At 74.6% G+C, this 51,569-nt stretch carries 43 protein-coding genes (1 of these 43 only partly in view); 27 read left to right on the forward strand and 16 right to left on the reverse strand.

The annotated features are described in order from the left end of the window. The 3 genes in view from ACH4SE_RS06175 to hutI are tightly spaced (at most 51 nt apart) and all read left to right on the forward strand, a layout consistent with a single transcriptional unit that may run on beyond the window. Positions 1-513, forward strand: the 3' portion of a protein-coding gene (locus ACH4SE_RS06175; RefSeq protein ID WP_398542091.1) for an allantoate amidohydrolase. 732 nt of this gene lie to the left of the window's left edge; the window shows 513 of its 1,245 coding nt (coding positions 733-1,245); its start codon lies beyond the left edge, outside the window; its stop codon occupies positions 511-513. Next, entirely contained in the window at positions 489-1,895 is a 1,407-nt protein-coding gene (locus tag ACH4SE_RS06180; protein ID WP_398542092.1) for a formimidoylglutamate deiminase, read from the forward strand. Before ACH4SE_RS06175 ends, ACH4SE_RS06180 begins: the two co-directional genes overlap by 25 nt. A 51-nt stretch (positions 1,896-1,946) precedes the next feature. Further along, on the forward strand, positions 1,947-3,296 hold the full coding sequence (gene hutI, locus ACH4SE_RS06185; RefSeq protein ID WP_398542093.1) for an imidazolonepropionase: 1,350 nt from the start codon (positions 1,947-1,949) through the stop codon (positions 3,294-3,296). A 37-nt stretch (positions 3,297-3,333) separates the two neighbouring features. On the opposite strand, the gene ACH4SE_RS06190 is transcribed toward hutI, so the two are convergent. Next, positions 3,334-4,194, reverse strand: coding sequence for an RNA polymerase sigma factor SigF (locus tag ACH4SE_RS06190; RefSeq protein WP_398542156.1), 861 nt, complete (start codon positions 4,192-4,194; stop codon positions 3,334-3,336). A 269-nt stretch (positions 4,195-4,463) separates the two neighbouring features. Between ACH4SE_RS06190 and ACH4SE_RS06195 the strand changes: the two genes are divergently transcribed. Both ACH4SE_RS06195 and ACH4SE_RS06200 read left to right on the forward strand, forming a co-directional pair. Continuing rightward, on the forward strand, positions 4,464-4,832 hold the full coding sequence (locus tag ACH4SE_RS06195; protein ID WP_398542094.1) for an STAS domain-containing protein: 369 nt from the start codon (positions 4,464-4,466) through the stop codon (positions 4,830-4,832). A gap of 135 nt (positions 4,833-4,967) precedes the next feature. Continuing rightward, complete coding sequence (locus tag ACH4SE_RS06200; RefSeq protein WP_398542095.1) at positions 4,968-5,468, forward strand: ATP-binding protein; 501 nt, start codon at positions 4,968-4,970, stop codon at positions 5,466-5,468. 100 nt (positions 5,469-5,568) lie between these two features. On the opposite strand, the gene ACH4SE_RS06205 is transcribed toward ACH4SE_RS06200, so the two are convergent. Then, the gene (locus ACH4SE_RS06205) at positions 5,569-7,071 is read right to left on the reverse strand and encodes a PLP-dependent aminotransferase family protein (protein ID WP_398542096.1); all 1,503 of its coding nucleotides are present in this window, start codon (positions 7,069-7,071) and stop codon (positions 5,569-5,571) included. A gap of 47 nt (positions 7,072-7,118) precedes the next feature. Between ACH4SE_RS06205 and ACH4SE_RS06210 the strand changes: the two genes are divergently transcribed. The 3 genes from ACH4SE_RS06210 to ACH4SE_RS06220 all read left to right on the forward strand — a co-directional run bounded on the left by ACH4SE_RS06210 (position 7,119) and on the right by ACH4SE_RS06220 (position 9,690). Next, positions 7,119-7,634 (forward strand): carboxymuconolactone decarboxylase family protein, encoded by a 516-nt coding sequence (locus ACH4SE_RS06210; RefSeq protein ID WP_398542097.1) that lies wholly within the window; start codon positions 7,119-7,121, stop codon positions 7,632-7,634. A gap of 103 nt (positions 7,635-7,737) precedes the next feature. Further along, positions 7,738-8,412: a response regulator transcription factor gene (locus ACH4SE_RS06215; RefSeq protein ID WP_031519470.1), complete on the forward strand. Its 675-nt coding sequence runs from the start codon at positions 7,738-7,740 to the stop codon at positions 8,410-8,412. A gap of 12 nt (positions 8,413-8,424) precedes the next feature. Further along, positions 8,425-9,690 (forward strand): ATP-binding protein, encoded by a 1,266-nt coding sequence (locus ACH4SE_RS06220; RefSeq protein ID WP_398542098.1) that lies wholly within the window; start codon positions 8,425-8,427, stop codon positions 9,688-9,690. A gap of 24 nt (positions 9,691-9,714) precedes the next feature. Here ACH4SE_RS06220 and ACH4SE_RS06225 read toward each other — a convergent pair whose 3' ends face one another. Continuing rightward, positions 9,715-10,233, reverse strand: coding sequence for a GtrA family protein (locus ACH4SE_RS06225; protein ID WP_398542099.1), 519 nt, complete (start codon positions 10,231-10,233; stop codon positions 9,715-9,717). 197 nt (positions 10,234-10,430) lie between these two features. Between ACH4SE_RS06225 and ACH4SE_RS06230 the strand changes: the two genes are divergently transcribed. The 3 genes from ACH4SE_RS06230 to ACH4SE_RS06240 are packed head-to-tail and all read left to right on the forward strand — an operon-like array spanning position 10,431 to position 13,330. Next, positions 10,431-11,561, forward strand: a complete 1,131-nt coding sequence (locus ACH4SE_RS06230) for a 5-(carboxyamino)imidazole ribonucleotide synthase (RefSeq protein ID WP_398542157.1) — start codon at positions 10,431-10,433, stop codon at positions 11,559-11,561. Beyond that, the gene (gene purE / locus ACH4SE_RS06235) at positions 11,554-12,111 is read left to right on the forward strand and encodes a 5-(carboxyamino)imidazole ribonucleotide mutase (protein WP_398542100.1); all 558 of its coding nucleotides are present in this window, start codon (positions 11,554-11,556) and stop codon (positions 12,109-12,111) included. The genes ACH4SE_RS06230 and purE overlap by 8 nt, the downstream gene beginning before the upstream one ends. Positions 12,112-12,145: 34 nt before the next feature. After that, on the forward strand, positions 12,146-13,330 hold the full coding sequence (locus ACH4SE_RS06240) for a dipeptidase (protein WP_398542101.1): 1,185 nt from the start codon (positions 12,146-12,148) through the stop codon (positions 13,328-13,330). Between the two features lie 54 nt (positions 13,331-13,384). Here ACH4SE_RS06240 and ACH4SE_RS06245 read toward each other — a convergent pair whose 3' ends face one another. After that, positions 13,385-13,756 (reverse strand): VOC family protein, encoded by a 372-nt coding sequence (locus tag ACH4SE_RS06245; protein WP_398542102.1) that lies wholly within the window; start codon positions 13,754-13,756, stop codon positions 13,385-13,387. Positions 13,757-13,855: 99 nt separating this feature from the next. Continuing rightward, positions 13,856-15,196: a UDP-glucose dehydrogenase family protein gene (locus tag ACH4SE_RS06250; RefSeq protein ID WP_398542103.1), complete on the reverse strand. Its 1,341-nt coding sequence runs from the start codon at positions 15,194-15,196 to the stop codon at positions 13,856-13,858. A 230-nt stretch (positions 15,197-15,426) separates the two neighbouring features. On the opposite strand from ACH4SE_RS06250, the gene ACH4SE_RS06255 reads away from it, so the two are divergent. Both ACH4SE_RS06255 and ACH4SE_RS06260 read left to right on the forward strand, forming a co-directional pair. After that, on the forward strand, positions 15,427-16,602 hold the full coding sequence (locus tag ACH4SE_RS06255) for an acyl-CoA dehydrogenase family protein (RefSeq protein WP_398542104.1): 1,176 nt from the start codon (positions 15,427-15,429) through the stop codon (positions 16,600-16,602). A gap of 214 nt (positions 16,603-16,816) precedes the next feature. Continuing rightward, positions 16,817-17,506 carry an LAETG motif-containing sortase-dependent surface protein gene (locus ACH4SE_RS06260; protein ID WP_398542105.1) on the forward strand — a complete coding sequence of 230 codons (690 nt, stop codon included), beginning with the start codon at positions 16,817-16,819 and terminating at the stop codon, positions 17,504-17,506. A 136-nt stretch (positions 17,507-17,642) separates the two neighbouring features. Here the strand turns inward: ACH4SE_RS06260 and ACH4SE_RS06265 are convergent, their stop codons facing one another. Then, a complete protein-coding gene (locus ACH4SE_RS06265; protein ID WP_398542106.1) occupies positions 17,643-18,890 on the reverse strand; it encodes an LCP family protein in 1,248 nt (415 codons plus the stop codon). A gap of 267 nt (positions 18,891-19,157) precedes the next feature. On the opposite strand from ACH4SE_RS06265, the gene ACH4SE_RS06270 reads away from it, so the two are divergent. Further along, positions 19,158-19,631, forward strand: coding sequence for an acyl-CoA thioesterase (locus ACH4SE_RS06270; protein WP_398542158.1), 474 nt, complete (start codon positions 19,158-19,160; stop codon positions 19,629-19,631). A 29-nt stretch (positions 19,632-19,660) separates the two neighbouring features. Here ACH4SE_RS06270 and ACH4SE_RS06275 read toward each other — a convergent pair whose 3' ends face one another. Beyond that, positions 19,661-21,094 (reverse strand): LCP family protein, encoded by a 1,434-nt coding sequence (locus ACH4SE_RS06275; RefSeq protein WP_398542107.1) that lies wholly within the window; start codon positions 21,092-21,094, stop codon positions 19,661-19,663. Positions 21,095-21,379: 285 nt separating this feature from the next. Here ACH4SE_RS06275 and ACH4SE_RS06280 point away from each other — a divergent pair, with 285 nt between their 5' ends. Further along, positions 21,380-22,441 carry a glycosyltransferase family 2 protein gene (locus tag ACH4SE_RS06280; RefSeq protein ID WP_398542108.1) on the forward strand — a complete coding sequence of 354 codons (1,062 nt, stop codon included), beginning with the start codon at positions 21,380-21,382 and terminating at the stop codon, positions 22,439-22,441. Between the two features lie 73 nt (positions 22,442-22,514). Here the strand turns inward: ACH4SE_RS06280 and ACH4SE_RS06285 are convergent, their stop codons facing one another. From ACH4SE_RS06285 to ACH4SE_RS06305, 5 genes are all read right to left on the reverse strand, one after another. Beyond that, positions 22,515-24,479, reverse strand: a complete 1,965-nt coding sequence (locus tag ACH4SE_RS06285) for an LCP family protein (RefSeq protein ID WP_398542109.1) — start codon at positions 24,477-24,479, stop codon at positions 22,515-22,517. Between the two features lie 189 nt (positions 24,480-24,668). Further along, positions 24,669-26,411 (reverse strand): LCP family protein, encoded by a 1,743-nt coding sequence (locus ACH4SE_RS06290; protein WP_398542110.1) that lies wholly within the window; start codon positions 26,409-26,411, stop codon positions 24,669-24,671. A 221-nt stretch (positions 26,412-26,632) separates the two neighbouring features. Beyond that, positions 26,633-28,366, reverse strand: coding sequence for an LCP family protein (locus ACH4SE_RS06295; RefSeq protein ID WP_398542111.1), 1,734 nt, complete (start codon positions 28,364-28,366; stop codon positions 26,633-26,635). Positions 28,367-28,420: 54 nt separating this feature from the next. Beyond that, positions 28,421-30,028 carry an LCP family protein gene (locus ACH4SE_RS06300; protein WP_398542112.1) on the reverse strand — a complete coding sequence of 536 codons (1,608 nt, stop codon included), beginning with the start codon at positions 30,026-30,028 and terminating at the stop codon, positions 28,421-28,423. Between the two features lie 851 nt (positions 30,029-30,879). Continuing rightward, positions 30,880-31,623, reverse strand: coding sequence for a TIGR03089 family protein (locus ACH4SE_RS06305; protein WP_398542113.1), 744 nt, complete (start codon positions 31,621-31,623; stop codon positions 30,880-30,882). Positions 31,624-31,675: 52 nt separating this feature from the next. Here ACH4SE_RS06305 and ACH4SE_RS06310 point away from each other — a divergent pair, with 52 nt between their 5' ends. After that, the gene (locus tag ACH4SE_RS06310; protein WP_398542114.1) at positions 31,676-32,647 is read left to right on the forward strand and encodes a DNA-3-methyladenine glycosylase family protein; all 972 of its coding nucleotides are present in this window, start codon (positions 31,676-31,678) and stop codon (positions 32,645-32,647) included. Between the two features lie 49 nt (positions 32,648-32,696). Here ACH4SE_RS06310 and ACH4SE_RS06315 read toward each other — a convergent pair whose 3' ends face one another. The 3 genes from ACH4SE_RS06315 to ACH4SE_RS06325 form a co-directional block, all read right to left on the reverse strand. Next, on the reverse strand, positions 32,697-34,022 hold the full coding sequence (locus ACH4SE_RS06315; RefSeq protein WP_398542115.1) for a coenzyme F420-0:L-glutamate ligase: 1,326 nt from the start codon (positions 34,020-34,022) through the stop codon (positions 32,697-32,699). Beyond that, positions 34,019-34,975 carry a 2-phospho-L-lactate transferase gene (gene cofD, locus ACH4SE_RS06320; protein ID WP_398542116.1) on the reverse strand — a complete coding sequence of 319 codons (957 nt, stop codon included), beginning with the start codon at positions 34,973-34,975 and terminating at the stop codon, positions 34,019-34,021. The genes ACH4SE_RS06315 and cofD overlap by 4 nt, the downstream gene beginning before the upstream one ends. Before the next feature lie 88 nt (positions 34,976-35,063). Next, complete coding sequence (locus ACH4SE_RS06325) at positions 35,064-35,666, reverse strand: cysteine dioxygenase (RefSeq protein WP_398542117.1); 603 nt, start codon at positions 35,664-35,666, stop codon at positions 35,064-35,066. 622 nt (positions 35,667-36,288) lie between these two features. Here ACH4SE_RS06325 and ACH4SE_RS06330 point away from each other — a divergent pair. From ACH4SE_RS06330 to ACH4SE_RS06340, 3 genes are all read left to right on the forward strand, one after another. After that, the gene (locus tag ACH4SE_RS06330; RefSeq protein ID WP_031519519.1) at positions 36,289-36,552 is read left to right on the forward strand and encodes a WhiB family transcriptional regulator; all 264 of its coding nucleotides are present in this window, start codon (positions 36,289-36,291) and stop codon (positions 36,550-36,552) included. 279 nt (positions 36,553-36,831) lie between these two features. Beyond that, a complete protein-coding gene (locus tag ACH4SE_RS06335; RefSeq protein ID WP_398542118.1) occupies positions 36,832-40,686 on the forward strand; it encodes a glycosyltransferase in 3,855 nt (1,284 codons plus the stop codon). Then, positions 40,683-42,173 (forward strand): DUF5719 family protein, encoded by a 1,491-nt coding sequence (locus ACH4SE_RS06340; protein ID WP_398542119.1) that lies wholly within the window; start codon positions 40,683-40,685, stop codon positions 42,171-42,173. Before ACH4SE_RS06335 ends, ACH4SE_RS06340 begins: the two co-directional genes overlap by 4 nt. 118 nt (positions 42,174-42,291) lie before the next feature. Here ACH4SE_RS06340 and ACH4SE_RS06345 read toward each other — a convergent pair whose 3' ends face one another. Then, positions 42,292-42,735: a metallopeptidase family protein gene (locus ACH4SE_RS06345; protein ID WP_398542120.1), complete on the reverse strand. Its 444-nt coding sequence runs from the start codon at positions 42,733-42,735 to the stop codon at positions 42,292-42,294. Between the two features lie 273 nt (positions 42,736-43,008). Between ACH4SE_RS06345 and ACH4SE_RS06350 the strand changes: the two genes are divergently transcribed. The 8 genes from ACH4SE_RS06350 (at position 43,009) to ACH4SE_RS06385 (ending at position 51,301) form a co-directional block, all read left to right on the forward strand. Beyond that, entirely contained in the window at positions 43,009-43,431 is a 423-nt protein-coding gene (locus ACH4SE_RS06350) for a DUF3499 domain-containing protein (protein WP_398542121.1), read from the forward strand. A gap of 154 nt (positions 43,432-43,585) precedes the next feature. After that, the gene (locus tag ACH4SE_RS06355) at positions 43,586-44,944 is read left to right on the forward strand and encodes a phosphomannomutase/phosphoglucomutase (RefSeq protein ID WP_398542122.1); all 1,359 of its coding nucleotides are present in this window, start codon (positions 43,586-43,588) and stop codon (positions 44,942-44,944) included. Between the two features lie 227 nt (positions 44,945-45,171). Beyond that, positions 45,172-45,351 (forward strand): Trm112 family protein, encoded by a 180-nt coding sequence (locus ACH4SE_RS06360; protein WP_398542123.1) that lies wholly within the window; start codon positions 45,172-45,174, stop codon positions 45,349-45,351. Between the two features lie 130 nt (positions 45,352-45,481). Further along, a complete protein-coding gene (locus ACH4SE_RS06365) occupies positions 45,482-46,606 on the forward strand; it encodes an SIS domain-containing protein (protein ID WP_398542124.1) in 1,125 nt (374 codons plus the stop codon). A 5-nt stretch (positions 46,607-46,611) separates the two neighbouring features. Beyond that, complete coding sequence (gene manA / locus ACH4SE_RS06370; RefSeq protein ID WP_398542125.1) at positions 46,612-47,829, forward strand: mannose-6-phosphate isomerase, class I; 1,218 nt, start codon at positions 46,612-46,614, stop codon at positions 47,827-47,829. Between the two features lie 112 nt (positions 47,830-47,941). Beyond that, complete coding sequence (locus ACH4SE_RS06375; RefSeq protein WP_398542126.1) at positions 47,942-48,901, forward strand: cation diffusion facilitator family transporter; 960 nt, start codon at positions 47,942-47,944, stop codon at positions 48,899-48,901. Positions 48,902-49,132: 231 nt separating this feature from the next. After that, complete coding sequence (gene ahcY, locus ACH4SE_RS06380) at positions 49,133-50,584, forward strand: adenosylhomocysteinase (RefSeq protein ID WP_398542127.1); 1,452 nt, start codon at positions 49,133-49,135, stop codon at positions 50,582-50,584. A 102-nt stretch (positions 50,585-50,686) separates the two neighbouring features. After that, positions 50,687-51,301 carry a hypothetical protein gene (locus ACH4SE_RS06385; RefSeq protein ID WP_398542128.1) on the forward strand — a complete coding sequence of 205 codons (615 nt, stop codon included), beginning with the start codon at positions 50,687-50,689 and terminating at the stop codon, positions 51,299-51,301. Positions 51,302-51,569 lie beyond the last annotated feature (268 nt).

Here is a 51,569-nt window from a genome sequence, read left to right on the forward strand (position 1 = left end):
CCGATGCTGACCTACGCCACCACCGTGCTCGCCGCGCGCAAGAAGGCCCGGCTGGCGGGCGCGCTCGCGACCTTCGGCAAGGTCGCCGTCGAGCCGAACGGCGTCAACGCGATCGCCTCCCTCGTCCGCGGCTGGCTGGACTCGCGCGCCCCCGACGAGGACACGCTCGCCGCGGTCGTCGCCGCGATCGAGCAGGCCGCGGCCGAGCGCGGGGCGCGCGACGGGGTGCGGGTGGACGTCACCCGCGAGTCGTTCACCCCCGTGGTGGAATTCGCCCACGAGCTGCGGGACCGGCTCGCCGCCCTGCTCGGAGCGGGTGCGCCGGTACCCGTTCTGCCCACCGGCGCGGGACACGACGCCGGAATCCTCTCCGCGGCCGTTCCGACCGCCATGCTGTTCGTACGCAACCCCACCGGCGTCTCCCACTCCCCGGCGGAACACGCCGCCGAGGACGACTGCGCCGCCGGAGTGTCCGCGCTCGCCGACGTATGGGAAGGTCTCGCGTGCAGGTGACGTACTGGCTGGAAAACGCGTGGCTCGGCACACACGCCGCGCCCGGCATCCTCCTGACCGCGGCCGACGACCGGATCGCCGAGGTCCGCCCCGCCGACCACCCGCCGGCCGGCGCGACGGTGCTGCGCGGCCTGACCCTGCCGGGTCTGGCCAACGCGCACAGCCACGCCTTCCACCGCGCCCTGCGCGGGGTCGCCCAGATCGGCGCGCGCCCCGGCGCGGACGGCGGCCAGGCAGGCCGGGCGGCGGGATCGGCCCCCACCTCCTTCTGGAGCTGGCGCGACGTCATGTACGAGGTCGCGGGCGCGCTGGACCCGGACAGCTACTTCGCCCTCGCCCGCGCCGTCTACGCCGAGATGGCACTCGCCGGCATCACCTGCGTCGGGGAGTTCCACTACCTGCACCACCAGCCGGACGGCACCCCCTACGCCGATCCCAACGCCATGGGCGAGGCGCTGATCGCCGCCGCGGGCGAGGCGGGCATCCGCATCACCCTGCTCGACACCGCCTACCTGCACGGCGGCTTCACCCGCACCGGCTACCGCCCGCTGGAGGGCGTGCAGCGGCGCTTCGGGGACGGCACCGCCGACCGCTGGTACGACCGCTGGTCGCGGCTCAAGGGCGAGGGCCACGCCAGGATCGGCGCCGCGGTGCACTCGGTGCGCGCCTTCTCCGACCGCGACGGCTACCGGCTCTTCGCCGAGCGCACCGCCGACGTGCCCGTGCACATCCACCTTTCCGAGCAGACCGCGGAGAACCAGGCCTGCACGGCGCTGCACGGCCGCACCCCGGCCCGGCTGCTCGCCGACAACGGCTTCTGGCGCCCCACCACCACCGCCGTCCACGCCACGCACCTGACCGCGGGCGACATCGCGCTGCTCGGCACCGGCGGCGGCACGGTGTGCATGTGCCCCACCACCGAGCGGGACCTCGCCGACGGCATCGGCCCGGCGCCGCAACTGCGCCGCTCCGGCTGCCGGATGAGCCTGGGCAGCGACAGCCACGCCGTGATCGACCTCTTCGAGGAGGCGCGCGCGGTCGAGATGAACGAGCGCCTCCAGGCCCGCACCCGCGGCCACTGGACCGCGGCCCAGCTGCTGCGCGCGGCGACCGACGACGGCCACGCGAGCCTCGGCTGGCCCGAGGCGGGCCGCCTGGAGCCGGGCGCGCTCGCCGACTTCACCACGATCGCGCTGGACACCGTACGGACCGCGGGGCCGCCGCCCCGGCTGGCCGGCGAGACGGCCGTGTTCGCGGCCACGGCCGCCGACGTGCGCCACACCGTGGTGGGCGGCCGGCACGTCGTACGCGACGGGCGGCACCAGCTCGTCCCGGACGTCCCCGGCACCCTCGCGGCGGCGGTCGGCGCCCTGCACGGCTGACCGGCCGGCCCCGCCCGCACCCTGGACCCGACGACGGCGAGAGCACCCACGATGACCAGCAGCGGCACCGCGGGGGACCCGGCGGCCCCGGCACCCGCGGCCACCCCCGCACACGACGCCCACCGGGCGGCGGCAGGCACGGCGGCAGCGGGCGCAGCCCCCGGGCCCAGCACGCTCGTCACCGGTATCGGCAGCCTGCTCACCAACGACCCCTCCCTCGCCCCGGCCGCGGGCGGCGGCTCGCTGCCCGCCCTGGGCCTCCTCCCGGGCCCGGCGGCGGTCGTGATCGACGGCGGCCGCATCGCCTGGCTCGGCCCGGCCGGCAGGGCGCCCGCCGCGGACAGCCGCCTCGACGCGGGCGGCCGGGCGCTGCTCCCCGGCTTCGTCGACTCCCACTCCCACCTGCTCTTCGCGGGTGACCGGAGCGCGGAGTTCGCGGCCCGGTCGGCGGGCCGCCCCTACACCGCGGGCGGTATCCGCACGACCGTCGCCGCGACCCGCGCCGCGGACGACGCCCACCTGGCCGCGACCCTCGCACGCTTCCTCGACGAGGCGCTGCGGCAGGGCACGACGACCCAGGAGACCAAGTCCGGCTACGGCCTGACGACCCGTGACGAGGCCCGCGCGCTCGCCGTCGCGGCCCGGCACACCGACGAGGTCACGTATCTGGGCGCGCACGTCGTCCCGCCGGAGTTCACCGGTGACCCGGACGGCTACGTCGCCCTGGTCACCGGCGAGATGCTGGACGCGTGCGCGCCGCACGCCCGCTGGATCGACGTCTTCTGCGAGCGCGGCGCCTTCGACGGCGACCAGGCCCGCGCGGTGCTCACCGCGGGCGCCGCGCGCGGCCTCGTCCCGCGTGTGCACGCCAACCAGCTGGGCCACGGCCCCGGCGTGCGGCTGGCGGTGGAGCTCGGCGCGGCCTCGGCCGACCACTGCACGCACCTCACGGACGCCGACGTGGACGCCCTCGCGAGCGCCGCGGACACCACCGTGGCCACCCTGCTGCCGGGCGCGGAGTTCTCCACCCGCGCCCGCTACCCCGACGCGCGGCGGCTGCTGGACGCGGGCGCGACCGTGGCGCTGTCGACGGACTGCAACCCGGGCTCGTCCTTCACCACCTCCATGCCCTTCTGCGTCGCCGTGGCGGTGCGGGACATGGGCATGACCCCGGACGAGGCGGTGCACGCGGCCACCTACGGCGGCGCGCGCGCCCTGCGCCGCGCCGACGTCGGTCGGATCACGGTGGGCGCGCGCGCCGACCTGCTGCTGCTCGACGCGCCCGGCCACGTCCACCTCGCCTACCGCCCCGGCGTACCGCTGGCGGCGGCGGTGTGGAAATCGGGCGTGCTGCGGTACGTCTCGCCCGCGTTCGGCGGGGCGGGGCTGCGCGGCGCGTGAGGGCGGAGCGTGCGGGACGCGGGCCCTCCCGCGCCCGTCACTCCTCGACGAGCAGCCCGCGGCGCAGCCGTGACAGCGTGCGGGTGAGCAGTCGCGACACGTGCATCTGCGAGATGCCCAGCTCCTCGCCGATCTCGGCCTGGGTGAGGTTGCCGACGAAGCGCAGCGCCAGGATGGCCCGGTCCCGCTGCGGCAGCCCGGCGATCAGCGGCTTGAGCGACTCGACGTACTCGACGCCTTCCAGGTCGTGGTCCTCGTAGCCGATCCGGTCGGCGAGCGCGCCCTCGGGGTCGTCCTCGGCGGGCTGCGCGTCCAGCGAGCTGGCGGTGTAGGCGTTGCTCGCCGCCATGCCCTCGATGACCTCCTCCTCGGGGAGGCCGAGCCGCTCGGCCAGCTCGCGCACGGTGGGCGTGCGGTCCAGCCGCTGGGCGAGCTCGTCGCCCGCCTTGGCGAGGTCGAGCCGCAGCTCCTGCAGGCGGCGCGGCACGCGCACCGACCAGCTGGTGTCGCGGAAGAAGCGCTTGATCTCACCGACGATCGTCGGCATCGCGAAGGTGGGGAACTCCACCCCGCGGCTCAGTTCGAAGCGGTCGATCGCCTTGATCAGGCCGATTGTCCCGACCTGGATGATGTCCTCCATCGGCTCGCTGCGGGTGCGGAAGCGCGCCGCGGCGAACTTGACCAGCGCGAGGTTGAGTTCGACCAGCGTGTTGCGGACGTACGCGTATTCCTGCGTGCCCTCTTCCAGGCCGTGCAGGCGGGCGAAGAGCGTCTTGGACAGGGCGCGCGCGTCGACCGGTCCTATCTCGTCGTACGGGGGAATCTCCGGGAGCCCCTCAAGCCCCTCGCATTGCTCCAGCGCTTGGTTCTCCTGATCCAGGCCGAGCCGGGGTGCCATCTGCTCCTCCTCGCGTGCGGCGGTCGGCTGTGCCACTGCCGTACCTCCACCCCTACGCCTGTTGTCCGGGGCGTCGCAAGTTCTACGCCCGTACTGGGCGTTTTGTCCGGTGTGAGCGCGCACGCCCCGTGCGCGCCGCGTCATCGTGGGTGACGAAAGTCCTCTGAGTTCAGGGCGGTGGTGCGCCGGTCCCGGCGGCCGACTACCGTCCCGGGAGGGAAGCGCGTAGGGTCGACAACCGCGTCACCACGTTGGGCGAAGGAGCGTACATGGACCGCGAAGCGGTCGGCACCGCAGGTCTCGGCCGGTTGCGGGTCGAGGTCGCACAGCATGACCGCACTGCGGTCTTCACGCCTGCGGGCGAGCTGGATCATCACACCGCTGACCTGCTCAGCGAGCCGCTGGACGCGGCTCTCGACGCGGGCGCACGGCGTCTGGTGGTCGACTGCTCGCAGTTGGAGTTCTGCGACTCCACGGGGCTCAACGTACTGCTGGGCGCGCGGCTGCGAGCCGAGGCGCAGGGCGGAGCGGTGCACCTGGCCGCGATGCGGCCGACGGTGGCCCGGGTCCTGGAGATCACCGGAGCCGACGTCGTCTTCACGGTGCACGACACGCTGGACCAGGCCCTCCGCGAGTAGCGGGGACCGCAGGGCGGGGTGGCGCGACGGGCGCCACAGGTGCCCGAGCTTTCCTGGACCCCGGACGTGTTCCGGGAGATCCTTCGGGCAGAAGACAGAACGGACCCAGACGTACATCCGTGAGGTGAGGCCTTGATGAGCACAACCCGGCCCTACGCCGCGGACGACCGTGGTCCGGAGACGGGCGCAACCGGCCGGGACGGGGGTACGGACACCGTGGGCCCCGACAATGCGCGGCGGCTGCCGCTGACCGGAGAGAGCGGAATAGTGCCCCGGGCGCGGGACTTCACCCGGCAGGCGCTGCACGACTGGGGCTGGCTGCCGGCCGCCTCCGCCGACCGCAGAGCGGCCGCCGAGGACGTCCTGCTCGTGGTGTCCGAACTGGTCACCAACGCCTGCCTGCACGCCGGCGGCCCCACGGAGCTGCTGCTGCGCCGCAGCCCCAAGGCGCTGCGGATGGAGGTGCTCGACAGCGGCCCCGGCGAACCCGCCCCCCGCACCCCGCACCGCGCGGGACGCCCCGGCGGCCACGGCATGTTCATCGTCCAGCGCCTGTGCCTCGACTGGGGCGTCATCCGCAATGCCGACCGCCCCGGCAAGACCGTCTGGGCCGAACTGGCCGCCCCTCCCGCCTGACCCGGCCGCGGTCCGCCCGGGCCGTCCCCGCGGGGACCTCCCGCGCTCCCGGGTCGCGGCACCCGGCCCGGCCCCCCTGCCGCGGCGCGGCACCGCGCCGTCACTTCCTCAGCACGCGCACCAGGGCGTCCAGAGCCGCGGGGTAACCGCCCTCGCCCGGGGTGCCGAAGCCGACGACGAGTCCCTGCGGGCGGCCCGCGCCCTCCGGGACGTGCCAGTGCCCGCCCAGCGCGCCGACCGCGAGCCCCTGCGCGGCCGCCGCCCGCAGCACCTCCGCCTCGCCGGGGCCCTGAGCCGGCAGGTCCACCAGCGCCTGCAGCCCCGCCGCCACCCCCCGCACCCGCACCCACGGGCGGACGCCGCCCCCCGCGCCGAGCCCGGCCACCAGCAGGTCGCGGCGGCGCCGGTAGCGCAGCCGGGCGGCGCGCACGTGCCGGTCGTACGCATGACCGGCGATCATGTCCGCGAGCGCCAGCTGGCCGACCGCCCCGGTGTGGTAGTCGCTGTACAGCTTGGCCTGCGCGACCGGCTCCACCAGGTGCGCGGGCAGCACCATCCAGCCGAGCCGCAGCGCGGGACCGAGCGTCTTGGAGGCGGTGCCCAGGTACACCACCTGCTCGGGCGCGGTGCCCTGCACGGCGCCCACGGGCTGCCGGTCGTAGCGGAACTCGCCGTCGTAGTCGTCCTCCACGACCAGGCCGCCGGTGCGGCGCGCCCAGGCGGCCAGCGCGTGCCGCCGGGACGGGTGCAGGGTGACGCCCGTCGGGTACTGGTGCGCGGGCGTGACCACCACCGCGTCGAGCACGCCGTCGCCGTCCGGCAGCCGCGCGCCCGACGCGTCGACCGGCAGCGGCACCACGCGCCCGCCCGAGCGCCGCACCACCTCGCGGTGGAAGGGCAGCCCCGGGTCCTCCATGCCCACCACCGGCCCGCCGGGCCGCCCGCCTTCCGCCGCCAGTACCCGGGTCAGCAGCGCGAGCCCCTGCACGTAGCCGGAGACGACCACGATCCGCTCCGGGTCCGCGGCCACCCCGCGCGTCCGCCCGAGGTAGCCGGCGAGCGCGGTGCGCAGCTCCACGGTGCCGCGCGGGTCGCCGTAGTCGTAGCCGGCGGACGGGGCGGCGGCCAGGGCGCGCCGGGTGGCGCGCAGCCAGGCCGCGGTGGGGAAGGCGGTCACGTCGGGGCTCCCCGGCCGCAGGTCGTGGCGGGGCCGGGGCGCCGCGGCGGAGCGACCGCGCGGTGCGTCCCGCGGCCCCTGGGGGCGGCCCGCCACCACCGTGCCCGAGCCCTGCCGGGCGGTCAGGTAGCCCTCGGCGGTGAGCTGGTCGTACGCGGCCTTGACCGTGCCGCGCGACAGCCCCGTCTCCGCGGCCAGCCGGCGGCTCGACGGCAGCCTGCTCCCGGGGGCGAGCCGCCCCGCGCGCACCGCCTCGCGCAGGGCCTTCTCCAGCGCCGCGCGCCTCCCGTACGCCGCCCCCTCGCCCGCTCCCAGGTCCAGGTGCAGGTCCACCCCTGCGGCCCGCCCCGCGCCGGTGTCCGGGCCCGGCTCCGCCCCCGTGCCGGTCTCCCGCTCGAATGTCGAAGTGGGCCAGGATTCGTCCATGGAAGTGGACCTTATCCCGGGCCCACTGCGCGTCTACCGTCAAGGGCATGAGCACTGAGACCGCCACCCCCGAAGCCGCCGCCACGCCCGCCGCGACCCCTGCCCCCGCCCCCGTCGTCCCCGCCGTCCGGCTCGCCGTCGACCGCCTCGTGCCGCACGTCAACCGCGCCATGAACGCGCTGGACGCCGCCGCCCGCGAGGTCAGCCTGGAGGCGCCGCTGCTGGAGCTCGTACGGGCGCGCGCCTCGCAGCTCAACGGCTGCGCCTACTGCGTCGACACGCACGCCAGGGACGCCCGTGAGGGCGGCGAGAGCGAACGGCGGCTGTACGCGCTGCCGGTGTGGCGCGAGACGCCGTTCTTCACCGCGCGCGAACGGGCCGCCCTGGAGCTCACCGAGGCGGTCACCCGGCTCACCGACGGCCACGTCTCCGACGAGGTCTTCGCGCGCGCCGCCGCGGAGTTCGAGGAGACCCAGCTCGCCGAACTGATCTGGGCCGTCACCGTCATCAACGCCTGGAACAGGCTCGGCGCCACCGCCCGCCCCTGGCCGCTGGCCGCCTGAACTCCCCGCGTCCGCGCCGCCGCCGCGCCCCGCGCGCGGGGCGCCCGGGGCGGCCGGTGTACCACCACCTCGCGCCCCGGGGGTGCGGACTACCATCAAGCCCATGACCCGCGTACTTCTGGCCGAGGACGACGCATCCATCTCGGAACCCCTCGCGCGCGCGCTGCGCCGCGAGGGCTACGAGGTCGAGGTGCGCGAGGACGGACCCGGCGCGCTGGAGACGGCGCTGCTGGGCGCCGTCGACCTGGTGGTGCTCGACCTGGGCCTGCCCGGGATGGACGGCCTGGAGGTGTGCCGGCGGCTGCGTACCGAGGGCCACACCTTCCCGGTACTGGTCCTGACCGCGCGCGCCGACGAGGTCGACACCGTCGTCGGGCTCGACGCCGGCGCGGACGACTACGTGACCAAGCCCTTCCGGCTCGCCGAACTCCTCGCCCGCGTCCGGGCGCTGCTGCGGCGCGGCACCACCGAGCCCGCGCAGGCCCCGACGCACGGGGTGCGGATCGACGTCGAGTCGCACCGCGCCTGGATGGGTGACGACGAACTCCAGCTCACCGCGAAGGAGTTCGACCTGCTGCGGGTGCTGGTGCGGGACGCCGGCCGGGTCGTGACCCGCGAGCAGCTGATGCGCGAGGTGTGGGACACCACGTGGTGGTCGTCCACGAAGACGCTGGACATGCACATCTCCTGGCTGCGCAAGAAGCTCGGCGACGACGCGGCGAACCCGCGGTACATCTCCACCGTGCGCGGGGTCGGTTTCCGGTTCGAGAAGAACTGACGCGCGGCACCCGTGCGCCGCCGACTCATCTCCTCCACGCTCGCCGTGGTGCTGGCCGTCATCGCCGTCTTCGGGCTGTCCCTGGTGCTGGTGGAGTCGCGCACCATCGAGAGCAGCGCGCGCGACGGCGTCGAGTCCGAGGCGGTGCGGCTGGTCGGGATCGTGGAGAACCGCATCCTGGCCGGTGAGAGCGTCGACGCCAAGGGCCTGGACCGGCAGGTCGCCGCGGACCGCTACGCCGTGGTGCGCGTGCCGGGCCACCTGCCCGTCACCCTCGGCAGGCGCCCGCACGGCGACACCATCGCCTCCACCCAGCGCGGCGACCACGGCGAGTCGGTCACGGTGGAGCAGTCGCGCTCCACGGTGAGCCGCGAGATCTGGCGCAACGTGCTGGTGATCCTGGCCGTCGCGCTCCTTGCCGTGCTGGCCGCCGTGGGCCTGGCCGTGTGGCAGGCGCGGCGGCTCGCGAGCCCGCTCAGCGACCTGGCCGCGACCGCCGAGCGCCTCGGTTCGGGCGACCCGCGGCCGCGCCACCGCCGCTACGGTGTGCCGGAGCTGGACCGCATCGCCGACGTGCTGGACGCCAGCGCCGAGCGCATCGGGCGGATGCTCACCGCCGAGCGGCGGCTCGCCTCCGACGCCTCGCACCAGCTGCGCACCCCGCTGACGGCGCTGTCGATGCGGCTGGAGGAGATCATCGCCACCGACGACCAGGGGACGGTCAAGGAGGAGGCGTCGATCGCGCTCGGGCAGGTCGAGCGGCTGACGGACGTGGTGCAGCGGCTGCTGACCAACGCCCGCGACCCGCGCACCGGCTCGGCGGTCTACTTCGACCTCGACGAGGTCATCAAGCAGCAGGTCGAGGAGTGGCGTCCGGCCTACCGGAGCGAGGGGCGCACCATCGTCCGCTCCGGCACCCCGGCGCTGCGGGCGGTGGGCACGCCCGGCGCGGTGGCGCAGGTGCTGGCCACGCTCATCGAGAACTCGCTCATGCACGGTGCCGGCACCGTCGCCCTGCGCACCCGCGTGACCGGCAACCAGGCCGTCGTCGAGGTCACCGACGAGGGCCGCGGGGTGCCGCCGGACCTCGGGGCGAGGGTCTTCGAGCGCACCGTCAGCGGGCGCAACTCCACGGGCCTGGGCCTCGCGCTGGCCCGCGACCTGGCCGAGGCGGACGGCGGGCGGCTCGAACTGCTCCAGCAGCGCCCGCCCGTCTTCGCGCTCTTCCTGGCCCGCGAGATGCAGCCCCCGCCGCCGCGCGAGGACATCGTCAGCTGACGGCGGGCGCGGCCGGGCGGGCGGTCAGCGCGCCGAGCGCGCCCCGCCCTCGGTGCCCTCGGCCAGCAGCGACTCGGCCTCCTCGACGGCCTGCGCCATCGCCTTCTTCGCGGGCACCGTCCGGAAGACCCACGTGCGGTAGGACCAGAAGCGGAAGAGGGTGGCGAGGCCCACACCGAGGAACTTGAAGACGTTGCTCTGCAGCGTGCTGTCCCAGTGGAAGCCGTACGTCGCGACGTACAGGATGCCGTTCTCGATCACCAGTCCGGCGCAGCTGAAGGCGAGGAAGCGCCCCATCTCGCGGGCGCGGCCCTCGCGGTCCCGGTCGCGGTAGGTGAAGTAGCGGAACCCCAGGTAGTTGAAGACGATCGACACCAGGGTCGCCAGCACGCTCGCGCGCACGGTCTGCAGGCCGGTGAGGTGGCGCAGCAGGTTGTACACACCGAAGTTCACCAGCAGCCCGGCCCCGCCCACCGCTCCGAACTTCGCGATCTCGCGGTACATCAGCGCCAGCTGGGCGCGCAGGGCGTTGATTCCGCTCATGGTGATCGTTCGGGCCTGTCTGTGGGGGGTCGTCGTGACGGGTGCGTGTCCTCATGCTAACGGGCGGCGGAAGGCCGTCCCAGGGCCGTCCGGAGTCCGGGGCCCGCCGTCCGGCGGATACCCTGGTAGAGCCCACCCGGGGGACCGGCCCCCACGCACCACCGGCAGGACGCATCGTGACATTCCCCGTAGTCGGCATGGTCGGCGGCGGCCAGCTCGCGCGTATGACGCACGAGGCGGGCATCCCGCTCGGCATCAGGTTCCGGATCCTCAGCGACACCCCGCAGGACTCCGCCGCGCAGGTCGTCTCCGACGTCACCGTCGGTGACTACCGCGACCTGGAGACCCTGCGCGCCTTCGCCCGCGGATGCGACGTGATCACCTTCGACCACGAGCACGTGCCCGGCGAGCACCTGCGGGTGCTGGAGTCGGAGGGCGTCGTCGTACGGCCCGGGCCGGCCGCGCTGCTGCACGCGCACGACAAGGGTGTGATGCGCGCCCGGCTCGGCGAGATCGGCGTTCCCTGCCCGCGCAACCGCATCGTCGCCGACCCCGCGGACGTCACCCGCTTCGCCGCCGAGGGCGACGGCTACCCGGTGGTGCTCAAGACCGTGGTCGGCGGTTACGACGGCAAGGGCGTGTGGTTCGTGCGCTCCGAGGCCGACGCGGCGGACGCCTTCAAGGCGGGCGTCGCGGTGCTCGCCGAGGAACGCGTGGACTTCGTGCGCGAGCTGGCCGCGAACGTCGTGCGCTCCCCGCACGGCCAGGCCGTGGCGTATCCGGTGGTGGAGTCGGTGCAGGTCGACGGCGTGTGCGACACGGTGATCGCGCCCGCGCCCGGCCTGCCGGAGGAGCTGTCGGCGCAGGCGCAGCAGCTCGCCCTGACGGTGGCGCGCGAGCTGGGCGTCGTCGGGCACCTCGCGGTCGAGCTGTTCGAGATCCGCCGCCCGGACGGCACGGCGGCGATCCTCGTCAACGAGCTGGCGATGCGCCCGCACAACAGCGGCCACTGGACCATCGACGGCGCCGTCACCTCGCAGTTCGCCAACCACCTGCGCGCGGTGCTGGACCTGCCGCTCGGCGACCCGCGCCCGCGGGCCCCCTGGACGGTCATGGCCAACGTCCTGGGCGGCGACTACCCCGACATGTACGCGGGCTACCTGCACTGCATGGCCCGCGACCCGGGCCTGAAGATCCACATGTACGGCAAGGACGTGAAGCCCGGCCGCAAGGTGGGCCACGTCACCGCTTACGGCGCCGACCTGCCGGCGGTGCGCGAGCGCGCCCGGCACGCCGCCGACTACCTGCGAGGGACGATCGATGAGTGAAGCGCCCGCCCCGTCCGGCCACGACGCCGCGGGGCCCGCGGTCGGCATCGTCATGGGCTCGGACTCCGACTGGCCGGTGATGGAGGCCGCCGCGGAGGCGCTCGGCGAGTTCGGCGTCCCCTTCGAGGTCGACGTCGTCTCGGCGCACCGCATGCCGCGCGAGATGATCACCTACGGCGAGCAGGCCGCAGGGCGCGGGCTGAAGGTGATCATCGCGGGCGCGGGCGGTGCCGCGCACCTGCCGGGCATGCTCGCGTCCGTCACGCCGCTGCCGGTCATCGGCGTGCCGGTGCCGCTGAAGTACCTCGACGGCATGGACTCGCTGCTGTCCATCGTGCAGATGCCGGCCGGCGTCCCCGTCGCGACCGTGTCGGTGGCCGGCGCCCGCAACGCCGGGCTGCTCGCCGTCCGCATCCTGGCCGCGCACGACAGCGGGCTCCAGGAGCGGATGCGGGACTTCCAGCAGGAGCTGAACGACCAGGCCACCGAGAAGGGCCGGCGGCTGCGCGGCAAGGTGCAGGGCACGGGCGGCTTCGGCTTCGGGCAGTAGGTCCGTGCGGCGGGGCCCCGCATAGGGTGCCGGTATGGACTACCTCGCCCGCGCCCGTGACCTGCTCGCCGCCCACCCCGTCGTCGACGGGCACAACGACCTGCCGTGGGCGCTGCGCGAGCACGTCGCGTACGACCTCGACCGGCTCGACGTGTCCGCCGACCAGAGCGGCCTGCTGCACACCGACCTGCCGCGGCTGCGGGCCGGCGGTGTGGGCGCGCAGTTCTGGTCGGTCTACGTCTCGGTCGAACTGGCCGGCGCGGACGCCGTCACCGCGACGCTGGAGCAGATCGACGTCGTCCGCCGCCTCACCGAGCGCTACCCCGCCGACCTCGTGCTCGCGCTGACCGCCGACGACATGGAGCAGGCGCGCGCCCAGGGCCGTGTCGCGTCGCTGATGGGCGCCGAGGGCGGGCACAGCATCGACAACTCGCTCGGGGTGCTGCGTGCCTTCCACGCGCTCGGGGTGCGCTACATGACGCTCACCCACAACACCCGCACCGCGTGGGCGGACTCGGCGACCGACGAGCCCGCCGCGGGCGGACTGACCGCCTTCGGCGAGGAGGTCGTCCGGGAGATGAACCGGCTGGGCATGCTGGTGGACCTCAGCCACGTCTCGGCCGACACCATGCGCGCCGCGCTGCGCGTCGCCGAGGCGCCGGTGATCTTCTCGCACTCCTCGGCGCGCGCCGTCTGCGACCACGTCCGCAACATCCCCGACGACGTCCTCGCGGCGCTGCCCGGAAACGGCGGCGTGGCCATGGCCACCTTCGTGCCGAAGTTCGTGCTCCCCGCGGCCATCGAGTGGACGCTCGCGGCCGACGCCAACATGCGCGAGCACGGCCTGCACCACCTGGACACCACCCCCGCGGGGATGGCGGTGCAGCGCGCCTTCGAGGCCGCACACCCGCGCCCGCAGGCCACCGCGGCGACCGTCGCCGACCACCTGGACCACATGCGCGAGGTCGCCGGCGTCGACCACATCGGCCTCGGCGGCGACTACGACGGCACCGCCTTCACCCCGCAGGACATGGCCGACGTCACCGGTTACCCGCAGCTCGTCGCCGAGTTGCTGCGGCGCGGCTGGTCCGACGCCGACCTCGCCAAGCTGACCTGGGGCAACGCGGTGCGGGTGCTGCGCGACGCGGAAGCCGCCGCGGCCGCGATCCAGCGCCGCCGCGGCCCCTCGGCGGCGACCCTGGCGCAGCTCGACGGCTGACCGGCGGCCGCGGAGGGGGTACGCGCCCCGGGCCCGCGCCCCCTCCCGCGCCGGTCAGCCGGCCGCGCAGAGGCAGAACGGGTGCCCGGCGGGATCGGCGTAGACCCGCCAGTTGCGGGAGCCGCCGAGGTCGCCCTCCAGCAGGGTGGCGCCGAGCGCGAGGACCTTGCGCTCGGCCTCGTCCATCTCGGCCCGCGGCACCCGCACGTCCAGGTGGAACTGCTGCGGCCGCTCCGGGTCCGGCCAGGCCGGCGGCCGGAAGTCCGCCGAGAGCTGGAAGGACAGGTCCGCGCCGTCCGGGCGCTTGAGGTCGATCCACGTCTCGTCCTCGGCCTCCACCTCGCCGCCGAGCAGCTCCGCGTAGAAGGCGGCGAGCGCGGCGGGGTCGGGGCAGTCCAGGACGACGGAGATCAGCCGGCCGATCATGGTGGGTCCTTTCGGCAGGGGGGCCGCCCCGGGCCGGGCGGCGCTGTCCGTCCCCCATCATGGCCGCACCCGCCGACATCGTGCGAAGGCGGCGCGGACCTACGCGTTCGGGCGGCCCATCGCCCGGTAGGTCCAGCCGGCCTTGCGCCACAGCGCGGCGTCCAGGGTGTTGCGGCCGTCCAGCACGACACGGCCGCGCGCCACCTCGGCGAGGGCGGCCGGGTCCAGCTCGCGGAACTCGCGCCACTCGGTCAGGTGCAGCACCACGTCGGCGCCGCGGACCGCGTCCGGCGCGCTGCCGGCGTAGCCGAGGGTGGGGAAGTGCAGCCGGGCGTTCTCCATGCCCTTGGGGTCGTAGACGGTGACCTGCCCGCCCTGGAGCTGGATCTGACCGGCGACGTTGAGCGCGGGGGAGTCCCGCACGTCGTCGGAGTCCGGCTTGAAGGTCGCGCCGAGCACCGCGACGCGGCGGCCCAGGAAGCCGCCGCCCAGCGCCTCGCGGGCCATGTCGACCATCTGGGTGCGGCGCCGCATGTTGGTCGAGTCGACCTCGCGCAGGAACGTCAGCGCCTGGTCGGCGCCCAGCTCGCCGGCCCGGGCCATGAAGGCGCGGATGTCCTTGGGCAGGCAGCCGCCGCCGAAGCCGATGCCGGCCCGCAGGAACTTGCGGCCGATCCGGTCGTCGTAGCCGAGCGCCTCGGCGAGCACCGCCACGTCCCCGCCGGCCGCCTCGCTGACCTCGGCCATCGCGTTGATGAAGGAGATCTTGGTGGCGAGGAAGGCGTTCGCGGCGGTCTTGACCAGCTCGGCGGTGGGGTAGTCGGCGACGACGAAGGGCGTGCCCTCCGCCACGGGCGTGGCGTAGATCTCCCGCAGCAGGTTCTCCGCGCGCTCGCTGCGCACCCCGACCACGATCCGGTCCGGGTGCAGGGTGTCCTGCACCGCGAAGCCCTCGCGGAGGAACTCCGGGTTCCATGCGAGCTCGACGTCCTCGCCGGCCGGGGCGAGGGCGGTCAGCGTCTCCGCGAGCCGCGCCGCGCTGCCCACCGGCACCGTGGACTTGCCCACCACCAGCGCGGGGCGCCGCAGCAGCGGTGCCAGCCGGCTGAAGGCGCTCTCCACGTAGCTCATGTCGCACGCGTACTCGCCCTGCCGCTGCGGGGTGTTGACGCACACGAAGTGCACGTCGCCGAAGTCGGCGACCTCCTCCCACGACATGGTGAAGCGCAGCCGCCCGCTGGATCCCTCGATGCCGGCCACGTGCCGGGCGAGCATGTCCTCCAGGCCCGGTTCGTACATCGGCACCCGGCCCTGGGCGAGCAGCTCGATCTTGCGGGGGTCGATGTCGAGCGCGAGCACGTCGAATCCGAGCTCGGCCATCGCCGCGGCGTGCGTGGCACCGAGGTAGCCGGTGCCGATCACGGTCAGCTTGAGAGGCATGCGCCGAGCATAGTCGGCGCGGTGCCCGCCGAAAGGGGGGTGTGGCGGGCCCTTCCCGGGGCCCCTCACCCCGGCGCACCCGAGTGGCGCGAGCCGGGAAGGGGTAGGTGGCGCGGTGGCGGCCCCGTGCTGTCGTGAAGGTCACGTGCGCCGGGCTGCGGGCACGGCCCTAGGATCGTAGGATCAATCAGGTTACTTAACGGTAATTAGCACTCGGGGAGTGAGACTCTGTGGCCGGATCCTCCGACTTCGACCTTTTCCGGACCTCCGAAGAGCACGACATGCTGCGGGACGCCGTGCGCTCCCTCGCCGAGGCGAAGATCGCGCCCTTCGCCGCCGAGGTGGACGAGCAGGGCCGCTTCCCCCAGGAGGCGCGGGACGCACTGGAGGCCAACGACCTGCACGCCGTCCACGTGCCCGAGGCGTACGACGGGGCCGGCGCCGACGCGCTGTCGACCGTCATCGTGATCGAGGAGGTGGCGCGGGTCTGCGCCTCGTCGTCGCTCATCCCGGCGGTCAACAAGCTCGGCTCGCTGCCCGTGCAGCTGTCCGGCTCCGAGGAGCTGAAGGCGCGCTACCTCGGCGCGCTCGCCCGCAAGGAGGGCATGTTCTCCTACGCGCTGTCCGAGCCCGAGGCCGGCTCCGACGCGGCGGGCATGAAGACCCGGGCGGTACGCGACGGCGACAGCTACGTCCTCAACGGCGTCAAGCGCTGGATCACCAACGCCGGGGTCTCCGACTTCTACACCGTCATGGCCGTGACCGACCCCGACAAGCGCTCCAAGGGCATCTCCGCCTTCGTGGTGGAGAAGGGCGACGAGGGCGTGTCCTTCGGCGCCCCGGAGAAGAAGCTCGGCATCAAGGGCTCCCCGACGCGCGAGGTCTACCTCGACAACGTCCGCATCCCCGCCGACCGCATGATCGGCGCCGAGGGCACCGGCTTCGCGACCGCCATGCGCACCCTCGACCACACCCGCGTCACCATCGCCGCCCAGGCCATCGGCATCGCCCAGGGCGCCCTCGACTACGCCAAGGGGTACGTCGCCGAGCGCAAGCAGTTCGGCAAGGCCATCGCCGAGTTCCAGGGCATCCAGTTCATGCTCGCCGACATGGCCATGAAGCTGGAGGCCGCCCGCCAGCTCACCTACTCCGCCGCGGCCCGCTCCGAGCGCGCGTCGGCCGGCGGGAAGGACGAGGACCTCACCTTCTTCGGCGCGGCCGCCAAGTGCTACGCCTCCGACGTGGCCATGTCGATCACCACCGACGCCGTCCAGCTCCTCGGCGGCTACGGCTACACGCGCGACTACCCGGTCGAGCGCATGATGCGCGACGCCAAGATCACGCAGATCTACGAGGGCACCAACCAGGTCCAGCGGATCGTCATGGCGCGGAACCTGCCCGCGTAGCAACTCTGTAACAGCCGTTGCACGAGGGACACGAAGAGCACCCTGTCCGGGTGCTCTTTGTGTGTCTGGGGTCGAGTTGTGGTCGTTTTGTGATCAATTGACAAGCCCGCGCGGGGACTTGTAGAGCTGTGGAAGCCATCAGCCGGACGGGGGGCCGTCGGGCGAGCCGACCGGCCTCCGCCGCGCTTGTGATCCGATCCCGTGAAGGGCAGACGTGTCCATTAACCGCCGCACCGCCACAGCGGTGCGTTCCATAGGCGTTGCCGCCGCCGCCGCCGCTCTGGCGCTGGGCGTTGCAGGCAACTCGTACGCGTGCACCATCGGCGAGTTCATCCCGTCCGCGGGGTGCGACAAGGCCGACCACGGCTACATCTCCGTCGTGGACAAGGACAGCAGCACGGCCGTGGACATCACGGTCTCGCAGGGGGCGACCCCGGTCGGCTCCAAGGTCGGCGTCAAGGGCTCCGGTGAGGGCACCGAGTTCACCTTCCCGGTGGAGTGGAAGCCCGGCACCGAGTACACCGTGCACGTCGTCCGCACCGCGGGTGGCAGGAACGCGGAGGTCGGCACGACCACGCTGAAGACCCCGGACAAGGCCTGCGCGACCGACACCCCGCCCGCGCAGGGCGGCGACAACGGCGGTTCGCCCTCGCCGTCGGCCAGCGCCTCCGCCACGCCGAGCGAGAGCGCCTCCGCCGTGCCGAGCACGAGCACCAGCGCGCCGGCCGCCGCCGTCGACGACACCAACGCGCCGAAGCCGGCCGCGGGCGGCACCTCCAACCTGGCCGAGACCGGCGGCGGCAGCAACACCGGCATGATCGCCGGTGTCGCGGCCGCGCTCGTCGTGGCCGGCGGCGGCACCGTCTTCTTCCTGCGCCGCCGCAAGCCCGCCGCGCACAGCTGACGTCCCTCGCGGCGGCCCGCAGGCAAATCCCGCCGCCGCAGCGCCCGTGCCGCCACGGGTGACGACGCCGAACGCCGCAGCCCCGGGCCCTCCCTCGCAGGAGGGACCCGGGGCTGCGGCGTACGTGCGGCGGCGCCTACTTGGCGACCGTCACCTTGTCGTCGTTCTTCAGCTCGTCGAAGAGCGCCTTGGCCTTCGTCATGTCCCACTTCACGGCGTCGCCGTCGCTCGCGGTCATGTAGTTGGCGCTGGATATGGGGACGGTGAGGGACTGGCCGTCGCCGCCGCTGACGCCCTTCATCGCGAAGAACATCGACGCGAGGTTCCGCAGGCTCATGTCCTTGTCGACGATGAGGGTGTCCAGACCGGAACCGATCACCGGGTAGAGCCTGAACGGGTTGAGGATCGTCCACGGCGAGGCCGCCTGGTGGGCGATGGCCGACAGGAACTGCTGCTGGTGCCGCATCCGGCCGAGGTCCTGGTCGGCCTCCTGGTGCCGCTCGCGGACGAAGGTCAGCGCCTGCTTGCCGTTCATCGTGACGTCGCCGGCCTTCGGGAAGTCGGCGCCGGACGCCTTGTCGACCAGCGGCTTGTCCAGGTGGATGGTGACGCCGCCGAGCGCGTCGACCAGGTTGACGAAGCCGGCGAAGCCGATCTCGGCGTAATGGTCGATGTGGATGCCGGTGTTGTACTCGACGGTCCGGGTCAGCAGCTCGGGGCCGCCGTCGGCGTAGGCCTTGTTGAGCTTGTGCCGGGAGGCGGGGTAGCGCTTGTGGGTGCGCTCGCCGGTGAAGGCGGGGATGGTGACGTAGGAGTCGCGCGGCAGACTGAGCATCGTGGTGCCGTTGCCGCCGGTGTGCAGGATCATCATCGAGTCCGTGCGCCGGCCCTCGGCGGCGCCGGTGTGCAGGTCCTTCTCGTCCTCCTTGGTCAGCCCCTCCCGGCTGTCCGAGCCGACGATCAGGTAGTTCGTGCCCTTGCCGGCCGCCGGGCGGTCCTCGACCTTGCTCAGGTCGACCTCGCGCCGGACCTTGGAGTCGGCCCAGAAGTAGGTGGACACCGACACCACGAGCAGCACCACGACCAGGCCGAGCGCGGTGTAGCCGACCCGGCGCCGGGTGATCCAGCTCAGCCTGCCGCGCGGGCCGCCCCCCGGGCCGCCGTCACCGGTGGACGGCGGGCCGTAGCCGCCGCCGTCGGGCGGTCCGGACGGCCGCGGGATCGCTCCGGGCGGCAGGCGGTCGCCGCGCTGCGGGGTGCGGGTCGGCTGCGGCGGGACGCCGCCCGCGGCCGCGGCCCGGCGCGGCGACAGTTCGGGCGGCAGCGGCGGCTCGCTGCTCCGGCGCTGCTCGGTGTCATCGCTCCAACCGTTCATCCCACTCATGTCGGCCAGTGTGCCCGGGCTCGGCGTGGGACCTTGAATCCAGGGCGGTTCTGTAGCAGACCCGATGCATTCGGCCACGAGCCGCAGCCGTTTCGTAACGGACATACAGTGGTGGTCATGATCCACGCATCCGAGGGCTCCGGAACCCCCGAGCCGTCCGCGGCGCCGCAGGTCACGCAGGGTGCCGGGGGGACCGGGGACTTCCCTGCGGTCCCGGTCCTGGCCGGGAAGCCGACGTCCGCCGCCCGTATCACGCTGTCGCACATCATGAGCGCGCACGACACCAACCTGCTCGGCACCGTGCACGGCGGCGTGGTGATGAAGCTGGTCGACGACGCGGCGGGCGCGGTCGCCGGGCGGCACTCCGAGGGGCCCGCGGTCACCGGCGCGATGGACGAGATGGCCTTCCTCGAACCGGTCAGGGTCGGCGACCTGCTCCAGGTGAAGGCCCAGGTCAACTGGACGGGCAAGACGTCCATGGAGGTCGGTGTCCGGGTCGTCGCCGAGCGCTGGAACGAGGCGGGACGGCCCGCGAAGCAGGTCGCGAGCGCGTACCTGGTCTTCGTGGCGGTGGACGCCGAGGGCCGTCCGCGCGCGGTGCCGCCCGTGCTGCCGGAGACCGCGGACGACCGCCGCCGGTGCCAGGAGGCCCAGATCCGCCGCACCCACCGGCTCGCCCGCCGCCAGGCGATCCTGGAGCTGCGCAGCCGCCGCGCCGAGGCCGACACCCTGGACGACTGAGCCGGCGGGCCGCGGGGGCCCTCAGCCCGTCACGCGCACCCCACCCGGTCGCCGGTGAGCGCGCCGTCCTGCGGGCGCGTCCCCGGGTCCGGCGGCGGGGCGGTGACCGGCCGCACCCGGGCCTGCGCGAAGTCCGGCCCGAGCGTCACCCGCAGCACGGGGCCCAGCTTCGGCGTGGGCACCAGCCGCGCGCCGGGCAGCGCCACGGCGAGCGCCTTCGCCGAGTCACCCCACCGCGGGTCGAAGCGGACGACCGTGTGCGGTACGTGGGAGCGCGCCGTCGCCGGGGTGCCGGTCGTGGCGAAGCCGGTGGCGTGCAGGGCCCGCTGCGTGTCCCCGGCCAGCCCCGGCACGGCGGTGCCGTTCTCCACCGTGACCCGCACCGTCGCCGGGTCCACCGCGACGGGGGCTCCGGCCGGCGTCGCGGGGCGGGGCGGGGTGAGCGGCTCGTCCGTGCGGATCCTCGACCACAGCCGCCCGGCCTTCGCCGCGTCCCAGCGCACCGTCGAACCCAGGCCCGGGACCGGGACGCTGCTGCTGCTCAGCGGAACGGTGGCGAATTCCGACGAGCGCGGCGAGAAGCCCTTCATCGCCCGGGCCAGGCTCACCATGTCCCCGGTGTCGAGGCCGCGGTCGGCGCGGACGGAGCCCAGCACCGTGGAGACGACCCTGCTCAGCCGCAGCGGGTCGGTGAGCACGCCCTCGCTGGTGATCTTGCCCACGACCTGGGCGACGAAGCGCTGCTGGCGCTGCATCCGGCCCAGGTCGGCGGCCGGGTCGGTGTGCCGCGAGCGCACGTACTGGAGGGCCTGGCCGCCGTTCAGGACGGTGGTGCCGGCCGGCAGGTTCAGGCCCGAGTACGGGTCCTTGAGCGGCTTGGAGGTGCACACGGGGACGCCGCCGAGCACGTCGACGGTCTTCATGAAGCTCGTGAAGTCCACCTCCAGGTAGTGGTCGACGTGCACACCGGTGAGCTGCTCGACGGTCTGCACGGTGAGCTTGGGGCCGCCCTGCGCGTAGGCCTGGTTGAGCTTGGCCGGCCGGGTCGCGGCGGGGGCGGCGGGAGGCCCGGGGTCGCGCCCGGCGTCGGCCCGCGCGGCGCGGGCCGGGTCGCGCGGCGGACGGGTGCCGGGGGCGGTCGCGGGGGAGGGGAGCAGGACGTAGGTGTCGCGCGGGATGCTCACCACGCTGGCCCGCGAGCGGTCCTGCGACAGGTGCACGAGCATGATCGTGTCCGTGCAGTGGCAGGGTGCGCCGCCCAGGTGGTACTCCCGCTTCCGGCCCGGAGCGAGGCCGTCCCGGCCGTCGGTGCCGACCAGCAGGAAGTTCGTGCCCTTGCCGCCGTCCGGCCGCCCCTCCATGCCGCCGAAGGCGTCCACCCGGCCGATCGCGCCGCTCACCGAGGTGACGACGGTGTGGCCGACCCCGCTCACGGTGATGACCAGCACCGCCAGGCCGCCCACGATCCGGGTGCTGAGCCTGATCGGCGGCCGCCGTGCCGGGCGCCCGGCACGCGCGGTGGGCCTGCGGCGTGCCCCGGCGGGTTCGCGGGGCCCCGGCGCCGTCCGCCGCCCTTGCCCCCGCCCTGGCTGCGGCCGTACGGCGGTGGCGGGGTGTCGGCTGGTCGGCGGCACGGGAATCCCTCCCAGCGTTACGGGCGGCAGGACCCGTTCAGGCTAGGGACAAATACGACAGTAAGCCTTGCCCCCACGCGCTGGTGTCCCCCGTTGGCGGTAACGTTTGCCGCCATGAACGCCGTGAACACGCCCCCCGACCCCGCGCTCCCGGCCGTCTCCGTGATCATGCCGGTCCTCAACGAGGAGCGTCATCTGCGGAACTCCGTCCGGCACATCCTGGAGCAGGACTATCCGGGGGAGCTGGAGGTCGTCATCGCGCTGGGCCCCTCGACCGACCGGACCAACGCCATCGCCGCCGAGCTGGTCGCCGAGGACCTGCGGGTCCACACGGTGCCCAACCCCAGCGGACGCACCCCCGCCGCCCTGAACGCCGCGATCGAGGCCTCCCGCCACCCGGTCGTGGTGCGTGTCGACGGGCACGGCATGCTCTCCCCCGACTACATCGCCACCGCCGTCCGGCTCCTGGAGGAGACCGGTGCCGCCAACGTCGGCGGCATCATGCACGCCGAGGGCGAGAACGCCTGGGAGGAGGCCGTCGCCGCGGCCATGACCGCGAAGATCGGTGTCGGCAACGCGGCCTTCCACACCGGCGGCGCCGCCGCCCCCGCCGACACCGTCTACCTCGGCGTCTTCCGGCGCGAGGTGCTGGAGCAGCAGGGCGGCTACAACGTGGAGTTCATCCGCGCCCAGGACTGGGAGCTGAACTACCGCATCCGCGAGGCCGGCCACCTCATCTGGTTCTCGCCCGAGCTGCGCGTGTCCTACCGGCCGCGGCCCAGCGTGCGGGCCCTGGCCAAGCAGTACAAGGACTACGGGCGGTGGCGCCGGGTGGTCACCCGCTACCACCGCGGTTCGGTCAACCTGCGCTACCTGGCGGCGCCCGCCGCGCTGCTGGCCAACGCCGCCGGGATCGTCGCCGGCGCCGCGCTCACCCCGTGGGCGCTCGTGGTGCCCGCCGGCTACCTCGCCGCGATCACCCTCGGCTCGCTGCCGGCCGGCAAGGGCCTGTCCGCCGCGGCCCGGCTGCGCATCCCGCTGGCGCTGGCCACCATGCACATGTGCTGGGGCTACGGCTTCCTGACCAGCCCGCGCTCGCTGGCCCGCCGGGTCATCGCCAGCCGCCGCCCGGCGGTCCGTGCCGCCGCGCAGGAGTCCGCCTCCGCCGACGCGTGACCCTGCCCGCTGCGTGCGAGGGGCCCGCCGGAAGCATCCGGCGGGCCCCTCACACGGTGCGGTCGGCGTCCGCTCAGCCCGCCCAGCGGTAGATCGGCTGGATGGGCATGCACTTGCTGTCGTCGGCGCCGTTCACCGCGTCGGCGCTGCCGGGCACGCCGCCCGCCTTCGGCAGCGTCGCGCTGTAGTCCGTGCCCTTCGTCCAGTCCGCGCCCACCGTGACGGTGACGGCCTGCGCGGAGGCGGACGGCTTGACGTTGCTGACCGGGATCTTCAGCGCCTTGGCCACCGACGTGGCGTCCGCCTTGCCCTGGTCGCCGTCGCCCGCCGGGTAGACGACCGAGGTGCCGGGGCTCGGGACCGCGTGCTGGCTCGGCGCGGCCTGGGTGAAGCCCGCGGCCTTCAGTGCCGTGGCGATGTCGCCCGCGCGGTGGTCGACGGCCGGCTTGCCCTCGGTCCCCGCCGTGCCGTTGACCACCGACACCGTGATCGAGGCCGGGGCGGCCGCCGGCGGTCCCGACGGGGCGCTCGGCTTCGGGCTCGCGCTCGCGGTGCCCGGCGCCTTCGCCTTGCCGTTGGCGTCCATGGCGACGTCGTTGCGCAGCAGCGACCACACCGTGCCGGCGTCCGGAGCCGGGAGATAGTGCGCGTTCGGGGCCTCGGGGTCGGCGATGTGCGGCATGGTCAGCATCGTCATCCGGTTCGGCGGGATGCTCTTGAGTTCCATGCCCAGGTCGTAGAGCTTCTTCGGGGTGCCGATCTCGTCGGAGACGGCGAAGGCCTCCATCGCCGTGCTCGCGATCTTGTTGAGCCGGCCCGGGTTGGTGAAGAGGTTCTGGCTGCGCAGCGTCCGGATCAGCGAGCTCATGTACATGTGCTGCGCCTCGGCGCGGCCGGCGTCGGAGCCGAAGGCGTCACGTGTGCGCAGCCACTGGAGGGCCTGCTTCCCCTTGATGACGTGCTTGCCCTTGGTGAGCTTCAGGCCCGAGCCGCCGTGCTTGATGTACCTGGTGGGCCGGTCCCAGACGCTGTGCTGGACGCAGACCTCGGCGCCGCCGAGCACGTCCGCCATCTTCACCACGCCGCCGAAGTCGATCGTCAGCCAGTGGTCGATGTAGACGTTCGTCAGGTTCTGCACGGTCGCGAGCGTGCAGCCGGGGCCGCCGCGGCCCAGCGAGGCGTTGATGATCGTGTTGACCGGCGGGTACTTCTGGTGGGTCTTGGGGTCCTCGCACTCGGGGATGTTGACCCGGGTGTCGCGCGGGATGCTCACGACCGACATGTTGCTGCGGTCCGCGGACAGATGGGCGATCATGATCACGTCCGCGCGGGCGCCCGAGCTGTCGGCGGCGCCGCCGAGCTTCTTGTCCTCGTCGCTGAGCCGGCTGTCGGAGCCGAGGATCATGATGTTCATCGCGGAGGTGCCGTTGGCGTTGGCCTTCGGCTTCTTCACCGTGGTCTTGCCGCTGATCCGCTCACCCTTGCGGATCTTGCCGGCCAGGTACTCGTAGTAGCCGTACGCCGCTCCCGCGGTGCCCAGCACCGCGACCGCGAGGCCGATCGCCGTCCAGCGCAGCACCTTGCGCCTGCGGCTGCGCTGCTTGCGCCGCGGGCCGCCCCTGCGGTGGCCGCCGGCGCGGTGGCCGGGGCCGGCGGGAGCCTCCTCCGGGGTGCCGCCGTGGCCGCCGGCGCCGTCGTCGTCGCCGTCGGGGCCGCGGTAGCCGTCGTCGTAGCCGTCACCGCCGTTCCCGCGGTCGTAGCCGTCACCGCCGCCGGGTGTGCGCCCGGGTATGCGGCCCTGGCCGGGGCCCTGGCCGGGTATGTGTCCGGGCGCCTGGCCGGGGGCGTGGCCCTGACCCGGACCGTACGCACCGTACGGGCCGCGCGGGCCGGGCACCTGCCCGTGCTGCCAGCCGGGGGCAGGCTGCTGCGGCGGGTACGGCTGCGGTCCGTCCTGGTAGACGCCGTCGTCCCACCCGAGGTCACCGGGGTTCGGCACGGCCCCCTGGCCGCCACCACCCATTCCCCCGTCGCGCATGAGTGAACCCTCCCCCTATCCCTGTCCGGTCGGAACTCGGTCGTCCCCCTCTCAGACGGCGACCGGGCGTACGGAGTTGCATCCCCGGGCCCTGAGTTAACACGACGGGGGTCACGGAAGGGTTTCGCGGGGGTGCCGTGGGGAAAGTCACGCGCCGCCGCGGGCGTCAGCCGCGGCGGGCGCCGGGGGTCACTGGACGCAGGCCGCGTCGTCCGCCTGCGTCTTGTCCATGCCGTCGTCGGCGTCGTCCGCGTCCGGATCGGGGACGGGAACGCCCGCCCTGGTGAAGTCCGAGCCCAGGGTGAGCGACATGTCCGTGCCCGTCGCGGCCTCCGGCGAGGGCCGCAGCGCGGAGCCGGGCAGCCCCAGCATCGCCGCGAGCGTACGGGCCTGGGCGGCCTGCTCCGGGGAGTAGACGAGCGTCGTACGGGCGGCGGGGACGGGGGCGTTGCCGCCGTTCGCGGGACCGCCGACGCCCTGGGTGCCGCGCAGCCAGTCCACCGTGCCGCGGGCGGCCCCGAGGATGCCGCTGCCGTTGTAGACCCGCACCCGCACGTCGGACGCCGGGGCTTTGGGGCCCACGAGCTTCGGGTCGGTGCGGTGCTTCTTCTTCTTGTGGCCGCTCAGCGACACGTCGTCCTTGATGAGGGTGAGGAGCCGCTGTGCACGCGGCCGGTCGACGACCACGGTGGCGTGCACGCGCTCGTGCGGGTTGTCCACGACCGGCAGCGTGACGAAGGTGATGTGCTTGGTGTCCAGCCCGGACAGCCCCCTGGCCAGGCTGGTCAGCCGGGAGACGCTGCCGATCGCGCTGTCCACCGTGAGCGCCTTGGTCGCGGTGTCCGCGAGCGTGAAGAGCTTGCGCGGACTGGTCAGGCTGCCGCTGGACTTGATCTTGCGGATCATGGCCGCCAGGAAGCGCTGCTGCAGCTTGATGCGGTCCAGGTCGCTCTGGTTGCGCAGCGCGTGCCGCGTCCGGACGAACTGGAGCGCCTGCTCGCCCTCGACGCGGTGCTCGCCCGCCGCGAGGTCCAGGTGCGACTTGGGGTCCACCAGCGGCCGCGCCAGGCACACGTCCACCCCGCCGACCGCCGTCGACAGCGTCTTGACCGCCTCGAAGTTCACCATCATGAAGTGGTCGACGCGGATCCCGGTGAGCTGCCGCACCGCCCGCATCGTGCAGCCCGGATCCCGGCCGGCGACGCCCAGGCTCTCGTTGAACTTCGGCGTCGTCAGCCCCGCGGGCACCCCGGGGATCGTCCGGACGCCGCCGTCCGGCTGCCGCGTCGGGCAGTCCGGGATCGACGTGACGATGTCGCGCGGGATGCTCATGGCCGTCGCGTTGCTGCGGTCCGCCGAGACGTGGAAGAGGATCGTGGTGTCCGCGTGCCCGGTGTCGTCCGGGTCCCCGTACCTGCCGCCCAGGCCCTGGCGGCTGTCGGTGCCGATGACCAGCAGGTTGAGCGGGCCGTCGCCGAGCACGTCCTTGCTGCCCGCGTCACCGACGTCGACGGTGGTGAGGTTGGCGTTGAAGTGCTCGTAGACCAGGTAGCCGCCGACGCCGACGATCGCCAGGACCAGGCCCATCGAGGCGGCGACCCACAGCAGGGCCCTCCTGCGCCGCGACTGCCGTCCGGCCCTGCCCCTGCCGGCGCCCCTGCCGCGGCCCCTTCCCGGCCCCCCGGGCCTTCCCGGCCCGCCGCGCCGGGGCGGGCCCGGCGCCGGGCCGCGGTCGCGCGGCCCCGGCACGCGGTCCGCGGGCGCCGCGGGCCGCGCCGGGGCGCCCGCGGGCCGGCCGGTCTGCCGGGGCAGGCCGCGGGTCCGTCTCCGGTCCGGCACGGGGGCGGCGGGGCGCCGCCGGTAGGCACCGGCGGACGGGGCCGTCCGCCACCGGTCGGCCGGATCGATCTCTCCTCGGTCTTGCGTGTCCACGGTCGCTCGGGCCCTCCATCCGGTAACCGCCGGATCGCTTACAGTAGCCGCCCCCGGTGACACGAACGGGGTGTACGCAAAGACCCGTTGCCCCGGAAAACGGGCAAACGCGGGCAATCCCGCCGTAATTGGCGGGGTTTTTCAGGAGCTTTTCATCAGACTTTGCCCGGATGTCCGAACTGGCGCCCGAGGCCTCCCCCGTGCGGCGCCCACGGGCCCGCTCAGCAGTGGACGGAGTTCCCCGGCCTCGGTGTCACGCCCTTCGGCGCCGAGGTCGGCGGGCCGACCGGGACGCCGGGCGCGCTGTAGTCGGAGCCGAGGGTGAGCGTCATGTTCGCGCGCGGCGTCGCGTCCTTGGTGCCCTCGACCAGCGCGGAGGCGGGCAGGTGCATCATCGCCGCGAGCGAGCGCGCCTGGTCCGCCTGGTTCGGCGCGTACTGCAGCGTCGTCCTGGCCGCCTTGGCGTGCGCGTCGCCGCCGTTGGTGGAGCGGTCCACGCCCTGGGTGGTCTGCAGCCAGGCCAGCACGTCCTGGGACGCGCCGAAGACGCCCGTGCCGTTGTAGATGATCACCCGCGTCTCGTGCGGCACGGCCTTCGGCCCCACCAGCTTCGGATCCGGCGCGGCGGGCTTCGCCGCCGCCGACAGCGAGACGTCGTTCGCCAGCAGCGCGTACACCTGCCGGGCCTTGTCCGGGTCCGGCGTGCCGTTCGTGACCGGCAGCGTGAGGAAGGTGGTGTTCTTCGGGGCGATCGCCCCCAGCGCCGCGGCGACGTTGCTGAGCGTCTCCGGGGTGCCGATCGGGGTGTCCGCCGTGAGGGCGCCGGGCTTGGCGTTCGCGAGGGCGGTCAGCGTACGCGGCACCGTGACCGTACGGTCGACGCAGGTGTCGGCCGCGGCCACGCCCTTGACGCCCTTGGCCGCCGCGTAGTCGACCATCACCACGTGGTCCACCGAGAGCTTGGTGAGCTGCCGTACGGTCAGCAGCGCGCAGCCCGCGTCCCGGCCGCCGCTCAGCGCCGCCGAGAACGGCTGCCCCTTGGCGCCGCCGACCGTGCCCTTGCCGCCGGCCGCGGGGCAGTCCGGGATGTCCGTGCGCAGGGCGGACGGGATCGCCAGCGCCGTCGCGCTGCCGCGGTCCGCCGCGAGGTGCACGAGGACGGCCGAATCCGCGGAACCCGCCGCCGGGTGCGCGCTCAGCAGCAGGACGTTCATCGCACCGGTGTGCGTCGGGACCTTGCTGCCCGCCGCGCCGACGTCCACGGTGTGCATGCTGCCGCCGCCCCCGCCGCCGAGCGCGGCGACCCCCACGATGGCGCCGACCAGCAGCACGGCGCACGCCGCGCCCGCGCGCCACAGCATGGGCCCGCCCTTGAGCGGCAGCCCCGCGGGCCTGCGCTTCTGCGCCTGCCGCGCGGCCCGCCTGCCGCCGGGGACGGGCACGGACGCGGGCCGGTCGGGTACGGGGGGCTGCGCGCCGGTGCCGTCCGGGTCACCGGGGGAGCCGGACGGGCTCTCGGGCGCGTAACCGCCGTACGACGGCGGGGTGTCGGGCGCGCCGTAGCCGTCGTACGCGGGCGGGGTGCCGGGTGTGTCGGGCGGTCCGTAGCCGTCGTACGCCGTGAGCGCGTCGGGGACCTCGTACGGTGCGTAGCCGGGCGGCTCGGGCGGTGCCTGGTGGGCGGCGGCCTGCGCGGGGGACTCGGCCGTGCCGCCGTAACCCGCCGCGGCCGTCCGGCCGTCGTAACCGTGGCCGTCGTGCCCGCCGCCGTCGTAGCCGTCGTAGCCGTCATGGCTGGTGTAGCCGCTGCCCGTGTCGCCGGGCGCGTAACCCTGCTGCTGCGGCTGCTGGTAGGCCTGCTGGGGCACGTCGAGCCGCAGCTGGTACGTCCCCGTCTCCGGGTCCAGCACCCACTGGTCAGCCGGGTCGACGTACCCGGACTCCTCGGTGCTCACGGTCGTCGGGTCCTCCCTCCACGGCCGGCTGAGCGCTCACCTTAGTTCATCGCCTCACGTCGTGGATCTGCCGCAGATGTCGGCGGCCGCGGTCGTACCGCGGTACGTGGGCGCGTCGGCGGGGGGCGCGGTGGGCGTGGTGGTGGGCGTGTCCGCCGGGTCCTGCGTCGCGCCCTTCCCCGAGCCGGAGTCCGGGTGGCCGTCCGCGGTCACGGTGACCGGGCGGTCGTCGCGCAGCGTCGCGAAGAGCTCCTTCGCGGCGGGCTGCTTGAGCTGGTCGCGGTTGTGGTCGAGGACGTACTGCTCCTGCGGCAGGGTCAGGAAGTTCAGCTTGTCCGCGGGTATCTTCTGCACCTCCCGCGCCAGCCCGTACAGCTCGGGGAGCGAGTCCAGTCCGGGGTCCGCGGTCAGCGAGGAGGTCGCCGCGTCCAGCACGGGATAGACCTTCGTGACGTTCAGCAGCACGCCGGTGCTCGTCACCTTCGAGAACAGCGAGCCCAGGAAGCCCTGCTGGCGGTCCATGCGCTCGGTGTCGCTGCCGTCGCCCAGGCCGTGCCGGGCGCGGACGTAGCCGAGCGCCTGCTCGCCGTCGAGGGTCTGCCGGCCCGCGGGCAGGTCCAGATGCGCCTGCTTGTCGTGCACCGCCTCGGGCAGGCACACGTCGACCCCGTGGATCGCGTCCACGATCTTCTTGAAGCCCGAGAAGTCCACGATCAGGTGGTGGTCGATGCGGATGCCCGTCATGTCCTCGACGGTGCGGATGGTGCAGGCGGCGCCACCGAACTCGTAGGCCCAGTTGAACTGCTCGAACTTCGGCTCGGTCTCCCCGCCGCTCGGCTTCGTGCACGCCGGGACCTGCGCCATCAGGTCCCGCGGGATGCTCATCGCGGTGGCACTGTGCCGGTCCGCCGCGAGGTGCAGCAGGATGACCGTGTCCGAGCGCTGCGTGCCGCTGTCGCGGCCGTACTTGCCGTTGCCGTCACCGCGGTTGTCCGAACCGATGAGCAGGATGTTCTCCGCCGAGGTCGGACCCTCGGAGGGCCGCTCCGACGCGTGTGCCCGGAGCTCGTTCTCCGTGACGTGGTCGGTCGTGATGTTGCCGTTGAGCTGCTGGTACAGGTACCACAGGCCTGCGGCGCCGAGCAGGACGAAGAAGGCGGTGACCGTGCCGACGACCTTCAGCCACCGGTACCGGCCCCGCGGCTTCTTCCCGGCCCCTGCGGCCCCTGCGGGCCCCGCGGCCTGGCCCGCGACTTCGGCGGGCGCCGCGCTGTCCGCCTCCGCGGGGCTGTCCGCTGCGGCGCGGGGTGCGTCGGTGGGCGCCGGTGCGTCGGGCGGCGCCGGTGCCTCGGCCGGTGCCTCGGCCGGTGCCGGTGCCTCGGCCGGCGTCGGGCTCTCCGCTCCGGCGGGCGGTGCGCTGTCCGCCTCCGCGGGGCTGTCCGCTTCGGCGCGGGGTACGTCGGTGGGCGCCCGGTTCTCCGCGTCCGGCGGGGACGCCGGGGTGCGTGCCCGGGCAGGGGCTTCCGCGTCCGCGGGTGGGGCGTCCGCGGGGGCTTGCGCCGGGGTCCCGGAGGCCGCGTCGAGGGGATCGGCTGGTGCTTCCGCTTCCGGCTCCGCCGCGTCCTCGGCGTTCTCCGCCGGAGGCTCTGCTGACGATGTCACGTCCCCGCCCATCCCTCGCATAACCGGCATGCCGGGCTCGCATGTATGCGCGCTACTCGGTCAGACGGTCGAATACGCGCATTGGTTGCGCTCGCAACTGCTTCCGCCGGGCGGCGGTGCTGCGGGGGGCCTGTCGCGGTTTACCGCGCGATCCTGCGGTGGGTGGTTGCTCGCGCCGTTCCTCGCGCCCCTGAGGGGGTGCGGCTTGCGGTGGGCAGTTCGCCATTCGCTTGGTGGGGGCTGGTCGCGCAGTTCCTCGCGCCCCTGGGTTGCCCGGCGGGGCATCGCGCTGTCTGTGCGGGGGTGGGGTCGGGTGCCACTCCGGGGGTACCTCCTCGGAATGCGCGTCTGACCTCTTCCGGTAGGTGGCGGGGAGTGGGTGCGCATTCCTGCGGGGGCACCCCCGGATCGTCCCCCTCCCGGTGTCTCGTGGGCGGCTGCCTGCCGGTGGGGGTGAAGTCCTTGAGGGACTGCGGTTCGCCCCCGACGGCGAAGCACCCCCACGGGAAGGCCGTCAGCCGACGTCGTATCCGCACGGGTGGTGGGGGTGGGAACACCCCGCGCCGCCAGGCGCGGGCACCACCGTGGCGCGACAGCCGCCAACCCACCCCGGGCGGACACCGCCCGAAGCGGCGCGCCGCCAGGCGCGGGCACCCCCGTGGCGGGACACCCGCCAACGCACGGCATCCGGGCACCGCCCGAAGCAGCGCCGCCAGGCGCGGGCACCCGGCGGCGGGTCAGCCGCCACGCACCCCCGGGCGGCCACCGCCCGACGCGGCCCCCGCGGCGGGAAAGTCGCAAGCCCCACGGCGAGGGGGGCACCGCCCGCCGGGGGAGGCGTATCCGGCGGGTCAGAGCGTGAGCGTCGTACGTTCCATCGCCTCGCGCGCGGCGAGCTCGTCGGGAGGGAGGGCGTCGGCGTGCCGGCAGAGGACGGCGGAGCCGCCGGCGGCGAGGGGGGCGAGGAGGCCCGCCGCGAGGCCGTCCCAGGTGGTGAAGGGGAGGCGGGTCAGGACGCGGGCGCCGGGCGGCAGCCCGTACGCGTGGGCCCGCTCCACCACCTCGCCGGCGGTGAGCGCGCCTTCGCCGGGCAGTTCGAGGGCCACCGCGTCCGCGCCGACCGGCGTGTACGGCGCGAACCGGTCTCCCTGCCCCGGCACCTCCGCCGCGTAGTCGAGGAAGCCGGCCGGCGGTTGCGGGAAGCGTCCGCCGAGCGGGCGCAGGGCGAGGGCCACCCGTTCGCCGCCGCAGGCCCGCGCCTGGTCGAGTGTGTCGGGCCCGCTGACGACGAGGTCCGCGCCCGCGGGGTCGGCGCCGGGGGCGACGAGGACGCCGGTGGAGAAGCCGGCGAGCACCCATGCGGCCGTCTGCCAGTGCGCGGGCAGCAGCAGGGCGAGCCGGTCGCCGGGCTGCGCGCCCAGCTCGTCCTGGATCAGGTTGGCGGTTTTGGCCACCCAGTTCGCGAAGGTCGCCACGGACAGTTCGACGCGCTCGCCGGTCGCGTCGTCGTAGAAGGTGAGGAAGGGCCGTGCGGGGTCGGCGCGGAGAGCGGCGGCGAGCAGGCCGGCGGGGGTGTCCGGGGTGGGTGACGTCACGCCGGCCAGGCTACCGGCCGTACGCGGGGCCCCGGCCGGTTACCCTCGGCGGGTGCCTTCACCCCCGTTCCGCCCGCGTCCCGGCGCGGCCGTGCCCGCTCCGCGGCCGGCGGCGGGGCTGCGCCGCACGTGGGCGCCGGAGGGCCCGCTCGACGTCCGCCGCACGCTCGTGCCGCTGCGCCGCGGCCCGGCCGATCCGGCGTTCCGTATCGACCGTGACGGCACGGTGTGGCGGGCCAGCCGTACCCCGGAGGGTCCTGGCGCCCTGCGGCTGCGGGGCAGTGCCGCCCTGCTGGAGGCGGAGGCGTGGGGGCCCGGCGCGGCATGGCTGCTGGACGCGCTGCCGGCGCTGCTCGGCGGGCTCGACGACCCCTCGGCGTTCACCCCGCGGCATCGTGTCGTGCACGCCGCCCACCGCCGCAATCCCGGTCTGCGGCTGACGAGGACCGGGCTCGTCCTGGAGTCGCTGATCCCTTCCGTCCTGGAGCAGAAGGTCACGACGGACGAGGCGTACCGCGCCTGGCGGCTGCTGCTCCACCGGCACGGCGAGCCCGCCCCGGGGCCGGCGGGCGACCGCATGCGGGTCATGCCGGACGCGCGCGGCTGGGCCCGGGTGCCGTCCTGGGACTGGCACTGCGCGGGTGTCGACGACAAGCGGGCCTCCACCGTCATGCGCGTGGTGCGCCTGGGGGCACGTATCGACGCGCTCGCCGCGCTGCCCGCCCAGGAGGCCGCCGCCCGTCTGCAGACGGTGCCCGGTATCGGCCCCTGGACGGCGGCGGAGACGCTGCAGCGCAGCCACGGCGCGGCGGATGCGGTCACGGTGGGCGATCTGCACCTGCCGCATCACATCGGCTACGCGCTCACCGGGGCGCGGCGGTCGGACGACGCGACGATGCTGTCGCTTCTGGAGCCGTACGCGGGGCAGCGGCACCGTGCGGCGCGGCTCATCCTCCTGGCCTCGCCGGCTCCGCCCCGTCACGGCCCCCGCCTGGCCCCGAACCCCCCGACGCCCCACTCCTGACCCTCTTGCCCGCAGGAGCCCGCCCCGTCCGTCGGGGCCCCGGCACGGCTCACCGCACCGCGACGAACGCCTCCGCCTCCCGGGCGGCCCGCGGCGGGGGGACGGTGGCGGGGCGGCCGATGGCCACCGCGCCCATCGGGTCCCAGTCGGGCGGGAGGGCGAGGACCTCGCGGACGACGTCGCGGCAGAACATGGTGGACGACACCCACGCGGAGCCGAGCTGCTCGCCGGCGAGGGCGACGAGGAAGTTCTGCACGCCCGCGCCCGTGGCGACCACGAACATCTCCCGTTCGGCGGCGGCCCGCCGGGCGTCGGGGTAGGGGTGGGCGCCGTCGGCGACGAGGCAGGGGACGGCGAGGTAGGGCGCCCGGCGCAGGACGTCGCCGCGGCGCAGCCGCTTGGCGATGCTGCCCTCGGAGAAGCCGTCGCGCCGCAGGTCCGCCTCCCAGGCGTCGCGCATCGCGTCGAGCAGCCGGGTGCGCACCTGCGGGGTCTCCAGCAGGACGAAGCGCCAGGGGGTGGTGTGGTGCGGGGCGGGCGCGGTGACGGCGAGGGCGACGGCGCGGCGGACGGCCGCCGGGTCGACGGGCTCGTCGGTGAAGTCGCGCACGGTGCGCCGCAGCGACACCGCTTCGCGTACGGCCTCCGAGGTGCCGAGCCGGAACATGTCGTTGGCGGCGTTGCGCACCAGCGCCCGGGCCCCCGGGTCGGCGGTGGGCTCCGTGCCGTCCGGTCCGGCGGCGAGGACCGCGTGGCCCAGCCCGCGGACGACGGCGACCGGCCGGCCGGTGGCCTTGCCCTTGACGAGGTCCCCGGCGGCGGCGAGTTCGTCGGCGGTCGCGGTGACGGTCAGGGCGAGCGGGTTGCCGTGCGTGTCGTGGGCGCCCCGCAGGTCGTCGAGGACGGCGACGCCCGCCGCGCCGATCGCGACATCGGTCAGGCCCTCCCGCCAGGGCCGTCCGAAGGTGTCGGTCACGACGACGCCGACGTTCACGCCGAGCGCCGCGCGCAGCCCGGAACGGATGCGCCGGGCGGAGGCGTCGGGGTCCTCCGGCAGCAGCAGCACGGTGCCCGGCGCGGTGTTGGACGCGTCGACGCCGGCCGCGGCCATGACGAAGCCGTGCCGACTCTCCACGATGCGGGTGCCGCCGCGGCGCGCGACGAGCCGCACCGTCTCCGCGTCGACGGCCGCCTCGCGGTCCTCCGCGGCGATCAGCCGCCCCTCCGCCTTGCTGACGATCTTGGACGTGACGAGCACGATGTCGCCGTCCGCGAGCCGCACGCCGGTGGCGGCGACGAGCCCGGCGATGTCCGCGCCCGCCCCGACCTCGCCGATGCCGTCGAGGGCGAAGACCTCGATCCGCGGCGCGTTCACGCGCGGACCTCCGCGGCGAGCGCGAGGGCCTCGCGGGCCATCTGCGCGGTGGCCTCGGGGCCGGTCATCATCAGCGGCACGGCGCGGCAGCGGATGCCGGCCGCCTCCACCTCGGCGACGGCCCCGGCGTCGACGGTGTCGACGAGCCAGCCGTCGAGCAGGCCCGAGCCGTAGTGCGCGGCGACCGCGGCGGCGGTGGACTCCACCCCGACCGCGGCGAGCACCTTGTCCGCCATGCCCCGCACGGGCGCGTCCCCGACGATCGGGGACAGGCCCACCACGGGCACGCCGGCCTCGGCGACGGCCTCCCGGATGCCGGGCACGGCCAGGATCGTGCCGATGCTCACCACCGGGTTGGACGGCGGGAAGACGATGACGTCGGCCGCGGCGATGGCCTCCAGCACGCCGGGCGCGGGCTTGGCGGCGTCCGCGCCGACGGGTACGACGGCGTATGCGGGGACGGCGGCGCGCATCCGCACCCAGTACTCCTGGAAGTGGACGGCCCGGCGCTCGCCGTCGGTGTCGACCACGACATGGGTCTCGACCCGGTCGTCGGTCATGGGGACGAGCCGCACGCCCGGCTTCCAGCGGGCGCACAGGGCCTCGGTCACGGCACTGAGCGGGTAGCCGGCGGCGAGCATCTGGGTGCGCACGATGTGCGTGGCGAAATCCCGGTCCCCCAGCCCGAACCACTCCGGCCCCACCCCGTAGGCGGCCAGCTCCTCCTTGACGGTGAAGGTCTCCTCGGCGCGGCCCCAGCCCTGCTCCTCGTGGATGCCCCCGCCGAGGGTGTACATCACGGTGTCGAGGTCGGGGCAGACCTTCAGGCCGAACAGATGGATGTCGTCTCCGGTGTTGCCGACGACGGTGATCTCCGCCTCCGGCGCCGCTGCCAGCAGGCCGCGCAGAAAGCGCGCCCCGCCGATTCCTCCGGCCAGAACCACGATTCGCATGGGCCCCAGTCTTGCAGCCCCCGGCGGACGGCCGTACGGGCACCGGTGCGCTCACCGCCGCGGGTGACGGCCCGTCCAGGTGCGCGGCTCAGCGCGCGGGCTGCGGTACGGCGGCGGCCGCGGGGGAGTTGCAGCGCTGCGGGGTCATCTCGGTCAGGCCGGGGAAGTACACGTGCAGGCTGACGGCGGGCTCCAGGCTGTCGTTGACGACCTCGTGCACGTAGCCGGGCGCGAAGGCGCGCTGTGCGCCCGTACCGAGCACGCGGACGGTCTCGCCCGCCGTGCCGCGGGCGCGTTCGCGCAGGCTGCCGCCGAGCACGGTCAGCACGCCGGAGGACGGGCCGTGGTCGTGCAGGCCGCTGCCCTGGCCGGGGAGCCAGCTGAGCAGCCACACCTCGTAGCCGGGGCCGGTGCGCAGCCGGGCGTACCAGCGGCTGGTGGGGTCGTAGCGGACCAGCGGCTCCCACTGCGCGCGGTCGGCGGCCACGGCGCGGGCGAGCCCGGCGAATTCCGCGACGGTGGCGGGGTGCTGCGGCACGGGCGGCAGCAGGTGCGGCAGGGCGAGCGGGTCGCCGGCGATGGCGACGTCGGAGACCGCCGGGCCGTAGGCGCCGTGGACCCCGGCGGCGGGAGCGGCCGCGGGGCGCGCGGGGTGCGCGGACGGGAGGTGAACGGAGTGCTCGGCATACATGCGAAGGGTGTCCCTGAGGTGTGCGCGACTGGCGTGAGCGGTGCACCGCGGTGCGTGCGGCGCGGCCCCGGGCGGGGCTCAGCGGCAGCGGCAGGGACAACAGCAGTTCTGCGCGAGCGCGACACGGCAGGACGCGCGGCGGCGGGTCCGGGTCGTCACGTGGGGCTCGGCAGGCATGCGTCCAGGAGACCGGTCGGGGAGACCCGCTGTCAAATGGGTGTCCGGTTTGTCGCCCATCTTTCACCTGATCCGGCACCCCGCGTTGCGGAAAGGTTTGTGCGTGGCGGAGCGGGATAGGTGGAGCGCAACCGTGAGGGCGGTGTTCCTGTGATCGAAATGTGATCCGCACCCCTTCGTCCGTCCGGGCGGAACGCGGCGCTCAGCCGCAGCGTCTGACGGGGCGTGGGGGTTGGACGACCGGACATCGGTTGACGGTTCCGGTCCTTTGTTCCGATAACAGCACTTACCGTCACGCCTTGGTTCAGCGGAGTGAATAACGGGCTCAATAGCAGATCTCGGCTTGACTCGCCCGGATCGGCGCACTTGTAATTTCACTCGTGTCGTTCAGCCGCACGCGCGGACGGCCCACACCACGGGGAAGCACGACAGACGAGGGGCGCGCATGACCGAGCAGTTCCAGTTGCTGCTGGCCGAAGAGGCCGACGAGGAACTCGGCTGGCAGGAGCGCGCCCTGTGTGCGCAGACCGACCCGGAGTCGTTCTTCCCCGAAAAGGGCGGTTCCACACGTGAGGCGAAGAAGGTCTGTCTCGCGTGCGAAGTCCGTTCCGACTGCCTTGAGTACGCCCTCGCCAACGACGAGCGCTTCGGTATCTGGGGCGGTCTGTCCGAGCGCGAGCGCCGCCGTCTCAAGAAGGGCGTCGTCTGACCCTCGCCGCACCCGCCCACACCTTCGCTCCGGCCCCCTGACCAGCGGCCGGACGCCCGTGGGACGTTCCCGGCCGGCCGCCGGGACCAGCCGCTCCGCAGCCCGCCCGGCATGCCGCCACGCATGCCGGGCGGGCTGCTGCCGCTCTCCCGCCGGACGCCCGTCAGGCGGTGGCGCCCGTATGAGCCGTTAGTGTGGGGGGCCGTCCGAGACACCGCCCCCGCCCCGTGCGGGGCACCGGCGTCCACCGCAGTCCAGCGAACCGGGGCCGAAACCTCGATGTCCGTGAACAGCCCAGCACCGGCCGTCCATCCGGCCGGCACCCCTGAGTTCCCCCGCCATGTCGTCACCGCCGTGCTGGTCGCACACGACGGGGCCCGCTGGCTGCCCAAGGCCCTCGCAGGTCTGCTCGCCCAGGACCGTCCCGTCCAGGACGTCGTCGCCGCCGACACCGGCAGCGCCGACGACTCCGCCCGGCTGCTGGCCGAGTCCCTCGGCGACCAGCGCGTCCTGCACCTCGCCCGGCGCACCTCCTTCGGCGCGGCCGTCGACGAGTGCGTCCGCGCCGCCGCGCCGCTCACCGCCGACGACCTGCCCTACCTCGCGCCGCGCGGCAGCGCCTGGGACCCGGTGGGGCGGCAGTGGAACGACGGCCCCTACGCCGACGACCCGTTCGGCGACGCAGGCGCGGCCGAGGAGCCGCGGCACGGCGAGGCCGTGCAGTGGCTGTGGCTGCTGCACGACGACTGCGAGCCGGATCCCGGCGCGCTGTCCGCCCTGCTGCGGATCGCCGACAGCACCCCGTCCGCCGCCGTCGTCGGCCCCAAGCTGCGCAGCTGGTACGACCGCAGGCAGCTGCTCGAAGTCGGTGTCAGCATCGCCCGCAGCGGCCGCCGCTGGACCGCCCTGGAGCGCCGCGAGCAGGACCAGGGCCAGCACGACCAGGTCCGCCAGGTGCTCTCGGTGTCCTCGGCCGGCATGCTGGTGCGGCGCGACGTGTGGGAGGCGCTGGGCGGCTTCGACCGCCGGCTGCCCCTGATGCGCGACGACGTCGACTTCTGCTGGCGCGCCCAGGCCGCCGGCCACACCGTCTACGTCGCCCCCGACGCGGTGCTGTGGCACGCCGAGGCGGCCTCCCGCGAGCGCCGCCCGGTCGACTGCGCCGGACGCTCCGCCGCCAACCCGCACCGCGTCGACAAGGCCGGCGCCGTCTACACCCTGCTGGCCAACACCCGCGGCCCGCTGCTGCCCTACGTGGCGCTGCGCATCGTCGTCGGCACCCTGCTGCGCACCCTGGCGTATCTCGTCGGCAAGGTGCCCGGCCAGGCCGTCGACGAGATCGTCGGCCTGCTGGGCGTCCTGCTGCGCCCCGAGCGGCTGCTCGCCGCCCGCCGCAGGCGCGGCCGCGGCGCCGTCGAGCCCGCCGAGCTGCGCCCGCTCTTCCCGCCCCCCGGCGCCACCGTGCGCGCCACCGTCGACCAGGTCGTGAGCAACATCGCCGGCCGGGCCGACGCCTCCGCGGCCGCGGCCGGGCGGCACGGCGGGGCCATCGAGTCCGGCCCGGGCGACGAGGACGGCGACTTCCTGGAGGTCGAGCAGTTCGCCCGCCTCAAGCGCGTCGCCCGCAAGCCCGGCCCCATGCTCTTCGTGGTCCTGCTCGCCTTCTCCTTCGCCGCCTGCCGCGCGCTGCTCGGCGGCGGCACCCTCTACGGCGGCGCCCTGCTGCCCGCCGGTTCCGGCGCCTCCGACCTGTGGCGCAGCTACGCCGGGTCCTGGCACGCGCTCGGCACCGGCGGCACCGAGTCCGCACCGCCGTACCTCGCCGTCCTCGGGCTCTTCTCCACCGTGCTGTTCGGCTCCACGAGCCTGACGCTGACGCTGCTGCTGGTCGCCTCCGTCCCGCTCGCCGGGGTGAGCGCGTACTTCGCCTCGCGGCCGCTGGCCGAGTCCCGGCTGGTCCGCGCGTGGGCCTCGGTCGCGTACGCCTTCCTGCCCGCCGCCACCGGGGCGCTCGCCACCGGCCGGCTCGGCACCGCGGTGCTGGCGATCCTGCTGCCGCTGATGGCGCGCGCCGCCGTCTCCTGCGCCGGGCTCCAGCTCGGCGCCGGCGCCCTGGACCGCGGGGCCCGGCCGAGCTGGCGTGCCACCTGGGCGCTCGCCCTGATGCTGACCTTCACCACGGCCTTCACCCCGGTCACGTGGCCCGTCGCCCTGGTCCTCAGCGCCGCCGTCCTCGCGTGGCGGCTCGCGACCGGGCGCGGCGCGCTGCTCGTCCCGCACCTGCTGCGCTCCGCGGCGCTGCTGGTCACCCCGATGGTGCTGCTCGCGCCCTGGTCGCTGACGCTGCTCGCGCACCCGGGGCGGATGCTCCAGGAGGCCGGGCTGCCGTACGGCACCAAGAGCGCGTCCGGCCTGGACCTCGTGCTGCTCAGCCCCGGCGGGCCCAAGGCGTCCGGCGGGCTGCTGCTGGTCGGCATCGTGCTGGCCGCGCTGGCCGCGCTGCTGCGCGACAGCCGCCGCACCGCCGTGCTCGCCGCGTGGGGCGCCGCCGCGACCGGCCTGCTCTTCGCCGTCGTCGAGAACGGCCACGCGTGGGCCGGGCCCGCGACGCTGGTCTACGGGCTCGCGCTGCTGGCAGCCGCAGTGGTCGGCGCGGAGGGCGCCAACGAGCGCATCGCCGCGAGCGGCTTCGGCTGGCGTCAGCCCGTCGCGGGCCTCGTCGTGCTGGCGGCGGTGGCCGCGCCGCTGCTGGCCGCCGTCACATGGGTCGCGCACGGCGCGGACGGCCCGCTGGCCCGACGCGACCCGCAGCAGGTGCCCGCGTTCGTCGCGGAGGAGTCCACCACCGGCGACCACGCCCGCACCCTGGTGCTCAGCGGGACGGACGGGCACATCTCCTACGCGCTGGTGCGCGGCGCCGGCGTGCACATCGGCGACGCCGAGATCACCGCGCAGGAGCCGCGCGACCACACCCTCGACTCGCTCGTCGCCAACCTCGTCGCGGGCTCCGGCGCCGACCAGGGCAGCCGGCTCGCCAAGTACGCCGTCCGGTACGTGCTGGCGCAGAAGGACACCCCGCGCGACGTGGGCCGCGTCCTCGACAGCACGCCGGGCCTCTCCCGCGTCAGCCAGGCGGACGGCAGCGAGCTGTGGCGCGTCGACACCAAGGTCTCCCGCATCACGATCACCGCCAAGGGCGCCGCCCCGGTCTCCGTCCCCTCCGGGCTGGTCGAGGCGCACACCAAGGTGCCCGCGGGCCCGGAAGGGCGCGTGCTGCGGCTGGCCGACTCCGCGTCGTCCGGCTGGCAGGCCACGCTGGACGGGCGCCGGCTCACGCCGACCACCGTCGACGGGTGGGCGCAGGGCTTCACGCTGCCCGCCTCCGGCGGCCGCCTCGACGTCACGTTCGAGGAGCCGCTGGGCCACATCGGCTGGCTGGGCACGCAGGCCCTCCTGCTGCTGGTCGTGCTCGTGCTCGCGCTGCCCGGGCGGCGCCGCGACACGGACGACGACCTGCCGGAGGCCGAGGCCGCCGCGGCCGCAGCCGCCGACATCCCCGCGCAGGGCGGCGAGGGCGGACGCCGCGCCCGCCGCCTCCAGGCCGCCGCCGAGGCCGAGGCGGCCGCGGCGGCCGCCGCCCAGGAGGGCGCGGAGCCCTCCGACGGCGGGGACGGGACGCAGGAGCCCTACGACCCCGCGCAGGGGCCGTACGAGCCCGCCCAGGGCTACGAAGGGGCCGGCGACGGGTACCAGGGGGCCCCGGGCGGCTACGAGCCCTCCGAGGCGGGCTACGACCCCTACGCCGTCCCCGCCCCCGCCGCGCCGGAGGCCGACCCGTACTACACCGGCTATCCCGGCGGGCAGCAGTGGGAGCAGCAGCCCTACCCCGCGGGCCAGGGCGGCGGCTACGAGCAGCAGGGCGGCTACGGCACCGACCCGTACGGCTACGCCCCGCAGGGCGCCCCCCGGCCCGGCTACGACGCCTACGGGCAGCAGCCGGACGGCGGCTACGGCGAGCAGGCGCCCTACGGCGGGCAGCAGCCCGGTTACGGCACCGACCCCGCGGGCTACGGCGACGACGGGACGTACTACGCAGAAGGCGACCACCGCCGCGACGGGAGCGACCAGCAGTGAACCGCAGCACCCTCTCCCTGGGCGGCGCCGTCCTCGTGCTCGCCGTCCTCACCGGTGCCGCCTCGCTGACCGGGGGCGACGACTCGGCCGCGGCCCCCGCAGGCGCCACGACCCGGCTGCCGGTGCAGCGCACCACGATGGTGTGCCCCTCGCCCTCGCCCTCGGAGTTCGCGGACACCACCTACGCGTCCTTCACGCCTCCGGCGGCGTCGCTGTCCGACGAGCCCGCCGGGGCGGCCGGCAGCAGCACGGGCAGCGCCCAGCTGGTCACCGAGGCGGCGAAGCCCGCACCGCTGAGCCCGCCGCTCAAGCAGACCGGCAGGACCGTCACCTACACCACCGACAAGCCCGACGCGCCCGCCCTGGTCGGCACCGCGGACGGGACGCTCGCACCCGGCTGGAGCGTGGGCCAGACCACCGTCGTCGACGCCGGGCCCAGCCGCGGGCTGCTCGGCACCTCCTGCGTCACGCCCGACAGCGAGTTCTGGTTCGCGGGGGCCAGCACCGCCGACGGCCGCCAGGACTACCTGCACCTGGTCGACCCCGACGACGCCCCCGCCGTCGTGGACGTCGAGCTGTACGGCCCCGACGGGCTGGTCAAGGCCTCCTCGGGCGAGGGCCTCACGGTGCCCGGCAAGGGCGCGAAGCCGGTCCTGCTGTCCACGCTGATCGCCCAGAAGGTCCGCGACCTCACCGTCCACGTCGTCGTGCGCAGCGGCCGGGTCGGCGCCGCTGTGCAGGCCACCGACGCCTCCAAGGGCACCGACTGGCTCCAGCCCGCCGCCGAGCCCGCCACCACGCTGGTCATGCCCGGTATCCCCGCCGACGCCGCCTCCGTCCGGCTCGTCGCCTACGCGACCGGCTCCGACGACGCCGACCTCGACGTCAGGCTCTCCACCGCCACCGGCATGATCTCCCCCGCGGATCACGAGACGCTGCACGTCAAGGCCGGTATGACGGCCACCGCCGATCTCGGCGACGTCACCAAGGGGGATCCCGGCTCCCTGGTGATCACCTCCAGCAAGACGCACGCACCCGTGCCGGTCGTCGCGGGTCTGCTCGTCACCCGCGGCAAGGGCGGCAAGCAGGAGCTGGCGTTCCTGCCCGCGACCCCCGCGGTCGGCACCCGCGCCTCCGCCGCCGACAACCGCGACAAGGCCTCGACGCTCACGCTGACCGCGCCCGACCGGGAGGTCCGGGTCAAGGTCACCTCGTCGCCGGGCACCGCGGGCGGCACGGCGGTCTCCCGCACCGTCGTGGTCAAGGCCGGCACCACCACCGCCCTCCAGCCCGTCGCCCCCGCGACGGGCAAGGGCTCGTTCTCCGTGACCGTCGAACGGCTCTCCGGCGGCACCCTCTACGCCTCGCGCGAGCTGGCGATGCCGCTGGACGGCGTGCCCATGTTCACCATCCAGCCGCTCGCGGACGACCGCTCCACGGTCGAGGTGCCGCAGGCCGAACCGGACCTGAAGATCCTCGGCAGGTGACCCGCCGCCGTGCGCCCCGGCCGCCGGGGCGCACGGGCCGGTACATCGCGCCGCCGCCGGTACATTGCGCCGCGGCCCCCGCGGCCCCGCGGACCGTGCGGGGGAGGCGTGCGCCGCCTCAGTCCTCGCCGTACTTCGGGTCGACGTTCTCCGGGGACAGCCCGAGCAGCTCCGCGACCTGCTCCACGACCACCTCGTGCACCAGCAGCGCCCGCTCGTCGCGGCTCTTGGCGCGGATCTCCACCGGGCGCCGGTAGACCACGATCCGGTTCGGCCGCCCCTTGTCCGCGCCGACCAGCCGCCCCAGCGGCACCGCCTCGCCGTCGGCTCCGGGCCCGTCCTGCGGCCAGGGCACCTCCTGCACCGCGAACTCCACGTCCGCCAGCTGCGGCCAGCGCCGCTCCAGCCGGTCGGCGGCATCCCTGACCAGGTCGTCGAACGCGTCGGCGCGCGACACCGCGAGCGGCACCTGCGGCGGCGCGATGGGCCCGCGCATGCCGCGGCCGTGCCGGTCGCGATGCCGCGGACGCGGGTCGGGGGGAGGCGGAACCGTATTGTCCATCAGCGTGAGCCTAGCTCCCGGCCCGTACCGGTGTCGCGGCCCGCGGACACCGCCGGCCGCCCCGGCCCCCTTATCGTCATCCCGGGCCCGGGATGAGGCCGCTTCCGGCCACGAATGTGACGGAAACACGCCAGCCGGCGGCCCGTGACGGCACGTGCCGCCGTCACGTCCCCGCACGCCCGGCCCCCGCCCGCCCCCCACCCCCGCCGTATCGCCGCAGGCCGGCGCGGCGACCGCGTTCCCGCCCCGGAAGGCGGCGCCGCCACGACACGAGTGGGTGAGCCTGCGGAGAGTCGTCGCGGCCCGCTCAAGAGTGCGGTACCGTCCAACGTCGTGAGCCCTGTACGTCGCTGTTCGCGCACCGCTTGCGGCCGTCCCGCCGTCGCGACGCTGACGTACGTCTACGCGGACTCCACCGCCGTCCTCGGCCCCCTCGCCACCTACGCCGAACCGCACTGCTACGACCTGTGCTCCGAGCACTCCGAGCGGCTGACCGCGCCGCGCGGCTGGGAGGTCGTCCGGCTCGCCGTCGACACCGGCCCGGTGCGGCCCAGCGGCGACGACCTGGAGGCGCTCGCCAACGCCGTGCGCGAGGCCGCCCGCCCGCAGGAGCGCGCCCGCCCCGGTGCCCGCGACATCGACCCGCTGGAAGTGGCCCGGCGCGGCCACCTGCGGGTGCTGCGCTCACCGGAGTAGCCCCCGGCCCGTACCGGCCGTGGGCGCCGCAGGCCCGGCGGGTAGGTTGTGGGGCCACCGCGGCACAGCGCCGCGGCTCCGTCCGGGCCCCGCGCCGGGCGCCGCCCGACGTGCGTGACCCGCACCGTCCGTGACCGTACAGCAGAGGTGTGCAGTGGCCGATTTGTCGCAGCTGGTCAAGGCCTACGACGTCCGCGGAGTCGTACCCGACCAGTGGGACACCCCGCTCGCGGAGATCTTCGGCGCCGCCTTCGCCACCGTCACCGGCGCGGACGCGGTCGTCGTCGGCCACGACATGCGGCCCTCCTCCCCGGCGCTGTCCGACGCCTTCGCGTGCGGCGCCGCCTCCCGCGGCGCCGACGTCACCCGCATCGGGCTGTGCTCCACCGACGAGCTGTACTTCGCCAGCGGGCGGCTCGGCCTGCCCGGCGCCATGTTCACCGCGAGCCACAACCCGGCGCAGTACAACGGCATCAAGATGTGCCGGGCCGGCGCCGCCCCCGTCGGCCAGGACACCGGTCTCGCCGACATCCGCGCGCTCGCCGAGCGGTGGCTGGACACCGGCCTCCCGGCGGGCACCGCCACCCCCGGCACCGTCACCGACCGCGACGTGCTCGGCGACTACGCCGACTGCCTGCGCTCGCTCGTCGACCTGTCCGGCATGCGCCCGCTGAAGGTCGTCGTCGACGCGGGCAACGGCATGGGCGGCCACACCGTGCCGACCGTGCTCGCCGGCCTGCCCGTCGACCTGGTGCCCATGTACTTCGAGCTCGACGGCACCTTCCCGAACCACGAGGCCAACCCGCTCGACCCGAAGAACCTCGTCGACCTCCAGCAGCGCGTCCTGGAGACCGGTGCCGACATCGGCCTCGCCTTCGACGGCGACGCCGACCGCTGCTTCGCCGTCGACGAGCGCGGCGAGGGCGTCTCGCCGTCCGCTGTCACCGCCCTGGTCGCCGCCCGCGAACTGGCCCGGCACCCCGGCGCCACGATCATCCACAACCTGATCACCTCACGTACCGTCCCCGAGGTCGTCACCGAGCAGGGCGGCGTCCCCGTACGCACCCGCGTCGGCCACTCCTTCATCAAGCAGGAGATGGCCGTCACCGGCGCCGTCTTCGGCGGCGAGCACTCCGCGCACTACTACTTCCGCGACTTCTGGAACGCCGACACCGGCATGCTCGCCGCCCTCCACCTGCTCGCGGCCCTCGGCCGCCAGGACGGCCCGCTGTCCGCCCTGGTCGGCGCCTACGACCGCTACGCCTCCTCCGGCGAGATCAACAGCACCGTCGCCGACCAGGCAGGCCGCACCGCCGCCGTCCGCGCCGCCTTCAGCGGCGAGGAGGGCGTCACCTTCGACGAGCTCGACGGCCTCACCGTCAGCGCCGCCGACTGGTGGTTCAACCTGCGCGCCTCGAACACCGAGCCGCTGCTGCGCCTCAACGTCGAGGCCGCGGACCCCGAAGCGGTCGCCCGCATCCGCGACCGGGTCCTCGCCCTCGTCCGCGCCTGACGGCCGTCCGCGCCCGACCGGCCGTCAGCCCGGGCGGCGCCCCGCCCGCCACGCCGCCCCCCTCCGCGGGACCCGTCCCGTGCCCCCGGCCGGGGGGCGGCTATAGGCTGGCTGGCACAACCCGGGGGCGCGCCCCCGGCGGCGGGGACGCGTCCGACCCGCGCACCTGCGACCGCACATCGCCCGGCCGGCCACCGCCGGCCGCACACCCCCGGAGGACACGTCACATGCCGCTCGTGGAAGCCAGCCTTCTGGACATCCTCGTCTGCCCGGCCTGCCACGCCCCGCTGCGCGAGGACGAGGACGCGGCGGAACTCGTGTGCACCTCCGACGACTGCGGCCTGGCCTACCCCGTCAGGGACGAGATCCCGGTGCTGCTCGTCGACGAGGCCCGCCGCCCCGGCTGAGCCGCCCTCAGCGCACGCACCGCCCCGGCCGGCCCCGCCACCCGCACGGGCCGCCGCCCCGGCACGCCGGCGGACGAGCCGTCCCGCGCCCGGCCGCACACCCGCCCGCACCCGACCCACGGAGGCCGCCTTGTTCGACGAGTCGCTGCTGGAGGACCCCGACGGCCTCGCCCGCGCCGACACCCACGGACTGCTCCGCGGGGTCGCCGCGGCCGGCGCCCGGGTCCGCACCGCGCTGCGACTCGCCGGTGAGGCCGGCCTGGAGGAGCTGCGGCCCGACGGCCGGCCCCGCACGGTCCTGGTGGCCGGCAGCGGACCCGACGCCGCCGCCGTCACCGACCTCCTGACCGCGCTCGCGTCCGGCAACTGCCCCGTGCAGCCGCTCACCTCCACCGGACCCAGCCCCGAGCGCTCCCGCTGGACGCTGCCCGGCTGGGCCGGCTCGCTCGACCTGCTGATACTGCTCTCCCCGCAGGGCACCGAGCAGGGCCTCACCGACCTGGTCGAACAGGCCTACCGGCGCGGATGCACCGCGGTGGCCGTCACCCCGGCCAAGGCGCCGCTCGCCGACGCCGTCGCGCAGGTCCGCGGCCTCGCCCTGCCCTTCGCCCCCGGCCCCGCCGACGCCGCGCCCGAGCCCGCCGCCGACACCGGGGCCTTCTGGGCGCTGCTCACCCCGCTGCTCGCCCTCGCCGACCGGCTCGGCCTGGCCACCGCGCCCGGCGCGGAACTCCACGCCCTCGCCGACACCCTCGACGCGACCGCCGCCGGCTGCGGCCCCGCCGTCGCCACCTACACCAACCCCGCCAAGACGCTCGCCGCCGAACTCGCCGACGCCCTCCCGCTGCTGTGGAGCCAGGGCCCGACCGCCGCGGCCTGCGCCCGCCGCTTCGCCGCCGTCCTCGGCACCCGCGCCGGCCGGCCCGCCCTCAGCGCCGAACTGCCCGCCGCGCTCACCCTGCACGGCCCGCTCCAGGCCGGCGCCCACGCCCTCACCGCCGACTCCGACGACTTCTTCCGCGACCGCGTCGAGGAGGCCGACGGGCTGCGGCTGCGCGTCGTGCTGCTCCAGGAAGCGCCCGACCAGCCGGGATCCGCCGCCCCCGCCGCCCGCGAGCAGGCCTACGCGCACGACACCCCGCTCAGCGAGATCACCGCCCCCGGCGGCAGTGACCTGCACGTCGCCGCGGAACTCCTCGCCCTGACCGATTTCGCCGCCGTATACCTGGCCGTCGCCTCGACCGAGAGACCATGACCGGCATGAACCGCCTCCGCAACACCGTCCGCCCCTACGCCTGGGGCTCCACCACCGCCATCCCCGCGCTGCTCGGCACCGAGCCGACCGGCGAGCCGCAGGCCGAACTGTGGATGGGAGCCCACCCCGGCGCCCCCTCCCTGCTCGACCGCGGCGCCGGGCCCGTGGCCCTCGACGCCCTCATCGACGCCGACCCCGTCGCCGAACTCGGCGAGGCCGCCGTGAAGCGCTTCGGCCCGCGGCTGCCGTTCCTCTTCAAGGTGCTCGCCGCCGGGTCCCCGCTGTCCGTGCAGGTCCACCCCGACCTCGCCCAGGCGAAGGCGGGGTTCGCCGACGAGGAGTCCCGGGGCGTCCCGATCGACGCCCCGCACCGCAACTACAAGGACGCCAACCACAAGCCCGAGATGCTCGTGGCCCTGTCGCCCTTCGACGGCCTGTGCGGCTTCCGCCGCCCCACCGAGGCCGCCGACCTCATCGACGCGCTCGGCGTCGGCGCCCTCGTGCCCTACGCCGACATCCTGCGCGCCCACCCCGAGGACCGGGCCCTGCGCGAGGTCCTCGCCGCCGTCCTCGGCGCCGACCCCGCAGAGATGGCCGCCACCGTGCACGCCGCCGCCGAGGCCGCCGCCCGGCTCGCAGCCACCCCCGGCACGCGGTACGCCGCCGACTACGCCGCCTACGCCAAGGCCGCCCACCACTTCCCCGGCGACCGCGGCCTCGTCGCCGCCATGCTGCTCAGCTACGTCCGCCTCCAGCCGGGCGAGGCCCTCTACCTCGGCGCCGGCGTCCCGCACGCCTACCTCGACGGCCTCGGCGTCGAGATCATGGCCAACTCCGACAACGTGCTGCGCTGCGGCCTCACCCCCAAGCACATCGACGTACCCGAACTCCTGCGCGTCGTCCGCTTCGAGGCCGACGCCCCCGCCGTCCTGCGCCCCGAGGCCGGCCCGGACGGCGAAGAGGTGTACGCCGCGCCCATCGACGAGTTCCGGCTCTCCCGCTACGTCCTGGCCCCCGGCTCCGCCCCGCGCACCCTCGACCGCGACGCCCCGCAGATCCTGCTGTGCACCGACGGCGAGATCCGCCTGCGCACCCCGGACACGGAGGGAGCCGGCGACGACGAGCTGGCCCTGCGCGCCGGAGAATCCTGCTGGATCCGCGCCGGCGAGCACACCGAACTCAGCGGCGAGGGCACGGTCTTCCGCGCCACCGTGGCCGCCTGACCCACCGAGGGCGGGGCAGACTCCAGGCACGCCCGGCCGCACGCGCCCGAAGGCACACGCCCGGCACGGCGGCCGGGCGGGCCAGATCCGACGGAAGGGACACCCAGCACACATGAGCGCCACAGGCGGAACCAGGGCGATCGTCGCGGCACTGAGCGCCAACCTCGCCATCGCCGCCTCCAAGTTCGTGGCCTTCGCGTTCAGCGGTTCGTCGTCGATGCTCGCCGAGGGGGTCCACTCCCTCGCCGACTCCGGCAACCAGGCCCTGCTGCTCATCGGCGGCAAGAAGGCCAAGCGCGCCGCGAACGAGGAGCACCCCTTCGGCTACGGCCGGGAGCGCTACGTCTACGCCTTCCTCGTCTCGATCGTGCTCTTCTCCGTCGGCGGCATGTTCGCCCTCTACGAGGGCTACGAGAAGGTCCGCCACCCGCACACCCTCGACAACTGGTACTGGCCGGTCGGCGTGCTGGTCTTCGCCGTCGCCGCCGAGGGCAGCTCCTTCCGTACCGCGGTCAAGGAGTCCAACCACACCCGCGGCTCGATGTCCTGGGTCGAGTACATCCGCCGCGCCAAGGCACCCGAGCTGCCCGTGGTCCTGCTGGAGGACTTCGGCGCCCTCATCGGCCTGGTGCTCGCACTGCTCGGCGTCGGCCTGTCCCTGGCCACCGACAGCGGGGTGTGGGACGGCATCGGCACCCTGTGCATCGGCGCCCTGCTGATCGGCATCGCCCTCGTCCTGGCCGCCGAGACCAAGTCCCTGCTCATCGGCGAGGGTGCCAACCCCGAATCCCTCGCCCGCATCCGCGCCGCCGCCGTCGACGGTGACACCGTCACCGCCGTCATCCACATGCGCACCCTGCACCTCGGCCCGGAAGAGCTGCTGGTCGCGGCCAAGATCGCCGTCCAGCACGACGACACCGCCGCCGACGTGGCGCGCGCGATCGACGCCGCCGAGGAGCGCATCCGCGCGGCCGAACCGTTCGCCCGCGTGATCTACCTCGAACCCGACATCTACAGCGAAGCCGCCGCCGCGGCCGGCCCCGACCCCGACCAGACCCCGGGCGGACGCTGACCACGCGCACCTGCGGGCGCAGGCACCCCAGGTGTAGATTCGTCGGGAGCCAGACGTCGCTGCTGATGGCGGTCGGGCGGTCACCCCACGGTGACCGGCCGAGGGAGAGAGGGCCTCCGACGGATTGCGCTGCCGCAAGGGGACACGTGTACCCGCCTCCGGGCCGCACGCCGTCGCCCCGCGGCCGCGCCACGTCCCTGTCCACCTCGATCGCACCGAGGAGCAGCCCGAATGACCACCACCGCCACCGACTTCAAGGTCGCGGATCTCTCCCTCGCCGAATTCGGCCGCAAGGAGATCACCCTCGCCGAGCACGAGATGCCCGGCCTGATGGCGCTGCGCGCCGAGTACGGCCCCACGCAGCCGCTCGCCGGCGCCCGGATCACCGGCTCCCTGCACATGACCGTGCAGACCGCCGTCCTCATCGAGACCCTCGTCGCGCTCGGCGCGCAGGTCCGCTGGGCGTCCTGCAACATCTTCTCCACCCAGGACCACGCGGCCGCCGCCATCGCGGTCGGCCCCGAGGGCACCCCCGACAACCCGCGGGGCGTCCCCGTCTTCGCCTGGAAGGGCGAGAGCCTCGAAGAGTACTGGTGGTGCACGGAGCAGGCCCTGACCTGGCCCGGCACCGCCACCGGCGGCCCCAACATGATCCTGGACGACGGCGGCGACGCCACCCTGCTCGTCCACAAGGGCGTCGAGTTCGAGAAGGCCGGGTCCGTCCCCGCCACCACCGAGCAGGACAGCGAGGAGTACGGCTACATCCTCGCCCTGCTGCGCCGCACCCTCGCCGACAGCCCGCAGAAGTGGACGCAGCTCGCCTCCGAGATCCGCGGTGTCACCGAGGAGACCACCACCGGCGTCCACCGCCTGTACGAGATGCAGCAGGAAGGCAAGCTGCTCTTCCCGGCGATCAACGTCAACGACGCCGTCACCAAGTCGAAGTTCGACAACAAGTACGGCTGCCGGCACTCCCTCGTCGACGGCATCAACCGCGCCACCGACGTCCTGATCGGCGGCAAGGTCGCCGTCGTCTGCGGCTACGGCGACGTCGGCAAGGGCTGCGCCGAATCGCTGCGCGGCCAGGGCGCACGCGTGATCATCACCGAGATCGACCCCATCTGCGCCCTCCAGGCCGCGATGGACGGCTACCAGGTCGCCACCCTCGACGACGTGGTCGAGACCGCGGACATCTTCATCACCACGACGGGCAACCGCGACATCATCATGGCCTCCGACATGAGCCGGATGAAGCACCAGGCAATCGTCGGCAACATCGGCCACTTCGACAACGAGATCGACATGGCGGGCCTGGCCAAGGTGCCCGGCATCGTCAAGGACGAGGTCAAGCCGCAGGTCCACACCTGGACCTTCCCGGACGGGAAGAAGCTCATCGTCCTGTCCGAGGGCCGCCTGCTCAACCTGGGCAACGCCACCGGACACCCGTCCTTCGTGATGTCCAACTCCTTCACCGACCAGACGCTGGCCCAGGTCGAGCTCTTCACCAAGCCGGAGGAGTACCCGATCGGCGTCTACGTGCTCCCCAAGCACCTCGACGAGAAGGTCGCCCGCCTCCACCTCGACGCCCTCGGCGTCAGGCTCACCACCCTGCGCCCGGAGCAGGCGGCCTACATCGGCGTCAAGGTCGAGGGCCCCTACAAGCCCGACCACTACCGCTACTGACCCACGGCACCCCGCCGCCCGGCCCCGCCCGGGCGGACCGCACCACGCGGGCCCCCGCCTCCACCCGGAGGCGGGGGCCTCGCCGGATACCGGGAACACACGATGCCCCGCGGCCGCTACTCGTTCCACGACACCCATGACCACACCCCCTTGGGAGAAGAGCACTTCCACTGCGCCACCGGTCCCGCCGGCTGGCGCTACACCGCACAGACCACGCACCCGGACGGCACCCACGCCGGATCCGTCGACCTGACCGTCGACGACCTCGGCCGTCCTGTCCGCCTCGAACTCCACGCCGCCTCGTGGCAGGTCCGCGCCGCCGCACTCGACGGCGTCACCTGGGTCCGCAGCGACCCCACCGGCGAGCACGCCCAGGAGGGCAACGCCTCCGCCCACGCCTTCACGGGTGCCTCGCCCGCCTTCCTCGTCGCCACCGCCCGACTCCTCCGCCTCGCACCCGGCGGCCCTGCCAAGCGGGTCCGGCTCGTGTCATTCCGGCCCCCCGTGCTCGCACCCCTGAACGTCGACCAGTCGTGGTCCCTGCTCACCAGGACAGCACATCCGGCCGACACCGGTTTTCTGCCTGTGGACAACTTCCTGGTGTCCGACCTCGCCACCGGCGAGCAGCACGAGGTCCACCTCGCCGGCGACGTCGTCCTCGCGGCACCCGGCATCGAGCTGGAGGACCTCGACACGCCGCCGTCCACCTTCCCCTGATTTGACGCGTGTGGGGGTGGGAGGTAGATTAGAACGGTTGTCAGGAGCTGGCCCGTCCAGCCGTGAACAATGAAGATCCTTGCCACGAGGCAGACGAAGACACCCCAGTTCCGAATCGGGAGGAATCCCGGGCGGAACACCCGTGTCCCCGGAAGCCGGATGGTAATTCCGACCGAAAATCTTCTGATAGAGTCGGAACACAACGAAGGGAAAGCCCGGAGGGGCCGGTGAAACGGTCTCGAAGGAAGCTTCCGTTCCTTGAGAACTC

The sequence above is a fragment of the Streptomyces sp. NPDC020983 genome, from assembly GCF_044333485.1.
Taxonomy (GTDB): domain Bacteria; phylum Actinomycetota; class Actinomycetes; order Streptomycetales; family Streptomycetaceae; genus Actinacidiphila.

Bases quoted from the DNA above. Each gene is read 5' to 3' on its own strand.
- ACH4SE_RS06335 (WP_398542118.1), top strand. From the start codon at position 36,832: ATGTCCGTGAACAGCCCAGCACCGGCCGTCCATCCGGCCGGCACCCCT.
- ACH4SE_RS06325 (WP_398542117.1), bottom strand. From the start codon at position 35,666: ATGTATGCCGAGCACTCCGTTCACCTCCCGTCCGCGCACCCCGCGCGC.
- ACH4SE_RS06215 (WP_031519470.1), top strand. From the start codon at position 7,738: ATGACCCGCGTACTTCTGGCCGAGGACGACGCATCCATCTCGGAACCC.
- ACH4SE_RS06180 (WP_398542092.1), top strand. From the start codon at position 489: ATGGGAAGGTCTCGCGTGCAGGTGACGTACTGGCTGGAAAACGCGTGG.
- ACH4SE_RS06270 (WP_398542158.1), top strand. From the start codon at position 19,158: ATGAGCGCGCACGACACCAACCTGCTCGGCACCGTGCACGGCGGCGTG.
- ACH4SE_RS06205 (WP_398542096.1), bottom strand. From the start codon at position 7,071: ATGGACGAATCCTGGCCCACTTCGACATTCGAGCGGGAGACCGGCACG.
- hutI (WP_398542093.1), top strand. From the start codon at position 1,947: ATGACCAGCAGCGGCACCGCGGGGGACCCGGCGGCCCCGGCACCCGCG.
- ACH4SE_RS06190 (WP_398542156.1), bottom strand. From the start codon at position 4,194: ATGGCACCCCGGCTCGGCCTGGATCAGGAGAACCAAGCGCTGGAGCAA.
- ahcY (WP_398542127.1), top strand. From the start codon at position 49,133: ATGACCACCACCGCCACCGACTTCAAGGTCGCGGATCTCTCCCTCGCC.
- purE (WP_398542100.1), top strand. From the start codon at position 11,554: ATGAGTGAAGCGCCCGCCCCGTCCGGCCACGACGCCGCGGGGCCCGCG.
- ACH4SE_RS06285 (WP_398542109.1), bottom strand. From the start codon at position 24,479: ATGCGCGACGGGGGAATGGGTGGTGGCGGCCAGGGGGCCGTGCCGAAC.
- ACH4SE_RS06200 (WP_398542095.1), top strand. From the start codon at position 4,968: ATGAGCACAACCCGGCCCTACGCCGCGGACGACCGTGGTCCGGAGACG.
- ACH4SE_RS06225 (WP_398542099.1), bottom strand. From the start codon at position 10,233: ATGAGCGGAATCAACGCCCTGCGCGCCCAGCTGGCGCTGATGTACCGC.
- cofD (WP_398542116.1), bottom strand. From the start codon at position 34,975: ATGCGAATCGTGGTTCTGGCCGGAGGAATCGGCGGGGCGCGCTTTCTG.
- ACH4SE_RS06195 (WP_398542094.1), top strand. From the start codon at position 4,464: ATGGACCGCGAAGCGGTCGGCACCGCAGGTCTCGGCCGGTTGCGGGTC.
- ACH4SE_RS06345 (WP_398542120.1), bottom strand. From the start codon at position 42,735: ATGGACAATACGGTTCCGCCTCCCCCCGACCCGCGTCCGCGGCATCGC.
- ACH4SE_RS06250 (WP_398542103.1), bottom strand. From the start codon at position 15,196: ATGCCTCTCAAGCTGACCGTGATCGGCACCGGCTACCTCGGTGCCACG.
- ACH4SE_RS06210 (WP_398542097.1), top strand. From the start codon at position 7,119: ATGAGCACTGAGACCGCCACCCCCGAAGCCGCCGCCACGCCCGCCGCG.
- ACH4SE_RS06245 (WP_398542102.1), bottom strand. From the start codon at position 13,756: ATGATCGGCCGGCTGATCTCCGTCGTCCTGGACTGCCCCGACCCCGCC.
- ACH4SE_RS06265 (WP_398542106.1), bottom strand. From the start codon at position 18,890: ATGAGTGGGATGAACGGTTGGAGCGATGACACCGAGCAGCGCCGGAGC.
- ACH4SE_RS06230 (WP_398542157.1), top strand. From the start codon at position 10,431: ATGGTCGGCGGCGGCCAGCTCGCGCGTATGACGCACGAGGCGGGCATC.
- ACH4SE_RS06360 (WP_398542123.1), top strand. From the start codon at position 45,172: ATGCCGCTCGTGGAAGCCAGCCTTCTGGACATCCTCGTCTGCCCGGCC.
- ACH4SE_RS06280 (WP_398542108.1), top strand. From the start codon at position 21,380: ATGAACGCCGTGAACACGCCCCCCGACCCCGCGCTCCCGGCCGTCTCC.
- ACH4SE_RS06330 (WP_031519519.1), top strand. From the start codon at position 36,289: ATGACCGAGCAGTTCCAGTTGCTGCTGGCCGAAGAGGCCGACGAGGAA.
- ACH4SE_RS06385 (WP_398542128.1), top strand. From the start codon at position 50,687: ATGCCCCGCGGCCGCTACTCGTTCCACGACACCCATGACCACACCCCC.
- ACH4SE_RS06240 (WP_398542101.1), top strand. From the start codon at position 12,146: ATGGACTACCTCGCCCGCGCCCGTGACCTGCTCGCCGCCCACCCCGTC.
- ACH4SE_RS06375 (WP_398542126.1), top strand. From the start codon at position 47,942: ATGAGCGCCACAGGCGGAACCAGGGCGATCGTCGCGGCACTGAGCGCC.
- manA (WP_398542125.1), top strand. From the start codon at position 46,612: ATGAACCGCCTCCGCAACACCGTCCGCCCCTACGCCTGGGGCTCCACC.